The 57,671-nt window shown below is 56.9% G+C and carries 49 protein-coding genes and 1 pseudogene (1 of these 50 running past the window's edge); 24 read left to right on the top strand and 26 right to left on the bottom strand.

Annotated elements, in window-relative coordinates:
• Positions 1 to 263 carry the 5' portion of an LLM class flavin-dependent oxidoreductase gene (locus tag DYI22_RS14450; RefSeq protein ID WP_213478785.1) on the bottom strand. It extends 721 nt beyond the left edge of the window, so the window shows 263 of its 984 coding nt (coding positions 1–263); its start codon is at positions 261 to 263; its stop codon lies off the left edge, out of view.
• A 29-nt stretch (positions 264 to 292) separates the two neighbouring features.
• The gene (locus DYI22_RS14445; protein ID WP_213478784.1) at positions 293 to 922 is read right to left on the bottom strand and encodes a metallophosphatase domain-containing protein; all 630 of its coding nucleotides are present in this window, start codon (positions 920 to 922) and stop codon (positions 293 to 295) included.
• Positions 923 to 1,020: 98 nt separating this feature from the next.
• Between DYI22_RS14445 and DYI22_RS14440 the strand changes: the two genes are divergently transcribed.
• A complete protein-coding gene (locus DYI22_RS14440) occupies positions 1,021 to 1,893 on the top strand; it encodes a hypothetical protein (RefSeq protein WP_213478783.1) in 873 nt (290 codons plus the stop codon).
• Here the strand turns inward: DYI22_RS14440 and DYI22_RS14435 are convergent.
• On the bottom strand, positions 1,859 to 2,626 hold the full coding sequence (locus tag DYI22_RS14435; protein ID WP_416234604.1) for a crotonase/enoyl-CoA hydratase family protein: 768 nt from the start codon (positions 2,624 to 2,626) through the stop codon (positions 1,859 to 1,861). The two genes, DYI22_RS14440 and DYI22_RS14435, sit on opposite strands and share 35 nt — an antisense overlap.
• Before the next feature lie 207 nt (positions 2,627 to 2,833).
• Between DYI22_RS14435 and DYI22_RS14430 the strand changes: the two genes are divergently transcribed.
• Positions 2,834 to 3,574, top strand: coding sequence for a ParA family protein (locus DYI22_RS14430; protein WP_213478781.1), 741 nt, complete (start codon positions 2,834 to 2,836; stop codon positions 3,572 to 3,574).
• Positions 3,575 to 3,584: 10 nt separating this feature from the next.
• Here DYI22_RS14430 and DYI22_RS14425 read toward each other — a convergent pair whose 3' ends face one another.
• Positions 3,585 to 4,361, bottom strand: coding sequence for an FCD domain-containing protein (locus tag DYI22_RS14425; protein WP_213478780.1), 777 nt, complete (start codon positions 4,359 to 4,361; stop codon positions 3,585 to 3,587).
• A gap of 165 nt (positions 4,362 to 4,526) precedes the next feature.
• Between DYI22_RS14425 and DYI22_RS14420 the strand changes: the two genes are divergently transcribed.
• From DYI22_RS14420 to DYI22_RS14410, 3 genes are read left to right on the top strand one after another with little or no spacing between them, the layout of a single operon-like run.
• A complete protein-coding gene (locus DYI22_RS14420; protein ID WP_213478779.1) occupies positions 4,527 to 5,348 on the top strand; it encodes a (Fe-S)-binding protein in 822 nt (273 codons plus the stop codon).
• Complete coding sequence (locus tag DYI22_RS14415; RefSeq protein ID WP_213478778.1) at positions 5,345 to 6,805, top strand: LutB/LldF family L-lactate oxidation iron-sulfur protein; 1,461 nt, start codon at positions 5,345 to 5,347, stop codon at positions 6,803 to 6,805. Before DYI22_RS14420 ends, DYI22_RS14415 begins: the two co-directional genes overlap by 4 nt.
• Entirely contained in the window at positions 6,802 to 7,473 is a 672-nt protein-coding gene (locus DYI22_RS14410; protein ID WP_213478777.1) for a LutC/YkgG family protein, read from the top strand. The genes DYI22_RS14415 and DYI22_RS14410 overlap by 4 nt, the downstream gene beginning before the upstream one ends.
• Before the next feature lie 25 nt (positions 7,474 to 7,498).
• Here the strand turns inward: DYI22_RS14410 and DYI22_RS14405 are convergent, their stop codons facing one another.
• Positions 7,499 to 8,050: a type 1 glutamine amidotransferase domain-containing protein gene (locus DYI22_RS14405; RefSeq protein ID WP_213478776.1), complete on the bottom strand. Its 552-nt coding sequence runs from the start codon at positions 8,048 to 8,050 to the stop codon at positions 7,499 to 7,501.
• Between the two features lie 63 nt (positions 8,051 to 8,113).
• Here DYI22_RS14405 and DYI22_RS14400 point away from each other — a divergent pair, with 63 nt between their 5' ends.
• Positions 8,114 to 8,881, top strand: coding sequence for a fructosamine kinase family protein (locus tag DYI22_RS14400; RefSeq protein ID WP_213478775.1), 768 nt, complete (start codon positions 8,114 to 8,116; stop codon positions 8,879 to 8,881).
• A 39-nt stretch (positions 8,882 to 8,920) separates the two neighbouring features.
• Here DYI22_RS14400 and DYI22_RS14395 read toward each other — a convergent pair whose 3' ends face one another.
• Positions 8,921 to 9,646 (bottom strand): TrmH family RNA methyltransferase, encoded by a 726-nt coding sequence (locus DYI22_RS14395; RefSeq protein ID WP_213478774.1) that lies wholly within the window; start codon positions 9,644 to 9,646, stop codon positions 8,921 to 8,923.
• Positions 9,643 to 11,274, bottom strand: a complete 1,632-nt coding sequence (locus tag DYI22_RS14390; RefSeq protein ID WP_213478773.1) for an NAD(P)/FAD-dependent oxidoreductase — start codon at positions 11,272 to 11,274, stop codon at positions 9,643 to 9,645. The genes DYI22_RS14395 and DYI22_RS14390 overlap by 4 nt, the downstream gene beginning before the upstream one ends.
• A 163-nt stretch (positions 11,275 to 11,437) precedes the next feature.
• Here DYI22_RS14390 and rlmE point away from each other — a divergent pair, with 163 nt between their 5' ends.
• The 5 genes and pseudogenes from rlmE to DYI22_RS17715 form a co-directional block, all read left to right on the top strand.
• Positions 11,438 to 12,061 carry a 23S rRNA (uridine(2552)-2'-O)-methyltransferase RlmE gene (gene rlmE, locus DYI22_RS14385; protein ID WP_213478772.1) on the top strand — a complete coding sequence of 208 codons (624 nt, stop codon included), beginning with the start codon at positions 11,438 to 11,440 and terminating at the stop codon, positions 12,059 to 12,061.
• Positions 12,062 to 12,114: 53 nt separating this feature from the next.
• Positions 12,115 to 13,383: an MFS transporter gene (locus DYI22_RS14380; protein WP_213478771.1), complete on the top strand. Its 1,269-nt coding sequence runs from the start codon at positions 12,115 to 12,117 to the stop codon at positions 13,381 to 13,383.
• Positions 13,384 to 13,673: 290 nt separating this feature from the next.
• A complete protein-coding gene (rnk, locus tag DYI22_RS14375) occupies positions 13,674 to 14,060 on the top strand; it encodes a nucleoside diphosphate kinase regulator (protein ID WP_213478770.1) in 387 nt (128 codons plus the stop codon).
• A gap of 13 nt (positions 14,061 to 14,073) precedes the next feature.
• On the top strand, positions 14,074 to 15,420 hold the full coding sequence (gdhA, locus tag DYI22_RS14370) for an NADP-specific glutamate dehydrogenase (RefSeq protein WP_213478769.1): 1,347 nt from the start codon (positions 14,074 to 14,076) through the stop codon (positions 15,418 to 15,420).
• 17 nt (positions 15,421 to 15,437) lie between these two features.
• Positions 15,438 to 15,527: pseudogene (locus tag DYI22_RS17715) on the top strand (trimeric intracellular cation channel family protein); the annotation flags it as partial.
• A gap of 93 nt (positions 15,528 to 15,620) precedes the next feature.
• On the opposite strand, the gene DYI22_RS14360 reads toward DYI22_RS17715, so the two are convergent.
• Both DYI22_RS14360 and DYI22_RS14355 read right to left on the bottom strand, forming a co-directional pair.
• Positions 15,621 to 16,508 (bottom strand): ABC transporter substrate-binding protein, encoded by an 888-nt coding sequence (locus DYI22_RS14360; protein ID WP_213478767.1) that lies wholly within the window; start codon positions 16,506 to 16,508, stop codon positions 15,621 to 15,623.
• Between the two features lie 117 nt (positions 16,509 to 16,625).
• A complete protein-coding gene (locus tag DYI22_RS14355; RefSeq protein WP_213478766.1) occupies positions 16,626 to 17,540 on the bottom strand; it encodes a LysR family transcriptional regulator in 915 nt (304 codons plus the stop codon).
• A gap of 110 nt (positions 17,541 to 17,650) precedes the next feature.
• Here DYI22_RS14355 and DYI22_RS14350 point away from each other — a divergent pair, with 110 nt between their 5' ends.
• The 4 genes from DYI22_RS14350 (at position 17,651) to DYI22_RS14335 (ending at position 24,480) form a co-directional block, all read left to right on the top strand.
• On the top strand, positions 17,651 to 19,627 hold the full coding sequence (locus tag DYI22_RS14350) for a ligand-gated channel protein (protein WP_213478765.1): 1,977 nt from the start codon (positions 17,651 to 17,653) through the stop codon (positions 19,625 to 19,627).
• A gap of 361 nt (positions 19,628 to 19,988) precedes the next feature.
• On the top strand, positions 19,989 to 21,101 hold the full coding sequence (locus DYI22_RS14345; protein WP_228301054.1) for an efflux RND transporter periplasmic adaptor subunit: 1,113 nt from the start codon (positions 19,989 to 19,991) through the stop codon (positions 21,099 to 21,101).
• Positions 21,102 to 21,115: 14 nt separating this feature from the next.
• The gene (locus tag DYI22_RS14340; RefSeq protein ID WP_213478841.1) at positions 21,116 to 23,050 is read left to right on the top strand and encodes a MacB family efflux pump subunit; all 1,935 of its coding nucleotides are present in this window, start codon (positions 21,116 to 21,118) and stop codon (positions 23,048 to 23,050) included.
• A gap of 11 nt (positions 23,051 to 23,061) precedes the next feature.
• A complete protein-coding gene (locus DYI22_RS14335) occupies positions 23,062 to 24,480 on the top strand; it encodes an efflux transporter outer membrane subunit (RefSeq protein WP_213478763.1) in 1,419 nt (472 codons plus the stop codon).
• Positions 24,481 to 25,107: 627 nt separating this feature from the next.
• On the opposite strand, the gene DYI22_RS14330 is transcribed toward DYI22_RS14335, so the two are convergent.
• The 3 genes from DYI22_RS14330 to DYI22_RS14320 all read right to left on the bottom strand — a co-directional run bounded on the left by DYI22_RS14330 (position 25,108) and on the right by DYI22_RS14320 (position 28,621).
• Positions 25,108 to 26,049, bottom strand: a complete 942-nt coding sequence (locus tag DYI22_RS14330; RefSeq protein ID WP_213478762.1) for an Abi family protein — start codon at positions 26,047 to 26,049, stop codon at positions 25,108 to 25,110.
• Positions 26,050 to 26,652: 603 nt separating this feature from the next.
• Positions 26,653 to 27,336, bottom strand: coding sequence for a hypothetical protein (locus tag DYI22_RS14325; RefSeq protein WP_213478761.1), 684 nt, complete (start codon positions 27,334 to 27,336; stop codon positions 26,653 to 26,655).
• A gap of 152 nt (positions 27,337 to 27,488) precedes the next feature.
• Positions 27,489 to 28,621 (bottom strand): IS3 family transposase gene (locus DYI22_RS14320; RefSeq protein WP_091643696.1). Its coding sequence is split into 2 segments (ribosomal slippage): positions 27,489 to 28,363 and positions 28,363 to 28,621, totalling 1,134 coding nucleotides; the frame shifts between segments, so codons are not numbered across the junction.
• A gap of 54 nt (positions 28,622 to 28,675) precedes the next feature.
• On the opposite strand from DYI22_RS14320, the gene DYI22_RS14315 reads away from it, so the two are divergent.
• The gene (locus DYI22_RS14315) at positions 28,676 to 29,500 is read left to right on the top strand and encodes a hypothetical protein (protein ID WP_213478760.1); all 825 of its coding nucleotides are present in this window, start codon (positions 28,676 to 28,678) and stop codon (positions 29,498 to 29,500) included.
• A complete protein-coding gene (locus DYI22_RS14310; RefSeq protein ID WP_213478759.1) occupies positions 29,500 to 32,766 on the top strand; it encodes a hypothetical protein in 3,267 nt (1,088 codons plus the stop codon). The genes DYI22_RS14315 and DYI22_RS14310 overlap by 1 nt, the downstream gene beginning before the upstream one ends.
• 588 nt (positions 32,767 to 33,354) lie before the next feature.
• On the opposite strand, the gene DYI22_RS14305 is transcribed toward DYI22_RS14310, so the two are convergent.
• On the bottom strand, positions 33,355 to 34,563 hold the full coding sequence (locus DYI22_RS14305) for an Arm DNA-binding domain-containing protein (RefSeq protein WP_213478758.1): 1,209 nt from the start codon (positions 34,561 to 34,563) through the stop codon (positions 33,355 to 33,357).
• Positions 34,556 to 34,795, bottom strand: coding sequence for a hypothetical protein (locus DYI22_RS17650; protein ID WP_323132924.1), 240 nt, complete (start codon positions 34,793 to 34,795; stop codon positions 34,556 to 34,558). Before DYI22_RS17650 ends, DYI22_RS14305 begins: the two co-directional genes overlap by 8 nt.
• A gap of 153 nt (positions 34,796 to 34,948) precedes the next feature.
• Here DYI22_RS17650 and DYI22_RS14300 point away from each other — a divergent pair, with 153 nt between their 5' ends.
• The gene (locus tag DYI22_RS14300) at positions 34,949 to 35,185 is read left to right on the top strand and encodes a helix-turn-helix domain-containing protein (protein ID WP_213478757.1); all 237 of its coding nucleotides are present in this window, start codon (positions 34,949 to 34,951) and stop codon (positions 35,183 to 35,185) included.
• A gap of 342 nt (positions 35,186 to 35,527) precedes the next feature.
• Here DYI22_RS14300 and DYI22_RS14295 read toward each other — a convergent pair whose 3' ends face one another.
• Genes DYI22_RS14295 through DYI22_RS14275 form a run of 5 tightly spaced genes read right to left on the bottom strand, consistent with a single transcriptional unit; the run spans position 35,528 to position 41,530 of the window.
• Entirely contained in the window at positions 35,528 to 38,566 is a 3,039-nt protein-coding gene (locus DYI22_RS14295) for an efflux RND transporter permease subunit (RefSeq protein ID WP_072678648.1), read from the bottom strand.
• On the bottom strand, positions 38,563 to 39,615 hold the full coding sequence (locus DYI22_RS14290) for an efflux RND transporter periplasmic adaptor subunit (protein WP_072678647.1): 1,053 nt from the start codon (positions 39,613 to 39,615) through the stop codon (positions 38,563 to 38,565). The genes DYI22_RS14295 and DYI22_RS14290 overlap by 4 nt, the downstream gene beginning before the upstream one ends.
• 37 nt (positions 39,616 to 39,652) lie before the next feature.
• Positions 39,653 to 40,555, bottom strand: a complete 903-nt coding sequence (locus tag DYI22_RS14285) for an alpha/beta fold hydrolase (RefSeq protein WP_091642674.1) — start codon at positions 40,553 to 40,555, stop codon at positions 39,653 to 39,655.
• Positions 40,545 to 41,048: a PaaI family thioesterase gene (locus DYI22_RS14280; protein WP_091642677.1), complete on the bottom strand. Its 504-nt coding sequence runs from the start codon at positions 41,046 to 41,048 to the stop codon at positions 40,545 to 40,547. The genes DYI22_RS14285 and DYI22_RS14280 overlap by 11 nt, the downstream gene beginning before the upstream one ends.
• Positions 41,045 to 41,530 carry a PaaI family thioesterase gene (locus DYI22_RS14275; RefSeq protein WP_091642679.1) on the bottom strand — a complete coding sequence of 162 codons (486 nt, stop codon included), beginning with the start codon at positions 41,528 to 41,530 and terminating at the stop codon, positions 41,045 to 41,047. The genes DYI22_RS14280 and DYI22_RS14275 overlap by 4 nt, the downstream gene beginning before the upstream one ends.
• Before the next feature lie 258 nt (positions 41,531 to 41,788).
• On the opposite strand from DYI22_RS14275, the gene DYI22_RS14270 reads away from it, so the two are divergent.
• On the top strand, positions 41,789 to 42,403 hold the full coding sequence (locus DYI22_RS14270) for a TetR/AcrR family transcriptional regulator (RefSeq protein ID WP_091642682.1): 615 nt from the start codon (positions 41,789 to 41,791) through the stop codon (positions 42,401 to 42,403).
• 69 nt (positions 42,404 to 42,472) lie between these two features.
• Here DYI22_RS14270 and DYI22_RS14265 read toward each other — a convergent pair whose 3' ends face one another.
• Positions 42,473 to 43,516, bottom strand: coding sequence for an AraC family transcriptional regulator (locus tag DYI22_RS14265; RefSeq protein ID WP_091642684.1), 1,044 nt, complete (start codon positions 43,514 to 43,516; stop codon positions 42,473 to 42,475).
• Between the two features lie 129 nt (positions 43,517 to 43,645).
• Between DYI22_RS14265 and DYI22_RS14260 the strand changes: the two genes are divergently transcribed.
• From DYI22_RS14260 to DYI22_RS14245, 4 genes are all read left to right on the top strand, one after another.
• On the top strand, positions 43,646 to 43,966 hold the full coding sequence (locus DYI22_RS14260) for a 2Fe-2S iron-sulfur cluster-binding protein (protein WP_091642688.1): 321 nt from the start codon (positions 43,646 to 43,648) through the stop codon (positions 43,964 to 43,966).
• Positions 43,967 to 44,052: 86 nt separating this feature from the next.
• Positions 44,053 to 45,393, top strand: a complete 1,341-nt coding sequence (locus DYI22_RS14255; RefSeq protein WP_323132923.1) for a cytochrome P450 — start codon at positions 44,053 to 44,055, stop codon at positions 45,391 to 45,393.
• Entirely contained in the window at positions 45,393 to 47,048 is a 1,656-nt protein-coding gene (locus tag DYI22_RS14250; protein ID WP_091642693.1) for a GMC family oxidoreductase, read from the top strand. Before DYI22_RS14255 ends, DYI22_RS14250 begins: the two co-directional genes overlap by 1 nt.
• 88 nt (positions 47,049 to 47,136) lie before the next feature.
• A complete protein-coding gene (locus tag DYI22_RS14245; RefSeq protein WP_091642696.1) occupies positions 47,137 to 48,387 on the top strand; it encodes an NAD(P)/FAD-dependent oxidoreductase in 1,251 nt (416 codons plus the stop codon).
• Between the two features lie 832 nt (positions 48,388 to 49,219).
• On the opposite strand, the gene DYI22_RS14240 is transcribed toward DYI22_RS14245, so the two are convergent.
• The 6 genes from DYI22_RS14240 to DYI22_RS14215 form a co-directional block, all read right to left on the bottom strand.
• Positions 49,220 to 49,891 carry an OmpW/AlkL family protein gene (locus DYI22_RS14240; protein ID WP_091642699.1) on the bottom strand — a complete coding sequence of 224 codons (672 nt, stop codon included), beginning with the start codon at positions 49,889 to 49,891 and terminating at the stop codon, positions 49,220 to 49,222.
• Between the two features lie 85 nt (positions 49,892 to 49,976).
• Positions 49,977 to 51,599 (bottom strand): long-chain fatty acid--CoA ligase, encoded by a 1,623-nt coding sequence (locus DYI22_RS14235; protein ID WP_172972330.1) that lies wholly within the window; start codon positions 51,597 to 51,599, stop codon positions 49,977 to 49,979.
• A gap of 100 nt (positions 51,600 to 51,699) precedes the next feature.
• Positions 51,700 to 53,298: a GMC family oxidoreductase gene (locus tag DYI22_RS14230; protein WP_091642703.1), complete on the bottom strand. Its 1,599-nt coding sequence runs from the start codon at positions 53,296 to 53,298 to the stop codon at positions 51,700 to 51,702.
• 27 nt (positions 53,299 to 53,325) lie between these two features.
• Positions 53,326 to 54,780: an aldehyde dehydrogenase family protein gene (locus DYI22_RS14225; RefSeq protein ID WP_011783983.1), complete on the bottom strand. Its 1,455-nt coding sequence runs from the start codon at positions 54,778 to 54,780 to the stop codon at positions 53,326 to 53,328.
• 51 nt (positions 54,781 to 54,831) lie between these two features.
• The gene (locus DYI22_RS17710) at positions 54,832 to 55,350 is read right to left on the bottom strand and encodes a rubredoxin (protein ID WP_011783984.1); all 519 of its coding nucleotides are present in this window, start codon (positions 55,348 to 55,350) and stop codon (positions 54,832 to 54,834) included.
• Between the two features lie 137 nt (positions 55,351 to 55,487).
• Complete coding sequence (locus tag DYI22_RS14215; RefSeq protein WP_199185490.1) at positions 55,488 to 56,711, bottom strand: alkane 1-monooxygenase; 1,224 nt, start codon at positions 56,709 to 56,711, stop codon at positions 55,488 to 55,490.
• A 258-nt stretch (positions 56,712 to 56,969) separates the two neighbouring features.
• On the opposite strand from DYI22_RS14215, the gene DYI22_RS14210 reads away from it, so the two are divergent.
• Entirely contained in the window at positions 56,970 to 57,569 is a 600-nt protein-coding gene (locus DYI22_RS14210; protein WP_228301053.1) for a hypothetical protein, read from the top strand.
• Positions 57,570 to 57,671: the final 102 nt, after the last annotated feature.

Genomic DNA, 57,671 nt, shown 5'->3' with positions numbered 1-57,671 from the left:
AGCGGCGGATGGTTGGGCAGCATTACCCCGCCAGAGCCTACCCGCAGCCGTTCGGTTTTGCCTGCGATGTGGCCGATCAGCACCGAAGTGGCGGAGCTGCTAATGCCCTCCATGTTGTGGTGTTCGGCCAGCCAGAACCGTTTGAAGTCGAGCTGTTCAGCGTGCCGGGCATAGGCCACGCTGTTGGCCAGGGTGGTACCGACGGAATCGCCTTCGCGAACGGAAGCCAGTTCCAGCAGCGAGAGGGGCGGGCGTTGTGGCATAGAGTGCTCCGGAGACATCGGACCTCAGGCTAAATATCGATCACGATGGGTGGATTCTGGGGTTTGAAAGCGCCGGTGCAGGTGCTCGCGTTGATGTACCGGCACTGGCCGATCTGACGCTGGCCATACCCCTCGTGGATGTGCCCGAAGATATGGAGCCGCGGGCTGAGGGTTTCAACCGTCGCGGCCAGATCATCGCAACCGGCGTTCACGGTACCGGTGCCGGTCGGCACGCCATCGAGAATCCCCGCGGGCGGCCCCTGGGTGATCAGGATGTCGGTGTCCGCTGGAATCTGGGCCCAGCGTTCGGCAAGGGCCTCGCCGCGCTCGAGGTTAAAGGCCCAGCTGAAGAACACCGGCGTCCACGGGCTGCCCCAGAATTTCAGGCCGGCGAGTTCCAGCCCGGTGTCCTGCAAATAATGGGCATGGCGGACCAGGGCCCTGGCGTCCTGGGGTTCGTCCTGGAAACACCAATCATGATTGCCGGCGATCAGAATCTTGTGGGGATGGGGCTGCTCGGCGAACCAGTGGTCGAGATCCTCAAGTTCGGCGAGGGTGCCCACGCCGAGGCAATCGCCGGAATGAATCAGAATGTCGCCTTCCGGTACGTCGACCTGTCGGTGCATGCCGTGGGTATCGGAGATACAGACCAGCCTCATATCCTGTTCCTGTGTGCTTTTTGCAGGGCGGGCATTCACCCTGTTTCTACGATAGCATTGCCTTCCCAGAAGTCATCCAGGATTTTAGCGGGAATTCCATGCGCCTGATTCTCAGCCGGAAAGGCTTTGATTCGTCGGCTGGCGGCTGTCCCAGCCCCATGCTGCCGGACGGCTCACTGTGCGTGCTGCCCATTCCCGATCGCCAGTCCCGTATTCGCTACGATCAGGTTCACTTCGGGCAGCGTCGGCTGGGCAAGATTGCCCATGATCTTAGCGGCGGCCGGATCACCGGTGCGCACGGGGCCCACCTTGACCCGGATCTGGTGGCCGATGCCTTTCCGCGGGCAGACGGCTGGCGGCCGGTGCTGGGGCAGACCGGATCGGCCCAGGGGCATTTGCGCAATCAGGGCGTCACTCGCGGCGACCTGTTCCTGTTTTTCGGGGTTTTCCGGCAGGCGGAGCTGTGGCAGCGACGCTGGCGGTTTGTACCCGGCACCCGGCCGTTTCACAGCCTCTGGGGCTGGCTCCAAGTGGGCGAAGTTTACGGCATTGACGGGCTTGAGTCGGGTGCCCTGCCATGGGCGCGCTACCATCCGCATTTTCACGGTGCGGCTGATCCCGGAAACACACTCTATGTTGCTTCAGAGCGTTTCGAGATGCCCGGCCAGGCAGGGACGCTGCCGGGCAGTGGCGTGTTCTGCCGCGGGCACGACGCGCTGGTGCTGACTGATCCGGAGGCTCGCCTGCCAACCCGCTGGCGGTTGCCGTCCGCGTTTTTCCCGGGCGAGGGCCGGCCCCCTTTGAGTTACCACACCCGGGCCGAGCGATGGCGGCATCAATCCCCCTACAGCTACCTGCAGAGTGCCGCGCGCGGTCAGGAATTCGTGCTGGATCTGGACGCCTACCCCGGCGTCGCGGCCTGGGCGGCGGAATTGCTCAGAACTGGCCGTGACGACCGGCGCCATCCCTGAATTTTTTCGCCCCCTCAATGGATTCCTCGAACACCACCGGATACCCCGCCGCGCCCTCCGAGACCAGTGCCTGCTGCAGGTCCAGATCCCATTGGCGCAGGGCAGAGGCGCGATCGGCCAGCAGGCAGCGCTGCGGGAAGCGGGCAATGTCCCGGGCCAGACTCTGGGCGCTTTCCAGCGCGGCACCTTCGGCCACCACGCGGTTGGCCAGTCCCATCGCGAACGCTTCGTCTGCGTGGACCGGGCGCCCGGTGAGAATCATGTCCATTGCCCGGCCATGGCCAACAATCCGTGGCAACCGCACCGTGCCGCCATCAATCAGAGGAACGCCCCAGCGGCGGCAGAACACCCCGAATACCGCCGATGCCTCCATCACCCGTAAGTCACACATCAAGGCCAGCTCCAGGCCGCCGGCCACCGCGTAGCCGGATACCGCCGCGATCACCGGTTTGCTCAGCGCCATGCGCGTCGGCCCCATGGGGCCATGGCCGGTGCCGTGGGGGTCAATTTCGTTGCGACGTTCCGGGTCGTCCATCGCCGCCAGGTCGGCGCCGGCACAGAAGTTTCCGCCGGCGCCGTACAGAACCGCTGCTTTCAACGCGTGGTTTTCCTCGAATTCCGTGAAGGCCCGGCGCAGGGCGCTTGCGGTGGGGCGATCCACGGCGTTGCGTTTTTCAGGCCGGTTCAGGGTGATGGTGAGGACGCCATCGTCTTCGGCGGTGAGCACGGGCAGGTCGGTCATTGCGGTTTCCTCGGGGCGTTCGGTTCGGTGATCGATGGATACCTACAAGATAGCAGTAATGGGCTGTCATCAAACTGTCACTATTCAGTGGCAGACTGTTTTACATCAGGACGATGTGCATTGGGTTTGCGAATCGTGTCAATGCTCTGGCCGGGGATCTCCCCGGTTTTTTTATGCCTGAAAAACGGGAGTCTCAGAGTGAAAACAATCGCGTTTTACAGTCTGAAGGGGGGTGTGGGAAAAACCGCGTCTGCAGTGAATATTGCCTACCTTGCCAGTCAGGCGGGGTATTCGACACTGCTTTGGGATCTGGACCCCCAGGGCGCCTCCAGCTGGTATCTGGCGGGTGCCAATCGCGTCAAGGGTCGTAAGTTGTCGGCTCTGATGAAGGGCAAGACACCGATTGCGGATTTCATACACACCAGCCACTACGACAATCTCGATTTCATCCCGTCCCATACCAGTTTCCGTAACCTTGACGTCAAGCTGGAGCAGGACGACAGCGCCAACCTTATCAGAGAATGGCTGGCGCCCCTGTCGGAAGAAACCAGCCTGGTGGTGCTCGATTGCCCGCCTTCGCTATCGCGATTGTCGGAGCAGGTGCTGAAGGCGGCGGATAAGGTATTTGTGCCGGTGATCCCGACCTGGTTATCCCTGAACAGCTGGCAACAGTTGCAGGAGTTCGCCCGGGAGAAAAAGCTCAAACCCGCTCGCTTGCGCCCGTTCTATACCATGGCCGACCGTCGCAAAAACCTGCATCGTGAACTGATCGACGCGCAGGAAGTTCGGTTACCCACCGGTCTGAAAACCATCATCCCCAATGCCAGCGTGGTGGAGCGTATGGGAGAGGAAGGCACGCCGGTGGATTTGCTGGCCCCGCATTCGGTGGCGGCCGACGCCTACCGCCGGCTCTGGCGAGAGATCAACAGTGTGCTTTGATGGCGAGGGCTCAGCCGCGCGTCAGCTGATCCCGTCGCAGGGAGCGCTCCAGCCGCCGATGGCTCTCGAACTGCTCTGACAACACCCCCTGCACATATTGGATATGCAGTCCGGCAATATCCCGGGCATCTTCGGCGCGGCCCGCCATGATGGCGTCGAACAGCTGTTGGTGCTGCTGTCTCAGGCCATCGCGGGTTTCCGTGGTTTTCGCGTACATGCCGCCAATATTGGTGACGACGCTGTTCTTCAACAGGTTGAACAGCCCGCGAATGGTGTGCAAAAGAATCGCATTGTGGCTGGCTTCGGCAATGGCGAGGTGGAAGCGGGCGTCGGCAGCACCTTCGGCACTGACGTTCTGTTCGCCGTCGTCGCTGTAGCAGGCCTGCAGGGCTTCATAGGCGTCCCGGAGCTTGGCCTTGTCCACTTCGGTGGCCCGCTGGGCGGCGTAGAAGGCGCAGTCGGCTTCCAGGGTGCGACGGAATTCCAGCAGGTCACGCTGGGCATCGGGCCGGTTTTCCAGCAGTCCGATCAGCGGGTCACTGAAACTGGAACCGAGCGACTCGGCGACGCAGTTTCCGCCCCCCTGCCGGCTGACCAGCAGCCCTTTTGCCGCCAGCCGCTGAACCGCCTCCCGCAGCGACGGCCGCGACACCCCGAACTGCTGCGCCAGAACCCGCTCGGCCGGCAGCTTTTCCCCGGGTTGCAGCGCGCCTTCCAGAATCATCGTTTCCAGCTGCTCGACAATGGTGTCGGCGAGGCGCCTGGGTGAAATGTGACCGATGCCCATGCTGAACTCACACTCCCGTTATTGGTCAGACCACTTCTTTAATACCAATGTACTAATCGTCTATCTTTGACAGTGCGTCAGTAACTCACTTACTGTATCAGAATGCCGGTGTAAATTGGTATTACCAATTTTACCGATTTGTTCTCGCCCGGAGACTGTGAAGCCATGAGCGAGCTGTTCTACGATGCTGCCCCCAATGCAACCCGTATCGCCCCGGCCCGGGCCCCGGAGCGCGCTTATCCCGGGAAACCGGAGGACGTGTCGCTGTTTGGCACCTGCGTGGTCGACCTGTTCTTTCCCGAAGCGGGTCTCGATGCCATTCGTCTACTCGAACAGCAGGGCATTCGAGTGCATTTCCCGCAACAACAGAGCTGCTGCGGGCAGCCGGCGTGGACGTCTGGTTACCGCGATGAGGCCAGGGCGGTGGCGCTGGCGCAGCTGAACCTGCTGGATGATGGCCGCCCGGTTGTGGTGCCGTCCGGTTCCTGCGCGGGCATGTTTCGCCACCATTACCGGGAACTGTTTGCCGATGAGCCGGACAACCTGCGGCGGGCCGAGGCGCTGGCGGCGCGCACGTTCGAGCTGACTGAATTTCTGCTGAAAGTCTGTCAGGTGAAGCTGGTGGACCGGGGGCAGCCCTACAAAATTGCCCTGCACACCTCCTGCACCGCCCGCCGGGAAATGAATACCCACCTGCACGCGCGGGAACTGCTGGCTCAGCTCGATAACGTGCAGCGGGTGGATCACGACCACGAAAGCGAATGCTGTGGCTTTGGCGGCACCTTCTCCGTCCGCATGCCGGACATTTCCGGGGCCATGGTGCTGGACAAGACCGCTGCGCTGAGAGGGTCGGGCGCGGCGGAAGCCATCAGCGCCGACGCTGGCTGTCTGATGAACATCAACGGCGCGCTGGAAAAACAGCAACACGGGTTCCGCGGCCGCCATCTCGCCAGTTTTCTCTGGGAACGTTGTGGGGGCGCCGAATGAACCAGCGTATTCCGGTCACCGAGCTGACCAGTGACTTCAAAAGCCGTGCCCACGATGCGCTGGCCGATCCACAGTTGCGTGCCAACTTCCGCACCGCCATGGACTCGCTGATGCGCAAGCGCGCGGACGCCTTCAGCGACGAAGCTGAGCGTGAGGGGCTGCGGGAGCTGGGCAATCTGATCCGCGCCCGCTCGCTGTCGAATTTGCCGGATCTGCTGGAGCAGCTCGAGGCCAGGCTCACCGCCAACGGGATCAAGGTGCATTGGGCGGAAACCACGGCGCAGGCCAACGAGATCGTGCACGGCATCATTGAGGCCCGTAACGGCCGTCAGGTGGTGAAAGGCAAGTCCATGGTCAGCGAAGAGATGGAAATGAACGACTATCTTGCCGACCGGGACATCGAGTGCCTGGAATCCGACATGGGCGAGTACATCGTTCAGCTCGACCATGAGAAGCCCTCACACATCATCATGCCCGCCATTCACAAGAACGCGCGGCAGGTGTCGCAGCTGTTCAACGAGAAGCTGGGTGAACCCGTCTCCGAGGATGTGGATGAATTGATCCAGACCGGTCGCCGCATCCTGCGTCGCAAGTTCCTGGAAGCGGATGTGGGGGTGTCCGGGGTGAACTTCGCGATTGCCGAAACCGGCACCCTGTTGCTGGTGGAAAACGAAGGCAATGGCCGCATGAGTACCACCGCGCCGCCGGTGCACATTGCGGTAACCGGCATCGAGAAAGTGGTGTCGAATCTGCGGGATGTGGTGCCGCTGCTGTCGCTGCTGACCCGCTCCGCACTTGGGCAGCCCATTACCACCTACGTCAACATGATCTCCGGCCCGCGCAAGCCCGATGAACTGGACGGGCCGGAAGAGGTGCACCTGGTGTTGCTGGACAACGGCCGTACCGGTGCGTTTGCCGACGCCCAGCTGCGCCAGACACTGAACTGCATTCGCTGTGGCGCCTGCATGAATCATTGCCCGGTGTACACCCGGGTCGGCGGCCACACCTACGGCGAAGTGTACCCGGGCCCGATCGGCAAAATCGTTACACCCCACATGGTGGGGTTGGACCGGGTTCCGGACCACCCCAGTGCGTCGTCGTTGTGCGGAGCCTGCGGGGAAGTGTGCCCGGTGAAGATACCGATTCCCGAGTTGCTGCAACGGCTGCGTCAGGAAAACGTGCAGTCACCGCAGCATGAACCGAAGGCGGTGAAGGGGGCCGGCAGCAAGTATTCCCGCAAGGAGCGTATGATCTGGCGCAGCTGGCAGTGGCTGAACACGCAGCCGGCGCTGTATCGGCTGTTCCTGTGGGGCGCGACCCGTTTCCGGGGGCTGGCGCCGAAACGTGTGGGCCCCTGGACCGAGAATCACAGCGCACCGGTGCCTGCTCGGCGGTCACTCCATGACCTGGCCCGGGACCACCTGAGCACCAACGCCGTCGGAGACCCGCGAACATGAGTGCCCGTAGCACTATTCTCAACAAACTGAGAGCCGGTCTGGCCGGTACGTCACCCCGCCCGGACGAGTTCGATGCGTCTCTGGTCACCGAACCCTGGCGTTACCCACCCCAGGAACGGGTGGCCCGGCTGCGAACCCTGATGGAAGCCGTGCATACGGAAGTGCATGAAATACCGCAGGCCAATTGGCCCGACGTGGTGGCGCAACTGCTATCGCAACGGGACATTGGCAGTTTGCTGTACGCACCGGCCACCGCCCACGGCCAGCAACTGGAGCGAGCCTGGCGGGACCGGCCGGACTGCCCGGAATTACGGGTTTACGACCGGCCTGTCGAGGCATGGAAAGAGGAGCTGTTCAACGACGTACCGGCGAGTCTCACCGGCACGGTGGGTGGCATTGCCGCCACCGGCTCGCTGGTGCTGTGGCCGGATCGCCACGAACCGCGGCTGATGAGCCTGGTGCCGCCCGTACACATTGCCCTGCTGCGGGCCAGCGAGATCCATGACAACTTCTACGACCTGATGACCGCGCAGAATTGGGCGGCAGGCCTGCCCACCAACGCACTGCTGGTGTCCGGGCCGTCCAAGACTGCCGATATTGAGCAGGTGCTGGCTTACGGTGCCCACGGCCCGAAAGAGCTGATTGTTCTTGTGCTGGAGGATGTCTGATGTCTTGGGACAAGGTAATAATCGATTACCCCCTAGGCTGACCGGCCAGCGTCGCAATCACTGCGTCACAGAACGCATCCAGATCATCCGGATTGCGGCTGGTGATCAGGCCACCCTCCTGATGCACCTGCTCGTCCACCCACTGCCCGCCGGCATTATTGATGTCGGTGGCGAGGCTGGGGAAAGAGGCCAGTGTTTTGCCCCGGACCACGCCCGCTTCAATCAGCAGCCAGGGGGCATGGCAGATGGCGGCGATGGGTTTGCCCTGATCGTGGAACTGACGAACCAGTGCAACCGCCTGTTTGTCCAGTCGCAATGCATCGGGATTCGCAACGCCGCCGGGTAACACCAGGGCGTCGTAGTCCGTAACCTGAGCCTGGTCAACGGTGCGGTCGACGGGAAAGCGGTCGGCCTTGTCCAGATGGTGGTAGCCGTCAATATGGCCGGATTCGAGGGAGATCAGTTCAACCCGGGCGCCTGCGTTCTTCAGCCGATCCCAGGGTTCGGTCAGTTCAACCTGTTCCACGCCGTCGGTGGCCAGAAACGCCACGCTCTTACCAGTCAGTTCATTGCTCATGGTTCTACCCTCCGTTGGTTGATAATGTCTTTGACAACTTTAGTTCAGTAACGGCGAGGTGCCATGGCTCCTTTTACGAAAGTTAATCACACCCGCTTTTCTGACGCGCTGCTACGGGAGGCCGCCGGATTGAGGGCGCTCAGGTCAGGCCTGCAGAAGGTGGGGGTGACGGCGATTCGCGTTCCCGAAATATTGGAAGTCGACTCTGAGCAGTTGACGATGACCCGAATTAAGGCCGGGCCGGCGTCTGAGGCGGTTCTGATACTGCTCGGTGAAGGGCTTGCCCGGCTCCATGCAGTTCGGCAGGACGACTACGGCTGGCCTGACGATAACTACATCGGCCTGTCGCCCCAGCCCAATGGCATCTCACCTTCGTGGGGGGATTTCTTTGTGCAGCAGCGCCTGGGCTTTCAGGTGGGCAGGATTACAGACGGCGCCGTCCGTGCGGCGTTTCAGCGCACGCTGGCGTCCTGCGGTGAGCGGCTGGCACGGTGGCTGGATCAGCACTGTGAACATCCGAGCCTGCTGCATGGCGATCTCTGGGGTGGGAATGTGTTGTTCGATCAGCACAACCCCTGGCTGATTGACCCGGCGGTGTACTGCGGTGACCGCGAAGCCGACCTGGCCATGACCGAAATGTTCGGCGGCTTCGGGCAGGCTTTCTATCAGGCCTACGACCGGATCTACGCCCGCACGGCCGCGTATCCGGTCAAGCGCAGTGTCTACAACCTTTACCATTACCTGAACCATTACAACCTGTTCGGCACTGGCTATCTCGGCGGCTGCCGGCAGGGGATGGGTGTGATCGAGGAAGTGGCCGGGCGCTCTTGAAATAACTGAGGCCGGTGTCTATCGGGGCTGTCGCGGGTGTTACCGGTTCAGCTCGTACATGGCCATATTCACCGCCGTCGCCAGGTTCAGCGATTCAATCGCGCCACCGCCGGGGATGGTAAACCGGCGGGCGCGGAGGTCGGTCAGAGCTTCGGCGGGAACGCCCCGGGCCTCGTTGCCGAAGAGGTAGCAGTCACAGGCAGCGAAGTCCGCACTGGCGATGGCATCGCCGCCGATATCCAGGCAGGCAATGCGTGGGTAGCGGCTGGCGAGGGCGTCCAGGCTGACGTCGGTTTCCACCGGCACATGGAAAATGGCCCCCATGCTGGCGCGCACCACTTTCGGATTGTACGGGTCCACACTGCCGGGGCTGAGCAGGCATCGGAAACCACCGAACCAGGCCAGGGTGCGCAGAATGGTGCCCAGGTTGCCGGGGTCCTGAATCTCGTGCAGGTAGATGGCTTTTTCTGTTGCCGTTTCGCTGATGCTGGCGGGCGGTGGCAGGGGGACCACGGCGAGTATGCCCTGCGGGGTTTTGGTGTCTGCCAGGTGCGCCATCTGCCGGTCGCTGATCAGCTCACGCGGCCAGGGGCCGGGCCAGTTCTGATAAGCGCTGGTGACGTACAGTCGGGCCTGCTGCCAGTGCGGGTTATTCGCCGCCGCCTTCTCCAGTTCCAGCACCAGATGTTCGCCTTCCACCAGAAAGTGGCCGAGTGACTGGCGGTATTTCTTCTGGTGCAGTTTTCGGATGTCGTCCCGCTTCACGGTGCTGATCCCGTGTCACTGTCTGCCACCATGGCCCGGGCAACGGCTTCGGCGACCTTGATGCCATCCACCCCGGCGGAGAGGATGCCCCCGGCGTAGCCTGCGCCTTCACCGGCCGGGTACAGGCCACGGGTGTTCAGGCTTTGCAGACTCTCCCGGTCGCGGGTAATGCGAACGGGGGAGGAGGTGCGGGTTTCGATACCGGTGAGCAGTGCGTCGGCGCGGTCAAAGCCGCGGATCTGTCGCCCGAAAGCGGGCAGGGCCTCGCGAATGGCCGCGATGGCATAGTCGGGCAGAGAGGGTGCGAGATCGCCCAGACGGATACCCGGTTTGTAGGAAGGCACCACCTCGCCGAGCGTGTCGGACGGTTTGCCTGCAATAAAATCTCCCACCAGTTGCGCCGGCGCGCAGTAGTCGCTGCCGCCCAGCACGTAGGCGTTGGCTTCCAGCGTCTCCTGCAGTTCCACGCCGGCCAGTGCATCGCCCGGAAAATCCTGCTCGGGTTCAATGTTAACGACAATGCCGGCGTTGGCGTTGCGCTCGTTGCGGGAATACTGGCTCATGCCGTTGGTCACCACCCGCCCCGGCTCGGAGGTGGCGGCCACCACGGTGCCGCCGGGGCACATGCAGAAACTGTACACCGCGCGGCCATTGCTGGCGTGATACACCAGTTTGTAATCGGCGGCTCCCAGCGCGGGGTGGCCGGCGTATTTGCCCAGGCGCGCCCGGTCGATCAGGCCTTGCGGGTGCTCGATACGGAAGCCGATGGCAAAGGGTTTGGCCTCCACAAACACGCCGCGCTGGTGCAGCATGCGGAAGGTTTCCCGCGCACTGTGACCCAGCGCCATCACCACATGGCGGCTTTTCAGCTGCTCGCCACTGGCCAGTTCCACACCCTGAACCTGGCCATTGTCCAGCAGCAGATCGGTGACCTTCTGCTCGAAGCGGATTTCACCGCCCAGGCTGATGATTTCCTCGCGCATGCGCGAGACCACACCGGTCAGCCGGAAGGTGCCGATGTGGGGCTTGCTGACGAACAGGATCTCTTCCGGTGCGCCTGCTTTCACGAACTCCGCCATAACCTTGCGACCGTAGAATTTCGGGTCCTTGATCTGGCTGTACAGCTTGCCGTCGGAGAACAGGCCCGCGCCGCCCTCGCCAAACTGCACGTTGGATTCCGGCGACAGCTGCTTGTTGCGCCACAGGGCCCAGGTGTCCTTGGTGCGCCGGCGCACGTCCTTGCCCCGTTCCAGTACGATGGGGCGAAAGCCCATCTGGGCCAGCAGCAAGGCCGCGAACAACCCGCAGGGCCCGAGGCCGACCACAATGGGGCGCTCGGACAGGTTGGCGGGGGCTTCGGCGACCGGGTAGTAGGCGGTATCCGGCGCCGGGCGCACATGGTTGTCCTCCGCAAATCGTTCCAGTACCGCCGCCTCGTTCTGCACCGCCAGGTCGATGATGTATACGAACTTGATTTCACTGTTTTTCTTGCGGGCGTCGTAGCTACGCTTGAACACGGTGAAGTGCAGCAGCTCGGCATCACGGAGTTGCAGGCGCTGCAGGAGCGCGGCTCGCAGGGCATCGTCCGGATGATCCAGGGGTAAGGCCAGTTCGGTAACGCGAATCATGAGATTTCCTGGCTGCCGGCGTAGAGTCCGGCAGGTTGCGGTTGCAAAAGTGAGCCCATTGTACTGCCGGGCAGGGGCCTTGTCAGGCGTTGGGCGGCTTTTGCGGAAGGGCAGGGCGCGGCGTACAATGCGGCTTTTCCCGCAGTGAACAGAAGGCACCCCCATGGCCCGTTCCAAAAGCAGTAACCGCTGGCTCGAAGAGCACGTCAACGATCCCTTTGTGAAGCAGGCCCAGCAGGACGGCTACCGCTCCCGCGCCAGTTATAAACTGTTGGAGATCAATGACAAGGATCGCCTGATTCAGCCCACCGCACTGGTGGTGGATCTGGGTTCTGCACCGGGCGGCTGGTCCCAGGTGGCCGCGAAACTGGTCGGCCATAAAGGGCGCGTGGTGGCGTCGGACATCCTGCCGATGGACGCCATTGCCGGGGTGGAGTTCATTCAGGGCGATTTCACCGAGCAGTCGGTGTTCGACGACATCATGGCGACGCTGGATGGCGCCCGCGCCGATGTGGTCATCTCTGACATGGCCCCCAACATCAGCGGCGTCAACGTGGCGGATCAGGCGGCGTCCATGTACCTGGTGGAACTGGCCCTGGACATGGCCTGCGAGGTGCTCAAACCCAAAGGCAGTTTTGTCGCCAAGGTGTTTCACGGCGAGGGCTACGACGAGTATGTCAAAGCCGTGCGGGCATCGTTCGACAAGGTGGTGATCCGCAAGCCGGATTCCTCACGAGCCCGGTCACGGGAAGTGTATCTGGTGGCCAAGGGGTTCCGGGGTGGCTGACGGGCTGTGCCCTGAGCCCCGCCCCATGACCCGATAACAGTGAGATCCCCGCCGTGGACAAAGCCTATGCCGGTACCTACGACCGCCTGATCAACCCCGTTCTGATCGCCGGTTGCATCATCATTCTGGTCAGCTTTGCGGTGCGCGCGTCGTTCGGGCTGTTCCAGCTGCCCATTGCCCAGGAATTCGCCTGGCCGCGGGAGTCCTTCTCGCTGGCGATTGCCATTCAGAACCTGTTCTGGGGCATCGGGCAGCCGATTTTCGGCGCGCTGGCCGAACGATTCGGGGATAGAAAAGCCATTCTCGGCGGCGGCGTTTTTTACGTGGTCGGGCTGGTGTTGTCGGCCTACGCGATTACACCGGGTCAGCATCAGTTGCTGGAAATGCTGGTGGGCTTCGGCATTGCCGGCACCGGCTTTGGGGTGATTCTGGCGGTGGTGGGGCGCGCGGCGCCGGACCGGCATCGGTCGATGGCGCTGGGGATTGCCACCGCAGCGGGCTCCGCCGGCCAGATCGTCGGCCCGCCTGTAGCCAATGCCCTGCTCAGCCAGATGCCCTGGCAGTCGGTGTTTATCGTCTTCGCCGGGTTCATCATGCTGTCGATGATTGCGCTGCTGCTGATGCGGGCTCCGGCTCCGCAGTCGCCCGCCGCCAATGAGGAGCCGATGGGGTCGGTGATCCGCCGCGCGGTCAAAGACCCGACATTCCTGCTGATTTTTATCGGCTTTTTCTCCTGCGGCTACCAGCTGGCGTTTATCACCGCCCATTTCCCGGCGTTCATCACCGAAATGTGCGGCCCCATCGCGCCCGACAGCCTGCTCTACGCCGTGGGTGTCACGTCGGCCTCCGGGCTGGGTGCCATTTCCATCGCGCTGATCGGGTTATTCAACATTGGCGGAACCCTCTTCGCCGGCTGGTTGGGTAACCGGTACTCGAGAAAATACTTGTTGGCCACCATCTACCTGCTGCGGACCCTGGTCTCGGCGGCCTTTATCATGGCGCCGATCACACCGGAAACCGTGGTGCTGTTCTCCGTGGCCATGGGTTCACTATGGCTGGCGACGGTGCCGCTGACCTCCGGCCTGGTGGCACATATCTACGGCCTGAAGTACATGGGCACCCTTTACGGTCTGGTGTTCTTTTCTCACCAGTTGGGCGGGTTTCTCGGGGTGTGGCTGGGTGGCGCAATGTACGACATCTACCACGATTACACGCTGGTGTGGTGGGTTGGCGTTGGCGTCGGTGCCCTGTCGGCGGTGATTCATCTGCCGGTGAAGGAGTACCCCTGGGCGCAGCGGGGCAAGGTGGTTGCTGCTGCGTAGGGATCGGAATGGTCGGGTCTTCCGACCTTTTGATCGTTCCTTTTGTTCCTCATTTGAGCTAACGTAGCTTGCGAACATTTTTTCCTGTTTTTGGGCCGCCGGGTTTCCGAATGCAAACTGGTTTTTACATCCTCCCTTCCATCTCCTCAACGGTGCCATTTCTGGCTGCCGGGCTGCGCCGTATCGGCCATTCTTTACGCTGAATTCGTCGCATCACTCGTCGAATTCGGCGAGACCCCCTGAACACCTTTCCTAACAGAACGATGCCTTCCTGGCTTTGAGGAGTCGGTATGTCCGAACGTCCAGCTATTTATGTTTTAGAGCATGATTTTGATCGTTTATCCGCCATGTTGGAGAAACAGCCACAGGGCAATGAAACTGCCGCGGCGCTTGAGCTGGAGCTTGATAGGGCCACGCTGGCTTCGCCAGAGAAGTTGCCCCCTGGCACCGTGACCATGAATTCCCTGGTCCATTTCAGAAATGAGGGTAACGAAGCGGAGTACACGCTAAGGCTTGTTTATCCGACCCGGCAAGAGACAGATGAGGAGTGTGTGTCTGTGCTGGCTCCGGCGGGCGCGGCCCTGTTGGGCCTGCGGGTAGGCGATCGTATTGATTGGCCTCTGGCCGGCAAGAACAAGCTCAGCCTGAAAATCATCCACGTGACTCACGCACACTGAACCAGGAAGACGCATGCATCAGAAAGATACCCTTGGCGAGCTTTACGATCAGGTTGTCCTGAGAAATCCTGCGGAACCGGAATTTCATCAGGCCGTTCTGGAGGTTCTCGAATCGCTGTCGCCGGTCATTGCCAGGCATCCCGAGTATAAGGAAGCGAAGCTTCTCGAGCGTATTTGCGAACCCGAGCGGCAGATCATTTTCCGGGTCCCCTGGGTGGATGACTCCGGCACCGTGCAGATCAACCGCGGGTTCCGGGTGGAATTCAACTCCGCCCTCGGGCCCTACAAGGGCGGCTTGCGGTTTCATCCCTCCGTCAATCTGGGGGTGGTGAAATTTCTGGGGTTCGAGCAGATCTTCAAAAACTCCCTGAGTGGTATGCCGATCGGCGGCGGCAAGGGCGGTTCGGATTTTGACCCCAAGGGTCGATCCGACAACGAGATCATGCGGTTTTGCCAATCCTTCATGACCGAACTGTATCGGCACATTGGCGAGTACACCGACGTGCCCGCCGGCGATATTGGTGTCGGCGCCAGGGAGCTGGGTTTCCTGTTCGGCCAGTACAAGCGCCTCACCAACCGCTACGAGTCCGGTGTGTTGACCGGTAAGGGCCTGGGGTGGGGCGGCGCCCGTGTTCGCAAGGAAGCGACGGGGTACGGAACGGTGTATTTTGTCCGCGAGATGCTGGCAGCCCAGGGCGCTGAGCTGGAGGGAAAAGACGTGGTGGTCTCCGGTTCCGGAAACGTTGCGATCTATGCCATGGAAAAAGTCCGGAAGTTCGGAGGCAAGGTGGTGGCCTGCTCCGATTCCAGTGGTTATGTGTACGATCCGGCCGGCATCGATGTGGGCCTGGTTCGCCAGATCAAGGAAACGGAACGCGGCCGAATCAGTGACTATGCGGCGCGTCGTGGCAATGGCAGTGATTTCGTCCCTGACGGGTCCATTTGGGGCGTGCCCTGCCAGGTGGCCCTCCCCTGCGCAACCCAGAACGAGCTGACGGCCCCAGACGCGAAGGCGCTGATCCGCAATGGCGTCATGGCCGTCGCCGAAGGCGCCAATATGCCGTGCACCCCGGACGCCGTGAAACTGTTCCGTGAGGCAGGCACTTTATTTGGCCCCGCAAAAGCCGCCAATGCCGGTGGCGTGGCCACCAGTGCGCTGGAAATGCAGCAGAACGCCTCGCGGGATTCCTGGAGTTTCGATTACAGCGAGCAGCGCCTGAAAGACATCATGATCGAGATTCACCGCGCCTGTTTCGAAACCACGGAAGAATATGGGCGCCCTGGGGATTATGTGTTTGGCGCAAATACGACAGGGTTCTGTCGGGTGGCTGATGCGATGTTGGCGTTTGGGGTGATTTAACTCCCATCACCGGAGGCCTGGTGACAGTCGTCATCGCCCGCTTCATGCGGCACCTGTATCAGCCGTTTCTGGTGCTGGATGCCATAGGCCTGGTGGCGTTCAGTCTCGGGCTGCTTCTGCGAATGGCGGCGATTCGCTGGAGGCTGTCGCTGCCCCTGTTCAGCTATTCGCAGACCCGCTGGGAGTGATCCCTGCCCTGATTATGACTCAGTGGGTGGGTCCATTGAGGCCAATACTTCATCTACCTGGAGCCGAATGCTCCGAAGTCCACCACCGGAGAGATACCAGAGTCCCGGGGAAAGAATTGTCACCTGCGAGTCCGCAGCGCCCAGTTCCGCCAAACGCTCCGACAGTTGAATCGCATTCAAAGGGGTGCTGCCTATAGCCGCGCTGCGATCCACCACAAGAATGATGTCCGGCGCCAATACCGCCATCACTTCGGGCGTCAGTGGAGTGAATGTCCGGGCACCCCGGGTGATGGTCTCTGTGCCTTTTGGAACCTCTGGTAAACCGAGTCCCAGTAGTTCGGTCACGGTTGGCTCCGACCGCAGGCTGTACTTGCCGTCGTTGTGGGTGACGACCAGAACCTCGAGCTCTCCTTCAATTCGTCGTTTTTGTTTCGCCACATAATCCCAAAGCTCCTCCAGAGCGGTCCGGGCCTTTTCACTGGAACCGAATCGTGAAGCCAGATTCAGCACCTGCTCAGTGACGCCTTCGGCAAAGCTACCCTCGGGAAGTCCCACATCAACCACGGTAATGTCGTTCGATAGTTGGTCGAGTAAATCGCCCTGGCGATTGGTAATCAGGACCAGGTCCGGTTGCAGTTTGGCGATTGTTTCAAGGTCTGGTGACTTCAGACCGCCGGCGTCCGGGTACTCGTCGCCAGCGTAGTGGGCGAGATAGGCTGGGAGACTCTGCTTGGGTACGGCAAGGATGTGGTCGTTCAGGCCAAGGGTGTCGAGGGTATCCAGGCTGCCATGGTCGAAGCTGATCACGCCCTGGGTGGTATCCGCTGCCATGACCGCGGCAGGGAAAGCCATCGTGGCGCCAATGGTTGCCGCAAGGGTCATGCGCTTAATGAGTTTCATGGAGAGCTCCTGATGCACTTGTTAAATGGGAATGAGTATCATGCTCAGGAGGCTACCATGATGATTCTGGCAAGTGTTTGCACATGCCGTTCCGGAAAATGCAACGCTTTGACGGCATCATGCCGCTCGTCGGTTACTCCAGGTGGTGGGAAGGGATTCCCTGAGGTGTGTGAGGAAAGCCCGTGTGCGTCTTGGCAGGCTGCCATAAGGGTAGAGTAGCCATACGGGCAACGATGGGCCCTGCCACTCGGGCAGGCAGAGTTCCAGTGTTCCCGGGTGGGCTTGCAGGCGGCGCTCCACCACCCAGTGTGGCATAAGCCCGAGGCCGCGCTGACGGATTATGGCATCACCCTGGAGGCAAAATTGGTCGAACCGAAGGCACGAAGCCGCTGGCTGCAGGGGGTAGCTGCCGTGGACGCTGTGATGAAGGGTCACAGGTCGGGCACCTTCACGCTGACCCAGCAGATCCACCCACCGGTGTTGCTTAAGGTCTCCCGGTGTCTGCGGTCGCCCCCGGTTCTCAAGATAGTCCGGATGGCCGTAAATCCCCTGGCTCAAAGAACCCAGCCGTTCCTGGCGCAGTCGGTTCTCCCCGGGCTCGCCCAGCCACAGGCAGATGCCGTCAGTCTGGTCATCCGGTGTCTGTACCTGCGTTTGCACCCGCACATTGACGTTGTTGTGCCGTGCCAGGAATGTTTCCACTACCTGAGCGAACCAGCCCCGGATGAATGCTTCATGGGACCTCAGCACCAGTTCACCCGTAATGGCCTCATGTAACTCGTTCAACGCTTCCGACCCTTGCCTCGCCAAACCCAGTATCTCGTCGCAATAGCGATAGAACACATGCCCGGCCTCGTTGGGTATCAATTGATTTGATTCCCGCCGAAGCAGGGGTTGCCCTACTCCGGCCTCCAGTTGTCGGATGCGGCGGCTCAGCGTGGATTTGGGCAGATTCAGTTCCCTGGCAGTCAGGGTCAGGCTGCCTGAGCGGATAACGGCGGCAAAGGCTTCGAGTTCTTTCAGGTCATACATGGCGGGAGGGTTCCACTTTTTGCAACAACGCGTGCCAGAGTATCACCTTCTGGAAGGTAATGCGAAATATTATCATTCGCGCACTTTCCAAGCCTGATAAGGATACTTTCATGAGTGATTCACGCCTCGCTTTTCGCAGCTGCCTGGCACGCCCATCGGCAGTGCTGGCCCTGGCTTTCAGTGCGATGCCGGTATGGGCTGAAGGACCCCGCGAGTTGAACGAGTTGGTGGTGAGTGCTGCCGGTTACGAACAGGAGCTGACGGATGCGCCGGCGTCCATCAGCGTGATCAGCCGTGAGAAGATTGAACGCGGCGCATACAAAGATATTACCGACGTCCTCCGTGATGTGCCGGGCGTGATCATTACCGGTGGCGGTTCCGGTGATAAAGGCGCGGATATCACCATGCGGGGCATGCCCGCTGCCTACACGCTGCTGCTGGTGGATGGCAAGCGGGTGTCCGGTCGGGAGAGCCGCCCTAATGGCAGTGCCGGCTTCGAACAGGACTGGCTGCCACCGATGGGAGCTATCGAACGGATCGAAGTGATTCGCGGCCCTATGTCGACCCTGTATGGCTCCGACGCCATTGGCGGTGTCATCAACGTGATCACCCGCAAGGTACCAGAGACCTGGGGCGGGGAACTGCAATTGGATACCGTTCTGCAGGAGGATCAGGACTCCGGCAATATCTTCCAGACCAATTTCCACGTGGGTGGGCCGCTGGTGTCGAATCTGCTCGGCCTGCAGGTTTACGGTCGGCAATACACCCGTGAGGAAGACCAGATCATCAACGGCTTTGAAGAAAAAGAACTGCAGAGCGTAACCGGTCGCCTTTCGTTTACGCCCAACCGAGACCACGACATCGTTCTTGAGACCGGTATCGTTGACCAGCGCCGGCGCTCGTTCGTGGGTGTTTCAGGGCCGGTGGACGGTTGTCGGGGTGGGTGTACAGATTCCGATGTCAGCCACTTCCGCGAATACTACGCGCTGTCCCATACCGGACGCTGGAACGTGGGAACCACGAATTCCCACGTTCAGCAGGAATCCATCAGGAATGAAGATCGCCAGATGGAAATAACCAACACGTCGGCGAAGAGCAGCGTGGTAGTAGCGTTAGCTAATCATATGGTGACGCTTGGGGCCAGCTATGAAGAAGAGTCGCTGGACGACCAGACGTCTAACCAGCTGTCCGACCGGACGGAAGTGGAAGGCTCGAAGTGGGCGCTGTTTGTTGAGGACGAGTGGATGATGACCGAGGACTTCGCCCTGACAGGCGGGGCCCGCCTGGACGACGATGAGAACTATGGTAGCCATGTCAGCCCACGCCTTTACGGCGTCTGGCAGCTGGCGCCGCGCTGGACCCTGAAAGGCGGTGTCTCCACCGGCTTCCGCTCACCAAATCTGCGTGAAACCATTCCCGGCTGGGGCCAGGTCAGTCGAGGCGGCAATATCTACGGCAACCCGGACCTGGAACCGGAAACCTCCATCAGCAAGGAAGTGTCCGTGCACTACACCGTTCCCACAGGACTGCGCGGCAACGTGACTGTGTTTCATAATGACTTCGAGGACAAGATTACGCGTATTGCCTGCCCCATCGACATCTGTAGCGACGGCCCCAACCAGTTCGGCTCCGACCCCACCTATCGCGTGAATGTGGATGAGGCGGTCACTCAGGGTGTGGAAGTAGGTTTAAGCACTCCACTTGGCAACACGCTGGATCTTGGTGCCAGCTACACCTACACCGATTCCGAGCAGAAGAGCGGCGAGTTTGAGGGCGAGCCGTTGACCCAGTTACCTGAGCATCTGGCGACACTGTCACTCAACTGGTTCCCGACCAATCGTCTGTCGCCCTGGATCAAAGCCACGTATCGCGGCAAGGAAAGCCAACCCAACACCGGGCCTTCGCAAGATGCCCTGATCGCGCCCTCCTACACACTGCTGGACGCGGGCCTGGGGTATCAGCTGACCGATGCGGCGCAAATCAAAGTGGGGGTTTATAACCTGTCCGATAAAGAGATTACCGACGCAGAGTACGGCCTGGTTGAGGACGGCCGTCGCTACTGGGTGGCCCTGAACATCGGCTTCTGATGTTTGATACTTTGCGGAGACCTGATGACCATCACCTATGTTTACCGTCCTTTGAAACGTCTGTTGATCATGGCGGCCTGGCCCGGTTTGTGGTTCTAAAGCTGCGCCTGCCCCGACCATGCCAACGGACGGTTCCGTGAAGGTAGCGAAGGTCAGCAAGTCGTAAAAGATACGTAAAGCCACCCGCCGGCCATACTTCGGGCCGGCGTTATTACTCATAATCCCTTCTCGCTTTCACTTTCACGGATGGTCATCCGTGCGCCCCGGAAAGGGTTGGCTGAATTGGATCTTTTGCGAGGTATATATGGCTCCCCCGGCTGTCAGGGTTTCCCGCCGGAAACACATCCGATTTCTATTGATTATGGTTCTGGTCACGGCGTCCATAGCTGGCTGGTGGGTCCAGGCTGACAGTGCGCCGAGTCCGAATCTGCTGACGGTGGCGGTGCAGCGGGGGGATCTGCAGGACCTGGTGACTGCCACGGGCGTGCTGCAGCCAAGGGACTATGTGGATGTGGGCGCCCAGGTGTCTGGCCAGCTTGAAGTGCTGCACGTGCAGACCGGGGATGATGTCAAGGAGGGAGACCTGCTGGCGGAAATAGACCCTACACTGTACGTCGCCCGGGTGGATGCCACCCGCGCCCAGTTACGCAACCAGAAAGCGCAGTTGATGGAGCGCAAGGCCCAACTGACCCTGGCGGAGCTGCAGTACCGCCGGCAACAGAATCTGTTGAAGGAGGAAGCCACCAGTCGAGAAGCGGCGCAAATTGCCGAAGCCACCTTGCAGTCTGCCCGGGCGCAGATTGAGGCCATTAGTGCCCAGATTGAACAGACCGAATCCACGCTTCTCGCCGAAGAAGCCAACCTTGAGTACGCCCGGATCTACGCCCCGATGGACGGCACTGTGGTGTCCATTGAAGCGCGGCAGGGCCAGACCTTGAACGTAAACCAGCAGGCGCCGGTACTGATGCGAATTGCCGACCTATCCGCCATGACCGTGGAAGCCCAGGTGTCGGAAGCGGACATCGGCAAACTGACAGCCGACATGCCGGTGTACTTCACCACCCTGGGCAGTCAGCAGCGGCGTTGGGAGAGCCGGCTGGACCGGCTCGAGCCCACCCCGGTGGTGGAGAACAACGTGGTGCTCTACAACGCGGTTTTCGAGGTTCCCAATCCCGAAGGCCGGCTGATGACGCAAATGACCGCTCAGGTGTTCTTCGTCAACGCCGAGGCCAGGGGGGCTTTGCTGGTGCCGGTGACGGCGGTTCACGGGCGAGGCCCGGATGCCACCGTTCTGGTACTGGGCAGCAACGGGCAGCCGGAGCAGAGGGCAGTGACGGTCGGTGTCACCAACCGGGTGCAGGCGGAAATTATGGATGGCCTGGAAGAGGGCGAGCGGGTTGTCAGCAGCCCGCGGGGCGCTGGCAGCACTGAGAGTGGTGATGGCCCACGCCGGATGCTTGGCATGAGGATGTAGCCTTGCCCCAATCATTGGCTCAACCATTGATAGTACTGAGGGATATCACCCGCACCTACCACAACGGCGAAGTGGCCGTGCCGGTGCTGAGGGGCATCAACCTCACCATTCACCGCGGAGAATTCGTCGCCATTATGGGCGCTTCGGGCTCCGGTAAGTCCACCCTGATGAATATCCTGGGCTGCCTGGACCGGCCATCGACCGGCGAGTACCGCTTTGGTGGGCGGGACGTGTCCACTCTGGACAGTGATGGCCTGGCCCGTTTGCGCCGGGAATCTTTCGGTTTTGTATTCCAGAGTTACAACCTGCTGCCCGGTATTTCCGCTCGTGAGAACGTGGAAATGCCCGCCAGCTACGCCAGCCTCAAGGCCCGCGACCGTCAGGCGAGGGCTGCGAAACTGTTACAGCGGCTGGGACTGGATGAACGCATGGGCCACAAACCCGGCCAGCTGTCCGGTGGCCAGCAGCAGCGGGTGTCCATTGCCCGCGCGTTGATGAACGGCGGCGAGATTATCCTGGCGGACGAGCCCACGGGCGCCCTCGATAGCCACAGTGGCCGGGAGGTTATGGCACTGCTGAAGGAGCTGTCCGCAGAAGGCTATACCGTTATATTGATTACCCACGACAGCCATGTGGCCGAACATGCCCATCGCCAGATTGAGATTGCCGATGGCCAGATCGTCAGTGATCCGGGCCCGGCCGGGTCGCTCCCGGGCGCATCATTGCAACGTCAGCCCCTGGCGCACCGGCCATCCCTTGCAAGGGAACTGTACCAGGGCGCCCATACCGCCGTACGCTCGATGGTCGGCAACCTGTTCCGCACCGCTCTGACCCTGTTAGGGATCGTGATTGGCGTGGCCTCGGTGATCACCATGCTGGCCATTGGCGACGGTGCTCGGGAATCGGTGGTGGAGCGGATCAGCGCCATGGGCAGCAATCTGCTGCTGGTTCGCCCGGGCGCACCGGGGCAGCGCCGCGGAGGCTGGAACATTGCCACGCTGGTGCCGGAAGATGTCCAGGCCATCAACACGCTGCCCAATATCATCGCTGCCATTCCGGAACTCACCGGCAGCCAGACCCTGAGATACGGCAACGCGGACCATCAGGCGGAGGTGAATGCCACGTCCTGGCAATTCCCTCAGGCACGTCAGTGGCCGGTGGTGCAGGGCAGTTTCTTTAGCGAAGCCGATGAGGCCGAATACGCCCCGGTGGCGGTGCTGGGCAAGACCGCGTCGGAAGCACTGTTCGGCGAGGCAGACCCGGTCGGGCGCTATATCCTGATGAACAATGTGCTGTTCCAGGTGATCGGCGTGATGAGCGAACGCGGTGCCTCGCCCATGGGGCAGGACCAGGACGACGTGGTGCTGGTGCCCTACACCACAGGCAGCATGCGGATCTTCGGCCAGCGCCACCTGCGCAATGTCACCATTGCGGTGCACGATACCTCGCTGATGGATGAGGTCCAGGCTCAGGTGCATCAATTATTACTCCAGCGCCACGGCGTGGAGGATTTTCAGATCCGCAACATGGCCTCGCTGATCGACACCGTTTCCGAGACCCAGGATACCTTTACCTGGCTGCTGGGCTCGGTGGCTGCTATCTCCCTGCTGGTGGGCGGTATCGGCGTGATGAACATCATGTTGGTGAGCGTAACCGAGCGCACCCGAGAGATCGGTATTCGCATGGCCACCGGCGCCCGGGCCCGGCACATCCTGCAACAGTTCCTGCTGGAAGCTCTCGCCGTTTCGGCGCTGGGCGGCTTGATTGGCGTCGGGCTGGGGCTGGGTGCCGCGGCGCTGGTGGCCCATTTGGGAACGCCGGTGAGCTATTCGCTGTTACCGGTGTTGCTGGCCTTCGGATGTGCGTTCGGTACCGGCCTGTTGTTCGGATTCCTGCCGGCGCGCAAGGCGGCACGGCTGGACCCGGTAGCCGCGTTGGCAACGGAATAAGGTGTTACTGAATGGCTATTGGTATGAGAAAGACAGTGTGTCGCGCGCTTATCCTGGCCCTGGCAGTTGGCACATTCTCCGGCTGCGCCACGACAACCCCGATGGAGCGACCCGAGCTGGCGATGGGAGAGGCCTGGAATGCCCCGGACGTTATCACAGAAAACACTTTGCCGCCGGATTCCCTCTGGTGGCGGGCCTTTGGTTCGGTGGAGCTGGAGCGGCTGATCCAGCAGGCGTTTGACCAGAGCCCGGACCTGGCCGCCATGGCGGAGCGGATGTTCCAGGCAGAGCAGCAGGCGCGTATTGCCGGCAGCAGCCTGTTCCCCTCTTTGAACCTGAACGGCAGCACCGGCGCCCGGGTGGCTGATGGGGAGGGGGCATCCCGGCGCAGTGAATCCACCTCCGCCACGCTGACCGCCAGTTACGAACTGGATGTCTGGGGCAATCTTGCCGCCGGTCGGGAGGAAGCGAAAGCCTCGTTCCGGGCGACGGTATTCGATTACGATACCGTTCGCCTGACCCTCGCCAGCAGCGTAGCCACCACCTGGTTCCAGTTGCTGGCCCTGGAAGAGCAACTGCGGGTGGCGCGGGAAAACCTGGATATTGCTGAGCGCACCGAGCAGATCGTGGATGCCCGTTATCGCAACGGTGCAGCCAGCCGGGCGGAACTGTTGCGCCAGCAGACGGAAGTGCTGAATCAGAGAGCCAGTCTGGTGCCGCTTCAATTGCGGTACCGGCAAACCCGATCCGCGCTGGCGGTCCTGGTGGGTGCTTCGCCTCTGGGATTCAATACGGATACCGCTGACAAGACACTGCTGGCTATGGTGCTGCCTTCCGCTGATGCCGGCGTCCCATCCGACCTGCTAGTCCGACGACCGGACCTGGCCAGGGAAGAAGCCCGGCTGCAGGCGGCGGATGCCAATGTGGAACAGGCCCGCACCGCCTTTCTGCCCTCAGTCTCCCTTGGGATCAGTGCCGGTGGCAGCAGCGCTGACTTGCTGAGCCTGGCAAACCCGGTGGAAGCCGCTGGCTGGACCCTGTCGCTGGCCCAGACCCTGTTTGACGGCGGGCGCCTGGATGCCGAACAGGCGGTCAGTGAATCACAACGACTGGAGCTGGTGGAAAACTACCGCAGCGCCATCCTCACCGCGCTACAGGAGACTGACGATGCGCTCGACCGCCTGCAGACCAGCAAGCACCGAGAGGAACTGCAACAAACCGTCAACGAACGCGCCGCCTGCACCCTGGAACTGACGGAACTGCGTTACCGCGAAGGCAGTGATGAGCTACTGACCTTGCTGGACGCCCAGCGCACCCTGTTCCAGACCCGTGATCAACTGGTGCAGCTGCGCCTGGCGCGCCTGGTGGCGACGGTGGATCTTTACAAGGCGTTGGGTGGGGGGTGGCGTTATCCAGTCAGGACTTTCTGACCGTGGCTGCGACAGTTCCAGGGCGTGGTGAGACACAAAAAAGGCCCGCGTTTTCACGCAGGCCTTTGAAATAATGGCCCGCCCGAGAGGATTCGAACCTCTGACCTCTGCCTCCGGAGTGCACCTAAGGGCTGTGGTGTGAGTGGGGGACTATTGGTGTAAAACGAGGTGGTTCAGGAAGTTGCTCATGGAACTTGGGTCTCTGAGAAAGCCTTTTAATACCGAAAGTTACACAGTTGTAGCCAGTTTTGGGCACAACCTTGTCCGGTTGTAGATGTCTCGTATTGGTCAGAATGACCCTTGCCTGACCAGCTACACTTGTAAGGCTATATGCCTGTCCTCGTGTAAGCAATGCTTCAGATTCTGTCTGGTTTGAACTGTCCGGAATTAGACGTTTTGCGCAAAGGGTTCAATTTTTCGTGTGCGACTTTGGGTACCTTCCTCTCTACCTTTGATTGCAAAAGAGTTCACTATGAAGTCAGTGATTGGAAGGATTAGGCGAGAGCCCTTCTTGGCGTCTAGGATGCCTTGTGGCGATACAGAGCGTTGGGTGCTGAGGAGATAGACTTAACTGTTTTGACCATGGAATGGAGGACGAAAGTATGGGCTTGGAAAGGCGTGGCATATTTAGTTTATCACTGGGTAATAGGTCCCTACTCCAACCTTTTTCCGTGTCACGGTAACCTTTGTTTTAGCCCTGCACAGACTATTCAGATCCCTCTTGAAGCGCGTGATTGGTAATGTTTGTCCTGGCTTAAAGTCACGATACGCATCAAGTCCCTCGGGCGAGCACAGCCACTCAAAGTGAGCCAGAACATAACTTCTTTCATAGTCAGTAAATCGAGAAGGTGAAAGCCAGCGGAGAAGCTCGGTAGCTCTCTCGTGCTTCAGTTGGAGCATTCCTATGGCTTGCATTGGAGTAGAGGGGGCGCTGAGCTCTACCTTTGGCTGATAGCCTGCTCTTTGTCTTCGTTCCTCCAGCATGTTTGCTTGCTTCCAGACTGGTTCAAAGTGAGCAATTCGATTCCTTAATCTGTTTACCAGGTCCAACCTGGCGTAAAAAGCATCTAGATGTTTTTGCTTTTTCCAGTAATTTGCAGACTGGTGTCTGTGGCCTCTTACGATTGCTGGCACTAGGTTTTCCCAGGATAGTGGTGCATCGAGAAGTTTTGGCCAAAATCCAAACGTCATTTTAGATACGACATCATTTGGTGTTGGCTGTCTCGGTCTAAGAATGTAGTTTCCATTTTTCCGGTAGTGCGTTTGTTGCTTGATCTTGTCGGCTGATTTCGGAGGGAGGGTAACTTGGTTATACCAATCGTTGGAATGAGTGGTGCCAATTGAGGCGCTGGGAGAATATAGGGCTTGGCTCAGTGCAGAGTGGAATCGATTCCGCATCACCACTTCGGTGATTGCTATCAGACGAAAAAGAGCAGCCGATAGCGCCTCGTTCCAACAGTAGACCCCGTAAAGCTCTTGATCGTCAGTTCCTACGAACATGCTCTTGTAGCTAGAAAGCCTCGCGACTGAAATATCCTGGTGGGTTTGCGTAATATTCTTCGGTTGCATAGAGGCGACCCTTTAGCTAACATGATTCGCGTAAGCACTTGGGCACATATCTTCCATGATCTCGCAATTGCCAGGCATTGAAGATCCAAGTTGCAAAGATGTTATCAAAAAGGCTTCTCGAAAGAGAGGCCTTTTTGCTTTTTAGATCAACACTCTATGCTGGAAATCCTTCAGCTTCTAGATACTTTCTCGCTCTCGAAGGCTGGGTCCATGGTTTCAAACTGCACCAGTCAATGTAATCGATGACCTGTCATATATCTGCCAAACGAAAGCTCGAGAGATATCTTAAGGGAAATCCGCTTTCGACTATGATGATTGCGTACTTCAATAGGCATAGGAATAGCCTGAGAAAGGAATTTACAAGGCTGCTTTGGGAGGGGTAGCGGGGCTGGCAGATTTATAAAATTTCCCGTTACGACTCCCCTCCCAGAGAAACAAGACTCCTGAGAAGATAGGAATCCTGATCTTAGAGATCAGCAACATTGTCAATCACAGGAGAATCATTATGTCGAAAAAATCTGGCTCTGCGGGCTATCCAAGCACCACCGGCAACCCCTCAGGGGGCGGTCGTGATAATGGGCCGCGAAAATAACACGAGTTGGATCAGGTCGCCATCATGCTGGCGGCCTGCCCCTTATAGTGCTCCCATACGTCCTCAAACCGGAAAAGAAGTCCTTTCTCAATAGGAAACGCAGCGTCCTCAGGCTTGGAAGCTTTCATCTCGCCATCTATCAAGCGTCCCCAAGATATGGCGATATCACCGATAAACCAGGCCGGAGTGCCATTAAGCCCTTCAGGAACGAGGTTTTTTACAAAGCCGATTAGTTGGTCGGTCTGAGGTGAAACACCGCTTCTCCATTCTTGCAGCCGCTTTTTCTTAGTTTCCATCGCCACATCACAGACATCCCTATACTCCTGAGAACGAGGGTCGAGTTTTTCCAATTTTTCATCGCTAGGGTGTGGTATCGCACGAGCGATTTCGCGCCATGAAAGAGGTTTGTCTGGTGTGTCAGAGAATATGTACTTCCAGCGCTCGAGGAGTCTCGCGAACGGATAAGTAACCTTGCCATCATCCCCTATCTGAGGAGCAATTAACCCAAAGATTCCATGATCGGCATACTCATGAAGTGATGCGGGACTCCCGGAAACCGCTTGCGCAAAAATTGGGAGAGCGTCCAGGGAGAGATTTGAGAGTAAGTTGTAGTAGAAATCGATTCGAACTTCTTGCAGAAACCTGTTTTGGATTTTTAGGGCATTTGGGCTGGATGGTTTGATAGTGTTTGCCATGTTGATCAGGTGCTTATCAACAAAGGTATGCTTGGCAAGTAACTGTAGGACAAGTTTTGTTCCGAATCGCTGATGTTCGTTACTAAGATTCTTTGAAGTTGATGAAAGTTCTCTGATCTTGGTAAGCAGCTCGAGTGACCTGCCCCCAGTCGTTAATCCAACTGCTCCCTAGTAATGTCCGTTACTTTTGAATCAGTTTTTCCAAGTCGGAGAGCGGAGGCAAACTCCAGGGGTGTCTGATACCCCAAGGATGAATGCGGACGCTGCTCATTGTAGTCCAAGCGCCAATTGCTGATTTTCTCCCGGGCGTGAGCGAGATCCCGGAACCAGTGTTCATTCAGGCACTCATCCCGGAATTTTCCGTTAAAGCTCTCGACGTAACCATTCTGCATCGGCTTGCCGGGCTGAATCAGCTTCAGTTCAACGCCATGGCGGTAGGCCCATTGATCGAGTGCTCTGCCAGTGAATTCCGGCCCTTGGTCAGTTCTAACGGCTTTCGGATAGCCTCGGAAGGCAGCGATACCATCCAGGGTGCGAACTACCTGTTCACCTGAGATTCCCATGGCCACGGGAATATCGAGGCATTCCTTGGTGAAGTCATCCACTATCGTCAGACATTTGATCCTGCGCCCGTTGGCCAATGAATCCATCACGAAATCCATTGACCACGTATGGTTCGGCGCATCAGGCAACACCAGGGGCTGCCGCTCGACCATCACGCCTTTACGGCGCTTGCGTTTTCGGACGGCCAGGCCGGCCTCCCGGTAAAGCCGATAAACCTTCTTGTGATTCACCTCAGCACCCTCACGACGCAGCAACTGGTGGACACGCCGGTACCCGAACCGGCGACGTTCGAACGCAATGGCTTTGATGCGCTCCGTCAGCTCACGCTCTTCAGGAGAACGCTGAGACTGATACCGCATCGTTGCGCGGGATAACCCGACGAGTGAACAGGCTTTGCGCTCGGATATCGTCGTCTCCGACAGCATGGTGCGCACAGCCTCGCGCTTGTTCCCGACGGTCAGTACTTTCGGTTGAGGGCGGCCTTCAGAGCTTCGGTGTCGAGCATAGACTCGGCCAGCAATTTCTTGAGCCGGGCATTCTCTTCCTCCAGCGCCTTCAGACGACGGGCTTCAGAGACTTCCAGGCCGCCATACTTCTTGCGCCAGGTATAGAAGGTTGCGTCCGAGATGTTGTACTTCCGGCACAGCTCTTTGACCGGAAGGCCAGCCTCGGCTTCCTTCAGAATGGGAATAATCTGTTCTTCGGTGAATCGCTTCTTCATGTTCATCGTCCTCTCTGGTGATGAACATTACTAAGATCACGATGGATTAGAAAGTTGGGTGCAGGTCACCACCACTGTGATCGCCAGAGATTGGTCGACCATTACCTCCATGTTACCCGTCGGTGGATGCGGTTAACGGGGCCGGGAGCGCTGTGTCTGCCTCCACGCCAGGGAGAGCTGATTGATGGTGCTGTTGGCTCGGATCTGGTTCTGACAACGCCGGTTTTGATCAAACTGTTCGCTGCATTGCGGGGGCAGGTCAAAAACGACCGGATGTTGCTCGGGACGTCGGATGGGCTGAGACATTTCCATAACTCTCTGACCAATTACGTGCTGATGATGGCGTATTGGCTGACTGGTTATCGGGCTGTTCGGGATCCCCTCGGAGCTATCACGGAATACAACCGGGAACGCCGGTTGCTGTTGATAGCGGATAAAACCGGGGATGGATACGGGCATGCCAGAGTTGTGCCCGTGTGCTCGTTATTGGCGGAGCAACTCGATCTGTACGAAAAACACATTCAATGGATACGGAACCGACTATCGCTGGCGAATCGTGGTTGTCGTGGCGTGCCAATGTTTTTTCTGGACAACGAGTTCAACGAGGTTCAGGTACGACCGGCCTCTATGGAGGCGATGCTGGAATGGGCCTACGTGCTGCCGTTGAACCTCAATCGGCACTGGTTGCGAGGTGAACTCCGTCGGCTGGAGGTACCCGGTCCACAGGTAGACCGGTATATGGGGCATTGGTCCATCGGCCAGGAGCCGTGGGGACGCTATTCGGGTGTCGATCCACTCGATTTCAGCCAGGCGCTGGAGCCGGCATTGGAGCAGTTGGCAGCCATGCTGAAACTGGAAATAGTGCGGGGAGTTGCGTGATGGATGATGCAAACATTCAGGCATGGGATGGCTGGCTGGAACCCATCATGGCACTGGAACGGAAGGTCTCCCGGAAATCTGCAGCAGCCCCCGGAGCCGAGCAACGAGAGGTCACCAGAGTTGAGCAGAAACTGCGTCGATTGCGAACAGCTCTGGATCGATTAGGAGTGGCATTTCCTAACCTGTACCGAGGGGAGGTGGATCTAGATCTCTCCGCTGAACAGGTTGAGCAGCTGATAGCTGAGATTTGCGGAGATGAGGGTGGGTACGAGCTGCGCGATATTCAGCGCTACCTGGTTTCCGGGTTGGCCAAGGGGATTGGCGATCTCGGGTGGCAAATGCCACTTCCTCCGCCCATGGTGATCTGCGGGGTTGAATCCTCGAACATGAACCCGGACACGTTCCGGCGGTTGGCCGAATTTGATCAACTGAATGCGGCGTTTTTCGGTGATCTGGAGAGCACAGACACCGATACAGAGCCGGATATCCTGGATGATTCAGGCCAGTTGTTACTATCACTTTGTCTTCACTCCGGCGTGTGTAAAAAGACGTGGTTAACAGCACTGCCTGCAGCGATTATCGACGGCTGTGGGGTTCATGAAAGGACCGTCTGGTTAGAGCTGGGAACAGACGGCAACTTGGACAAAACGGACTATACCGAGCGACGACGCAGGCTGTTTCTGGCCCCGGTCACGCAACTGCTGTTGAGGCGGTGGTGCGGCCGCTGGGGACGTCGTTGGCCTCATGAGGAGACAACGGGTAAGCGCCGGCCGGTGGATTTTTTGATGAAGCGGTTTGCCAAAAAATTGTGTCGTGATTCGGACTTGCCCTCACACATAGCGGATCGTTGTTTACGTCTCTCCGAATCAAATCTCGTCACTCAGCTCCCGAATAGCCTGGTGCATTATCTGAGTAGTCTGCGCGTGGGTGTGCCTCTCCCTGAGCAGAACTGGCTTCGATTGCTGACGGATCGTCGTGGCTATAGTGACATGGATGCAGATGAAGCGACTCCGCTCCGGTCACCGGAGGGACGACAGATAGCAACCGGGCACCAGTATCCAGACCAACAGGTCTATTTTGGCGATCTGCGCCGAGCTGTTGGAACACTGAACAGTTCCGAATTCAGCGAGTTTGTTGTCGAGTTTTTGGGGAGATCAGAGGTGTCCCCGGTTCTGCAGTTAATGGCCCAGTGGGCTGAGTATCTGCGGGAACGAGGAGGGGTTGTCAAACGCAAACTCGCGAAGAATTCGGTTGTACGCTACCTGAACTGGATAAAACCAATGGTGTTCTATGCCGACGAGCTAAACGATCCCATCAACCTGGATGAGGATAGCTGGCAGGCCATTTACGATGAGATCATCGCGAATGCCCACGGCATGATCTCTGATTGTGCGGGGCGGCTGTCCGCGTTTCATCAATTTCTGGTGGATGCCCATGGAGTACCTCCGGTTGATATTGCTGGCATGAGTGCAGACCGACAGGTGGATGCGCGATTGTTGACGCCACGAGAGTATAGGCGAGTTCGAGCCCTGATCCGGAATCGAGCGGTCGATGAAACGATGGCGGACAGTCAGGAACTCATTCTGATTTTCGGGTATCGGCTCGGCCTCCGACGAGGAGAGGCCTATAGTCGTTTGTTTTCGGATTTTCCCGGGCTCGATATTCCGGAATTGGAGTCCGCAGAACTGCTGGTCCGCCCGAATAAAAATGCCCGGATCAAATCAGACACGTCAACGAGACGCCTGCCGCTGAACGTGTTGTTGATGGACGATGAATTGCGGAAGCTCGAGCAGTTTTATCAACGTCGGCGAGACCTGGTCCCGGGGAACCCGAGAGGGAAGGCGCTGTTTGGGGACGTGGTCGGTACCCACTGGCCCGCCATCATCGCCCGGTTGTTCGATCCTGTCACGCGGGCATTAAAAGAGGTGACTGGTGATAGCCGATTCCGGTTTCATCATTTACGGCACTCGTTTGTCACGCTGACATTTCTGAGGCTGATTGAAGGCTCTCCCTGCGAGTTCATACCGAGCGCCTGGAGGGAGGGGGAGCGAGGCGACCCATTATTGCCTCACACCGACACGGTTTTTGGGCGTTTGGCAAGGCTTTCAGATACTGGCCAGGCCCTGTGGCAGCTCGCCATGTGGGCAGGCCATGCATCACCCCAGGTGACGATGGAGTGCTATCTCCACCTGCTGGATTGGTCAGTCGGCCGTTTTCTGAATAAGCGTCACAATCCCGAGTTGTCTATACGTGCCCAGCAGGTGCTACTGGATAAACGCCCGGCTGCACTGGAAAAGTTCCGGTCGCGGAAAGCTCTGAGTCGTGCGCCGACACCTGCACACGAGATTGCTGAGGTTGTCAGTGATAAATGGCCGGAGACTGGTTTGAGGGAGTCGCCGCGACTAGAGCGGCATGTAGCTCTACAAGAGAAGGTTGCCTTGCCTGCACAACGAGTTCGGTGGCTGGACCCCTACAAATTGCAGTTTTTGGCTGCCGGGACCGAGACTGTGGCGGGAGCTAGACGTATACGAGGACTGGAATCGGCAGCACAAATGCTAGGTATTGCGCTGCACGATGCGGAACGTTGGGATAGACGCGCAAAACACATCATGTCGTGGGAAACGAATCGAATGACGCTCCAGCGCAAGGCGTCACCTCCAGGGTTGCCGATGATTACCTCGCGTACCCGTATGTCTCGACGAACGCCGGCAGTTTTGAGGAGTCTGGATAGAAAAGACCTATCTCGCGGCCTGCCTGAAGTACCTGGTCGCTTCATAGCTCCGCCCCACACAAAGGATGCCAAGAGCTATTCCGAACTCTATTTTAACCGGCTCATGGCCTGGTTTGAGGGCGACCCGGATTACGCACTCACGTGCATGCGTTCGGTGTTGGCATGTAGCCAACGTAGCAAAGCCGAAATAAGGCCACGAGATCCTAATGGCAACCAATGTCTTTATGAGCTATTACGCAAGCTTGAACTCGCAAGCCGAACCACAATAACGGTCAAGCTCCGATCAGACGGGAGGATTCAGTCTGAGAAAGAGTCCTGGGCTGATTTTTTTGCCGTACCCTCTCAACAAATTGAATTCGCACTAGTAGTGATACCGAAAAATCAAGGTGTGAATGGGCGATGTCGTATCTCCGTTGACCCTCCGCCTGCGCTCAATAGGAAACAGAACCTGTTCTGGTCAGTACTGCGGTTTGCGGTATTTTCTGCGTATGTTGCGTGTGCGTACGATGTGGAGGGAGAACTGGGTAAGGGGTGAGCTCCCCAGGAGCGCGGACTCCTCGGGAGCATTCATGGGCTAATACGGTGACAGAGTAGCCAGCAGTGCTGTCACGATGTTCGCTGTCAGTGCAAGTCCGAGGTCATAGCAGACAAGTCGGAGCAGGGCCCAGCTGCCATCACGTGGGATGGTTTGTTGGGGTAAATCATCGACAACCCACATGGCTGAGGTTGGCTGACCGTTGGTGTCAGTTAGGTCGAGCATCCAACAGGCTCCGATGGAAGCCGGTGAGACCAACTGAATCCCGTCTACGCGGTACCACTGGTGACGCTCATGGGTGTGGCCGCTCATAGTCCGACCTCCGTATGATCCACTAGCCGTCTCTCCAGCCTTGAAAGCAACTCGCCTAATTGCTGTTGACTCGTCATGCTCCCCAGTGACGTCAGCTCAATCCTGACCCAGGTTTCGAGCGCCTGCAGATTAGAGCGTTCATCTCCGGCGCCGAGTGACATGATCAACTGTGTGCCAGGTGTGATATTCAATGCAGAGGACAGGGCTGCTGCGAGGTTGCGTACATGGCGGTCGTCGTTTGCGCAACGAAGGATACGTCGACGACTGTTTGGTGCATTACTCCTCATTGGAGACCTCCTCAATGGCATCGGGCTCGATATTCTGGAACTGGGTAATGAGCAGTCGCTCAAAAGCGGATCCATCTCGCCGGGTCAGGTTGGGCACGTAGCGGCTATATACGCGGAACAACATTTCCGTGGTGGTGTGGCCCATCTGCCTGGCAATCCATTCCGGGTTCTCACCGGCGGCTAGCCATAGGGTCGCTGCGGTGTGGCGGGTCTGATAAGGCCGCCGTTTACGCAACTCAAGATGGCGGAGCAGCGGGTACCAAACCCTTTTCGTGACGTTGTTGTGATTCAACGGCCCACCGGTGCGGGTACAGAAAACAAACTCCATGTTCCCAGTAGCCTTTTTCTGGTCCTCAAGTGCGTCGACGACCAGTTGAGACATCTCAACGTGACGGTAGCTACCATCGGTTTTCGTCTGTTCGATTTCACCTTTCACCAGGGCCTGGCGAACCAGAATTTGCCGGCGCTTGAAATCGACACAATCCCAGGGCAAACCATCGATCTCACCGGTCCGGAGACCGGTAAAGAAGCGAACGGTGTAGTAATTCCTGAAATCTTTTCGAACTGCATCCAGAATCAGCCGAACCTCTTCCAGCGAGAAGGGCTCCACATCGGACCGGGGCACCTTCAGTGATTTGATCCCCTGATAGGGTGAGGTAAACTCATACCGGTTGGCTGCCTCTCCCAGAATCATGCGCAATGGCGTCATGATGCGGTTGATACGGCTGGCGGAAAGTGGCTTTTTGCTCCGGGTTTCTACTTTGGCGAGTGACGCCCGGAACGAAAGAATTTCCTGCCTGGTGATGTGGCCAACCTCCGACTCTCCGAACTCTGGAATCAGATAGTTTTCCAGCGTTCCCTCAATCGTCGCGATGTAGGAACGGCGCCACTGAATCCTCATTTCGTCCAGCCATGTTTGTGAAAATCCACTGAACAGCGGTGTGTCATGGGCTCCCCGAGCGCGCTGCAATTCAGCTTGCCGAGTAAACTCCTGAGCCTTTGGGCTATCGGGGAAATACTTGTGATACTCGAAGGTCCCCAAAGTGATTTCGGCTTCGATCCTTTTCAAGAGTGACTGAAGTTTCTTCCGATTTGCTGGCGTGTCGTCGAGCGCGGTCTGCTCTCGGCAACGGGTTCCTCGATACTTGAAATCGAAAAACAACTTTTGCGTGGAGGCACGCACTCGAACGCTACCCATTCATTCGTCCTCCATTAGCCATTGGAATTGAGAAAGACTGGTTTCCTGATTGGATTCCCATGTCCCGCTCGATGGGCTCCCACATATACAAGATCTTTCTCCCGCCAAATGGGCGGATGTAATGAATGCCCTCGAGCAAGACGCTGTCTTTAAGCCGCTCCCTCACGGTTCGGGCGTCATAGCGAATTCGAGACGCAAGCTCTTCTGTGGTCAGGTATTCGGTTTTCGACATAATTAGCTTTTAACCTCTTTTTGTAGCGTACAAGCTACATATTAATGCTGAGGTCATCGCTGTCAAGCATCTTTTGTAGCGTAAGGGCAACATTGGATGTGATTGTGCGTCGATTTTGGTAAGCTAAAGCCTTGCAAAGGGAGGGGAAGCGCAATGATCAGGTTTCGACTGAAAGAACTGATTGCCGAGAAAGGATTTCAAGAAAATCGAAGGGTTACGCTGGACGAGATTTCCAAGGAGACAGGTATACACAGAACGACACTATCCAAAATAGCGAACCAACGTGGCTACAACACCACGACCGAAATTCTGGACAAGCTTTGCATGTACTTCGATGTGGAGCTGCAAGAAGTAGCGCAGTTTGTTGAGGATCCGGAGGATCAGAATTGATCTTTTCCCAATGGGCCAATACTTTAAAGCTTCCCCTCTTCTTTCATAGATAGGTGTGGTTAGAGCTCAACTTATCGCCTCCCCCCCCAGAGTCCGACCAATTCAGTAATTCTTTCCCCGGCCTAGAGGCCTATGAATTGTTTGCTCGTAAACAAAAGCGGACATTCAAGTTAGCCTCCGCTCAGGGCCGACGAGCAAATCACTTATGCTTCATACAGCCTAATTGATGGAGCAAATCACGGACGCCAGACGATCACATGGAAAGGAAGCTGGGTGCAGGTCAGGGGTTTCAGCTAGCTTTGGGATGCCTGAACCAGTCTAAACTGTGGGGCCGATCTAATCTCAGCGTTCGTTCTTTAATCGAAACCAAAGGGCATAAAGCGCCGGCACAAACAATAGCGTGATCAGAGTGCCGACCGCCACGCCACCGATAAGGACATAAGCCAGCGGCCCCCAGAACAGGTCAAAGGTCAGAGGTACAAACGCCAGAACGGCCGCCAGGGCGGTGAGTACCACGGGGCGGGCACGTTGGACTGCCGCTTCGACAACGGCTTCCCGGGCAGCCATTCCTGCTTTGAAGTTGTCCTGCACCTGCTGCGTCAGAATCATGGTATTTCGCATCAGGATGCCGCCCAGGCCAATCAGCCCCAGCAGCGCGGTAAAGCCAAAGGGTTGATTAAACAGCAGCAAAGCCAGCACAGCCCCAATCAGCCCCAGTGGCGCGGTGGCAAGAACAGTCAATGTGCCGATAAAGGAACGCATCTGAAGCATGATAAAGATCAGCATCAACGCCAACATCACCGGTTGTAATGTCTGGATTGAAGCATTGGCTTTGGCTGATTGTTCCACCGTACCGCCGATTTCAATACGGTAACCCTCCGACAACTGTTCGCGCAGGCCCGTCATCGCACTCCATATCTCCTTGGTGACATCCGGTGGCTGGGCACCTTCTACATCGGCCTGAACGGCCAGGAAGGGGTCACGGTTGTAACGCTTTATGACGGGGTCCTCGTAACGAACCTGCCACTTGCCCAGTTGCTGTACGGAAAGTTTGCGGCCGTCGCGGGTTTTGATCTCAAGATCTTCCGGCATGATCACTTCGCCACGTGCATTACGCGCCACCAGTTGAACGCTCCTTATGCCCTGGCGCAGTTCGGTGACGGCCACTCCGCGGAGTTGGAACTGCAGTTGCCGGGCAACCTCTGCCGGAGTCAGGCCCATCCAACCCAGATTTTCCGGATCCATATCAAGATAGAGAGTGGGCACACGCTCATCCCATTCGAGATGCGGCATGACGATGTTCGGATGCCCGGTCATGAGAGTGCGGATCTGGTGCGCGATCTCTCTGAGTTGATCGGATTCCGGACCCAGCACACGAAAACTGACCGGCCAGACCACCGGGGGACCGTACAGCAAACGCGTCACCCGCACTCGTGCCTCCGGAAATTCACCCGCCGCGATTCTGGTTTCCAGCGCCGAGATGATGCGATCGCGCCCTTTAACGTCCTGCCCAATGGCAATCAACTTGGCAAATGCCGGGTCCGGCTGCTCGGGGTTGGCCGATACGAAGAATCGGGGCGCACCGGCACCGATGTAAGCGGAAAGGCTTTTCACCTCCGGCATGTCCATCAGAATCGCTTCCAGGCGTCTGACACTTTGATCCGTGGTGGCAATAGCGCTCCCCTGCGGAGCGTAGACACTGATCAGAACTTCGGGGCGATCAGAACTGGGAAAAAATTGCTTCTGCACCTGGGTTGCCATCCCGAAAGCACTGATCGCCAGCAAACCCACTGTGATAAAAACGACGGTTTTCCGGTACTGAACACACGCTGTGATCACCCCACGCAACCGCTGATAAAACGCGCTTTGGTAAAGGTCCTGGCCCATATGCCCGGTGTAATCGGGCAAGAGCTTGACGCCCAAATAAGGCGTAAAAGTTACCGCCACCACCCAGGAAATCAACAACGAAAAAGCCAGCACCCAGAAGATGTTGCCGGTGTATTCTCCCACTCCGGACTGGGCAAATCCGATGGGGACAAATCCGGCCACCGTCACCAGCGTACCGAACAGCATGGGCGCGGCGGTTACGCTCCAGGCATGACTGGCTGCCCGTACCCGGTCCCAGCCGCTCTCCATCTTCACGATCATCATTTCAATGGCGATGATCGCATCGTCCACTAACAGACCCAGTGCGATAATCAACGCACCCAGGGTGATGCGGTCCAGGTTTATGCCCGCCATTTTCATCAACAAGAAAGTCAGGCCGAGGGTCACAGGAATCGCAATGCCCACCACCAAACCCGCGCGCAGACCGATCGCCAGTATGCTAACCCCCATCACCACGACCAACGCAACCAGAAACTTGACCTGAAAAAGATCAACCGCCTGAGTGATGGCTTCCGCCTGATCGGTCAGGGTCTGTATTGACATTCCCAGCGGCAGCCTGCCCTGTTCGGTACTGACAAACTCGCGCAGCCGCGCGCCAAATTCCAGGCCATTTTCACCCGCACGCATGACCACACCCAGGAGGATCGCATCCTCACCGTTGGAGCGGACGATGTAGCTCAAAGGATCTTCATACCCTAAACGCACCTCGGCCAGATCAGATACGGTAATAAGCTGGTCGCCGATACGGAGAGGTACTGAGGTGAGGCGCTCAAGGTCAGACAGGTCGATGTTGCTGCGGACATAAACCCGCGGGCCGGCAAGATCAACAAAGCCAAGAGGCTGAAGACGGTTGTTGGCCTCTATCGCCTGCAACACCTCTTCTGCCGACAAACCGAGGTTGTTGAGCCGGTCCTGATCAAATTCGAGATACACCCGCTCAGGACGCTCCGCCAGGAGCTGTGCTTTTTGCAAGCCGGGCAGCCGTTGCAGGCGATCCCGTATCGATTCTGCCTCGCGGGTCAGTTCACGCATTGGCATCCCGGGTGCCGTCAGCGCCAGCAGGGAGAAATACACATCCGCGAAATCATCGTTGACGATGGGGCCGATCACACCCTGGGGGAGGTTGGGTCGCTCATCGAGCATGCGCTTGCGGACTTGATAGAAGAGGTCCGACACTTTTTCACTCGGAGTAGAATCCAGGAATCGGATAACCATGGCGGCCTGCCCGGGCCGAATGGTTGTCTCAATATTATCGAAATACACCACCTCCTGGATTCGCTTTTCCAAACGATCCACGACCTGGTTCTGCAGCACCTCGGGGGTTGCCCCTGGCCAGACGACAGAAACCACCATCGCCCGGACGGTGAACGCAGGGTCTTCCGCCCGACCCAGGGACGAGAACGCGTAGAAACCGGCAACAACGGACAGCAAAAGAAAAAAGAGGGTGACCGAACGCTCGCGCACTGCCAGCGCGGAAAGATTCGGTAAGCTCATTGAACCAGCTCCCGCACTGCCATGCCAGGCGTGAGCAGGTGTGTCCCCAACGCGACGATGGGCGTTCCCGCCTTGATGTCGACCTTGATCTTCGCATACTCCTCACCCAGATCGATCACCTCGACCGCCAGGGGCGTTACCGTGCCGTCGGAAACCAACCAGATCTGCGGCGTTTGCCCTCTCTCATCCAGGGCACCCAGCGGTACGCGATGGCTGGGGGCGGTTTGCTTCTGCGCTAACCGCACACTCACCACCGACCCCAGGGTTAAAGACGAGGGGTAGGGCCCCTCCAGGCTGTATCGGGCACGCCAGCTCCGGCTTGCGGGGTCGGCAGCCCCGGCAATCTCTCTCAAGCTCACAGCAAGCTGTTCGCCATTGGGTAAAGGGACATAACCGCGCATGGACGGGTTACTGCCCTCTGGTAAAAAAACCTCGACTTCCAGCGATTGATCTTCGGCCAGAACGGCAAGGGTTTGTCCGACACCCACAACCTGGCCAGGTTCAACGATGACCTCAGTGACCACGCCTGCATGGGCGGCTTTCAGTTCCGCATACCCCAGGGCATTCTGAGCCTGCTGATTGCGTGCAGAAGCGGTTTGCACCTGGCTGCGCGCCTCACGCTCTGCCAACTCAAGGCGTTGCAGGGTTTGTTCGCTGACAAACTGATGCGCCACAAGTTGCTGCTGGCGCTGGAGTTCATTGGTGGCAATTGCCAGGGCCGCTTTTGCACGCTTAAGATCCACGGCGGCGACCCCTGCGGCTGCCACCAGGTCCCGTGTATCGAGCTTGAACAGTAAGTCGCCTTTTTCCACGCGCTGACCGGCATCGATATAACGATGCTGAATCCGACCGGCGATCTGAAAGGCCTGAGGAACTTCGTGGCGGCCTCGCAGGGTTCCTGAAAATCTCTGCGCTGTTGGGCCGGCGTCCTTTAGTTCAACTGTTTTTACCCAGGGGATAGGGGCGCGGGCATCTGGGGGCGGTTCCGAAGACTGCTGACAACCAGACAGCATGAGCAGCGAGATAAACAGGGTCAGCATACAGCGCATGGCAGGTGTCCCGATTGGCAAAATCCAGATTTGAGTATCAGCTCTCACGGTAGCCGGACAAAACAAGTTGCAGGATGGCATCGCGAACGGTTTCCCTCCGCTCCATAGGCAGAAAATGAGTCGCCTCGCCGAGGACATTTACGTCAGCCTCAGGCAGCAGGATCTGCAGGCGTTTTCGCGCGGCCGGCGAGAAGGTTGACCCGCGTTCCGCCGCCAGCACGATAACCGGGCACCGCAACTGACGAATACCGGGCCAGGGGTTGTGTTCGGTATGGGCAAAAGTGGTGCTCTCCCACTCCGGCGCACACGCCAACTGAACTTGATCTTCCTGCGGTTCGAAGGCGTGCTGGATATAGGCTTCCAGCCATGCTTCGGGCCAGGTCTTGAAGCCACCGCGGCCCCGATAGTTGTCCAACGCAGCAGCGTGCGAGTCGAATACCGGGCGCCGACGTGCGGCTCCGGCGGCCAGTGACAACCGATGTGACTGGCGTAGCAGCTTGGCCAGCCACAACCTCAGGCCCTGCCCCGGATCCATGATTACGGGTTCCGCCAGAATCAGGCCCAGCACTTTGTCTGGCCGTCGGGCAGCGGCCATGATGCTGGTGGTGGCCCCAATGGAGTGGCCGGCAAGCCAGACCGGCTCATCCAGGCTATCCAGCAGAGCGGTCATGTCGCGATAGTAGGTTTCCCAGCCCCGGAATGTCGAAAAGTTCGCCGCACCGGCGCTGGCCCCGTGCCCCCGCATGTCCCAGGCCAGGACATTGACGTCCGTGGCAAGCTCATCAAGGAGGGGGCGGTACAGGCGGCCATGGAAACCCGTTGCATGCGCCCAGTGCAACGTGGGGCGCGCTTTGGATTGCGGCCAGCGCCACAGGGCGATCTCCGCGCCATCCGGCGCCTGGAATTGGTCGCGTTCAGGGTTGTTGTGCTTATTGTCCATGAAGATCTGCTTCTTTGGCCGCCATTGTCGGGAGCAACAACTGAACCTGACCGCTGGCGATCGGCTTGCGCTTATCGCCCTGCCAGCAGGTCACCCGGACCAGGCTGCTCCGCCTGCCTTGCCGGACAATTTCGGCGCTGGCGAACGTCGATCGGGCCTGCGCGGAGCGGAGGTAGTTAATGTGGCTGTCGAGAATGCGTGGGCAACGTTTGTCTGTATCCTGGCGTTGCGCAGCGACCCGCGCGGTAAGCTCCATCAGGGCGCCAAGCACGCCGCCATGGAGAGCAGGTAGCATAAAGTTGCCAATCAGCGCTTCACGACACGGCATATGAACCACTAGACCTACATCGTCGCGTTGAACCTCAAGACCAAGGTGCCGTGCGTAGGGAGTGCGCTCCAGCAGGGCCTGCCAGTCGGAACATTCTTTCCCGCTTTCTTGCCCGCTTTCGGAAGGGCCTGAGATGGGTTGTGCCGAATCGCCAGTCGTACTCATGCGCCCTCCTTTTTTCGTCCACCGGCCTGAAATTGCTGGCCCTGGGTGTTGCGCATGAAGGTGGCGCTTGCCGTCGCTAACAGCTCACTGTCACTCTCGCTGAGGATGTCGCAATGGATGAACGCGACCTCGTCCGTTAAATGACGACAGGTGGCCACCGCTACCAGGGCACGGTCGCCGCTGGCAGGCCGCAGATAATCCATGCGCAGATCCAGCGTGGCAATGGGCATCAGCTCCAGGGCCCCCGCAAATACCGCCAGGCCTCCGGCGGAGTCTGCCAGTGAGTAGAGCACGCTGGTGCAGATTTCTTTTGTATCCTCTTCGGCGAACATCCATGGCTGTGGGGTCAGGCGCATACAGACCTGGCCCTTATCGACAGAGACAACCTGCATACCCAGATCCCTGCCGTGGGGAACCTGTTCGGTGAACTGCCACGCCGTCGTCACAGCGTCACTGTGCTGAGCTCTGTTCGACTCCGTCATCAGATCTGCCCACCCCGGTTTGCATTTCGCGCAGGGGTGGAAGTGGGGGGAAACAGCTGATTTTGATAGGTCATTGCCATGTCAGTTTCTTCCGAATAACATTGTTGCTGGATTTTGGTTGGTTAACCAACCAAATGTCAAGAATCTGTTGTGGCAAATGGCACGCCACCCGTGCGATGGCGCACCACCAATGCAATGAGTCAGGTGGTTGCCGCTCTGATGAACAAATAGCTGGCTTGCTGAGGAGATGTTTAAGCCATGGTTAACAGACAGATGACTCCTGCAAGCAAACTGGGCGACCAGGGCGACGTTTTGTCTAACGCAGCCCGGCTTTTTCGTGAGAAAGGCTTTGAAAGGACGTCGCTCAAGGAGATTGCCGAGGCCTGCAATATGCTGCCCGGAAGTCTGTATTATCGTTACAACAGCAAGGAAGCGCTGCTTGTCGAGCTGATGCGCCGGGGGGTGGACCTGGTTACCGCAGAGGTCGAGTCGGCTTACGCCAGTTCGGATGACCCGGTTGAACGGTTGCGTCTTTGTATCAACGCGCATCTGCGAGCCCTGTTGGTCGATTCGGACGCGGTTTACGTGCTGCTGTTTGAATGGCGAGCGCTGGGCCCGGAGGCCCGCGAGGAAATCATCGAACTGCGTGACCAGTACGAGTCCTTGTGGGCCGATATCCTCGAAACGATGATTGCACAGGGCGTGATCCGGAAGAATGTTGACGGCCGTTTGCTCCGCCTGATCGGCCTTGGGGCGCTCAACTGGGTTGCAACCTGGTTCGACCCGAACGGGGCTCATTCACTCGACGCCATTGGCGACTTGATCTGGCAGATCGCGATGGACGGTGTGATCAATAAAGGGGGGCAGGCATAGGTTCTGGCTTCACAAACGCAAGCAAGTAGCCTCTGTTTATGATCGCTAATCATGCGGATGCACGGTTTGTCATCTGACATTTTGCCTGAACTGCTCAGGCGACTGGTCAAACCAGCGCTTGAAGGCGCGTCTGAAATTGGCAATGTCGTGATAGTTCATCAACGCGGAAATGGCCTCGATTGACAGTTGGCTTTCACGCAAATAGGTCGCTGCCTGCTGGGACAGAATCTCGTCGCGAACTTTCCGAAAACCGCTGCGTTCCTGCTTGAGTTTGCGTGCCAGAGTGCGTTTGCTCATGAACAACGAGGCCGCTGCTTCGTCTTCACTGAGCGTTCCGGGCGGTCGGGACAACATCATCATCTTCAGCTGGGTCTGATAGCTCGGTTGATCCGACTGAAGTTGCACAAGCATCGATTCACACTGTTGCAAGGCCAGACGATAGTTTTCGTGATTGGCGGACGCATTCGGTTCCCGACACAATGACATCGGCAACGTAAGTTTTACCTGATCGCAATCATAGTGAATCTGCCCGGATAAAAAATCGGCATACATTGCCTTATACTTTGGTTCAGGATGAGCGAAGTATATTTCAGCCTCATGCAAAGGGCGACCAATTATAAATTCGCCAAATTCAAAAAGGGCCTTAATCATCGCATCCGACAGGCACTGCTGTATGTCATCGTCCAGCGACTCCTGATAGTCCAGAATACACTCCAGGCGCTCGTTGACTTGCTGCAAATGCAGGTGGATGAAGCTAGCACGCGTGGGCAGAAAAGTATGAATCGCCTGCAGCGCAGTGAGAAAGTCGGGGCTGCTGTAAGCAACGAACCCCATTGCTCCATGGGTTGCCGGTGTCAGTCGCTTGCCGAGCCGCAACCCGAATTCCGGCAGGCCGGACAAGTCCAGTGCGTTGCGCAGAATCCGCATCTGCTGAGCTGCGGTAAGCAGGCTTTCCTCACTCAATAATTGCGCCACACCAAGCCCGGTGCCGAGCAGCAGACGTGGCAGTTGTTTGGCTGTTAAATCAAGCTCACGCGCAATTAGCCGTGAGTAATTCGATGGAATACCTGGACCGGTTTTTTGCAAATCACCCGCCTTCTGCGTCGTCATCATTGATCATCTCCGTCCTGAACGACCACTATTTTGTCTTTAAATGACTCTATGTTGTCAAGAAATGACCTGACAGAAGTATCGCCAGACAGCCAATATCTATCGGTGAATACTACGGGCAGGAGAACAACAATGGGTAAGATTACTTTTATAGAACATGATCAAACTAAACATGTCGCTGAGTTCAAAACTGGTTCCTCGGTAATGCAAATCGCCGTTGACAATCTGATCCCCGGTATTGACGGGGACTGCGGGGGGGAATGTGCCTGTGGCACCTGCCACGTCATCGTCTCGGACGATTGGTTCAGAAAGACAGGTACGCCTGGTGGTGAGGAAGAGCAAATGCTGTCAATGACCCCGGAGCGGGAGAGCACTTCGCGCCTGGGCTGCCAGGTGGTCATTACTGATGAAATGGACGGCATGACCGTGCATTTACCCGAGTTCCAGATGTGAACATAGGAGGACGCATGCCAACACTGTCTAAAACATTTGACGACATTCAATCCCGAGTGATCAATGCTACCTCCAGGGTGGTACCGATGCACAGGCAGATCCAGGGGCTGAAACTGTTAATGAGCGCCAAGAAGAAGGCCTTCGGCCCACGCCGGCCGGTGCCCGAATTTGTTGAATCAGTCATCCCGGACGTTAACACGCTGGCCCTTGAGGACATCGATGTCAGCAATCCATTTTTGTATCGGCAGGATCAGTGGCGCGCCTATTTCAAACGGTTGCGCGATGAGGCTCCGGCGCATTACCAGAAGAACAGCCCCTTCGGCCCCTTTTGGTCGGTGACTCGCTTTGAGGACATCATGTTCGTAGACAAGAGTCACGACCTGTTTTCCGCCGAGCCGCAAATCATATTAGGCGACCCTCCAGAGGGGCTGTCGGTGGAAATGTTCATAGCCATGGATCCGCCAAAACACGATGTGCAGCGCAGCTCGGTTCAAGGCGTGGTGGCACCGAAGAACCTGAAGGAAATGGAGGAGCTGATCCGATCGCGTACCGGCGATGTGCTTGACAGCCTGCCTCTGGGCCAGCCCTTCAACTGGGTGCCCACTGTATCGAAGGAACTCACCGGTCGCATGCTCGCAACCCTTCTGGATTTTCCTTACGAGGAACGTCACAAGCTGGTTGAGTGGTCGGATCGGATGGCCGGGGCAGCATCGGCAACCGGCGGCGAGTATGCCGAAGAAGAGATCATGTTTGACGACGCGGCTGACATGGCCTGGTCCTTCTCCAGGCTCTGGAGGGATAAGGAAGCGCGCCGCGCGGCGGGCGAAGAGCCCGGTTTCGATTTGATCAGCCTGCTACAGAGCAACGACGACACCAAAGATCTGATCAATCGCCCGATGGAGTTTATCGGCAATCTGACGCTGCTTATCGTTGGCGGCAATGATACCACTCGCAACTCAATGAGTGGTGGCCTGGTGGCCATGAACGAATTCCCAAAGGAGTTCGAAAAACTGAAGGCAAAACCGGAACTGATTCCGAACATGGTGTCGGAAATCATCCGCTGGCAAACGCCGCTGGCCTATATGCGCCGAGTCGCCAAGCAAGATGTTGAGCTGGGCGGCCAGACCATCAAAAAGGGCGATCGCGTTGTGATGTGGTACGCCTCGGGCAACCGTGACGAGCGCAAGTTCGAGGACCCCGATCACTTCATTATCGATCGCAAGGACGCACGAAACCATATGTCATTTGGCTACGGTGTTCACCGTTGCATGGGCAACCGCCTGGCCGAATTGCAACTGCGTATCCTATGGGAAGAGATTCTCAAACGCTTTGACAAGATCGAAGTCGTCGGCGAGCCGGAGCGCGTGCAGTCCAACTTCGTGCGGGGCTATTCGGAGCTGATGGTCCAGCTGACACCAAAAAGTTAATGAACAGGCTAACCAGGATGACGACCGAACAATTTGACTATGTCGTGGTTGGCGCGGGCTCGGCCGGATGTGCTGTCGCCAGCCGCCTGTCGGAGAGCGGTCGCCATTCTGTGCTGCTGCTTGAAGCCGGTCCGGAGAGCCGCCGCAACCCTTTCGTGAACATGCCGCTGGGTTTCCTGCAGCTAATGTTCAGCCGCCGCTACAACTGGCAGTTCAATACCGAACCGCAGCGTCACATGCACGACCGGGCGCTTTTTCAGCCGCGGGGCAAGATGCTTGGCGGTTCCAGCGGCATGAACGCGCAGGTCTATATTCGCGGGCATGCCCGGGACTACGACGAGTGGGCACGGCTGGGGTGCAAAGGGTGGTCATACGCCGAGGTGTTGCCCTACTTCCGCCGATCGGAACATTTCGAGCCCAAACTTACGCCGAATGAGGCAGAATTTCATGGTCAGGGTGGTCCGCTGAACGTTGCCGAGCGCCGCTATACCAATCCGCTGAGCACGGCGTTTGTCGAGGCGGCGACCCAGGCAAAGTACCGGCTCAATACAGATTTCAACGGCAGTGAGCAGGAGGGCGTGGGCTTCTACTACGCCTACCAGAAAGACGGCACACGCTGTAGCAACGCGCGGGCCTATCTCGAACCCGCCACGGCGCGTTCCAACCTGACGGTTTGCAGCGGCGCGTATGTCACCCGGGTGCTACTCGAAGACACCCGCGCCACCGGTGTCGAATACCGCGATACAAAGGGGCTGACGCAGGTCCGTGCCGGGCGCGAAGTTGTGCTCTGCGGCGGCGCGTTCAACTCGCCGCAACTGCTGATGCTGTCCGGGATCGGTCCGCGGGAGGAACTGTCCCGGCATGGCATAGAACTGCGCCATGCGTTGGGGGGCGTCGGGCAGAATCTTCAGGATCATATCGACGTGTTCGTGCGCGTCAGCGCCCGCAGCCGCCAAAGCATCTCGATGCATCCGAGTTACTGGCTCAAGGGGCTGTGGGGCGCTCTGACGTATCTGAGCGGCCGGCGGGGCGTGCTGTCGAGCAACGGCGCCGAGGCCGGCGGGTTCATCCGCTCCCGGCCCGAGGAGCCGGTACCCGACCTGCAGCTGCACTTCGCGCCAATGCTGTACGACGATCACGGGCGAGACCTGAAGACCGCGATGAGCGGTTATGGCTACGCGGTGATGATCTACGGGCTCAGGCCGTCGTCGCGCGGGCGCGTCGGTCTGCACAGTGCCGACCCGTTTGCCGCGCCGCTGATCGACCCCAACTACATGGCCGAGTCCGCCGATGTCGAGCGACTGGTGCGCGGTGTCCACCTGGTGCGCAAGATCCTGGCGCAGGCGGCGTTTGCCCCGCACCACGAGGTTGAGGTCTTGCCCGGGCCGGCGCTGCAGAATGACGACGATCTCGCCGCATGGGTACGGCGCAGCGGTGAATCAGCGTACCACCCGGTTGGCACCTGCAAGATGGGTGTTGATCCGATGGCGGTGGTCGATCCGCGCCTGCGCGTGCATGGCCTGCAATGCCTGCGGGTGGTCGATGCCTCCATCATGCCGACGCTGGTCGGCGGAAACACCAATCAGCCGGCAACCATGATCGGCGAGAAAGGTGCCGCGATGATACTTGAGGATGCCGGGGAGATGGTCGGCTGAGCTCCGCGCGCGCGGGCGTCACAGGGCTCAGTTGGCATCTGGACTTCTGATCAATCTGATTCCAAAGAACAGTAGAAAGAGACAGGCTATGGCAAACCAACAGAAAGAGACGACAGTCATCGTTGGCGGCGGGCACGCAGCAGGTGCGCTCCTGACAACCTTGCTGCAAAAGAAATATCAACATGAAGTGGTCCTGGTGGGCGAAGAGCCACATCCACCCTATCAGCGGCCGCCCCTGTCCAAGAACTACCTGGCAGGCGAGGTGGATCAGGAGTCGCTGTACCTCAAGCCGCGCTCGGTGTACGAGAACGCCGGCCATCAGTTGCGGCTCGGTGTACGTGCCGAACAAATTGATCGGGACAACAAGACCATCAGTTTGTCGGACCAGAGCACATTGAAATACGATCGACTGGTCCTGGCCACGGGGTCACACGTTCGACGCCTGAACGCACCCGGGGCTGACTTGAAGGGCATTCATTACCTACATGACATAGCTGACTCGGATGCCCTGCGTGAACAACTGGTTCCGGGGAAACGCTTGGTCATCGTGGGTGGTGGTTACATTGGCCTTGAAGTGGCATCCAGCGCTACCAAAAAAGGCGTTGATGTCACGGTACTGGAAGCGGCCGAGCGTCTTATGCAGCGTGTAACAGGCCCGGAAATGTCGGAGTTTTTTTACACCAAACACAGTAACGCTGGCGTGGATCTACGCCTGAACACGGCGGTAACCGGTTTCGAAGCTAGCGATCAGGGGCATGTGGCTGGCGTGACATTGGCGAGCGGCGGCACTGTACCGGCCGACATAGTGCTCGTTTCAGTGGGTGTGGCGCCAGAAACCGCCCTGGCTGAGGCCGCCGGCCTGCCCTGTGATGACGGCATTATTGTTGACGAGTTTACCCGCACAGAAGATCCAGCCATCCTGGCGATCGGCGACTGTACCCGCCACCGGAATCTTTTCTTCGAGAAGATGCAGCGCCTTGAATCTGTCGCCAACGCGGTTGATCAGGCCCGGACAGTGGCGGCAACCCTGATGGGCGAGAAGAAACCCTATAATAGCGCTCCATGGTTCTGGTCGAACCAGTATGACGTGCGTCTGCAGATGGTGGGGTTGTCGCAATATCATGATCAGCGTGTGCTGCGCGGAAGCCCGGAAGACAAGGGATTTGCGGTGTTTTATCTCCGCGACGGCTGTGTCATTGCTGTTGATGCGGTTAACCTGCCCATCGCTTTTATGGTCGGCAAGACCCTCGTTCAACAACGCAGGCAGGTCAATCCTGAAATGTTGAAGGATCCGGATATTGAACTGAAGTCCTTGGTGAGCGGTCAGTCCATAAATTGAAATTGACGACCGAGTAGAGCTGTGCCCTTAGTTTGCCCAAAATTGCGAAAGCAATGCACAACTCATACGGCCTATGGATATCATATCCTACGACCGACAGCTTTCAGTGAGCGCAAAGAATGCGTGAGCCACAACCGGCGGAATTTCCCGTAGCCAGACACATTACTGTTGCTCTGGTAAACCGAGAGCACCATAGCGGTGAAATAATTCTCTATATATCCCACTAATAACCTCACCTTGCAATTACCGACGAAAATATGAACTTGATTTTATCCACAAAGATAAAGCGAAGTCTCTATCGGCCATTATGGGTAGAGGTTCCGATCACTCAATCCTTCATAAGCAACATCGCCCATTCGGTGTCGACCTCTTGTTTTGGTTCATCTGAGCATATGCTTTTTCATGCGGATGGGTGGTGGCAGCCAAGACAGGGCTTTTCAGACTGCAAGCTTCAAGCGGTGTGTAAATCAAACACAGTAAGATTCCGGCTTATTGATGGTGGACATCAAGAACCGATAGTTACGAGCGGTATTAATGTTAAGACACTTGCTCGATTAAATGAAACTTGCGGGACTACTGAAAAGGTTTTCTATAGTAAGGACGTGCCGGTCCTGATGGCTATATACTACTCGACTAAACGATACGAGACCTTTAAATGATGTATAAGGCTGGGGCTATATACCTAAGGAAGATCTGAATAACCGCTGGTTTTTGCCCCTTTTCCGCAATCTTGGCGGAAAAGGGGCGCATTGGTCTTACGCTGCAGGTTTTTTATCAATCAGCAGGTTGCTGAAAGCGACCAGCAAATGCAGACGGTTGGTATACTTGGCATTTAAAAGCGATATGCGACTCCGATGCTCACGATAGTGGGGTCCACTTCCACTTCTGCCTGAACAGGGGCCGGGCCCAGGTTACCGGTGATATCCGCCTTGAAGGGTGCATATCTAACGTCAAAATTTGCCGACCAGTTATTGTGTATCTTCCAGCGAAAACCAGCCTGAACCGCAGGGGCCCATGTATCTTCGACGTCGAAGTCGGTTAGTGCGCGATCCTTTTCATCTAAAAAGAGAATCCGTCCTACACCCGCTCCAAAGTACGGAGAGAAGTTGCTACCCGTCAAGACATGATACTGAAGCGAAAGAATTACCGGACCATAATCTGTTTGACCAAGAAAAAGACCGGAGAGAGACTCTTCGCCCTGGAGGTCCGCACTAGCGGGAATGCCGCCAAAAATGTTGAATGCCAGCTGATTACTCAGAAAATACGACACGTCGAATGATATGGTCGTATCGTTGTTAATAGACAGGTTGGAATTTGGAACGGGGGCACCCCCCGCAGAGGCTGATCGCAAATCTTCATCGGTTAGAACTCTAGTGGCATTCAGCCCAACCACCCAGTCGCCTCTACTGTAAACCGGCTCAGATTGAGCGTTGGCCAGGCTCGCAGCAAGTGAAAGTAAAAGGAACGCCACTAACGAGACTTTACTAATTATTTTAGGTTTCATTTTTTTATTATCCTTTTTGGTATTAAAACAAATTGGCTTTAGGTAAAACTGCAATTTTTCGTAACACAAATGTCACTCATTGATGCTAGCTTGCCGGTTTACTGACTAATACTTCCCCATACTCAGAACGCAGCTTGTTTTTTAATACTTTCCCAGTGGCATTGCGTGGCAATCCTTCCACAAAGATCGCGCGATCCGGGATCTGCCACTTGGCGACTTTCCCCTGATAATGAGCAAGAAGTTCCTCCTCAGTAATATTTGCGTCGGGTATTTTTACTGCCAACAGGATCGGTCGTTCGTCCCATTTATCATGGGAGGCCGCCACTACGGCAGCTTCATTGATGGCAGAATGGCCCATTGCGATTCCCTCCAATTCGACTGTAGATATCCATTCACCACCAGATTTAATAATATCTTTTGAGCGGTCACGTATTGTCATAAATCCATCATCATTGATCGAAGCAACATCACCTGTCTCGAACCAACCGTCTTCCTCAAGAGTCTGATTTGGTTCAACACCGAAGTAATCGGCTACCACCCAATGACCACGGATGCGGAGATTTCCCTGAGCAATGCCATCTTCGGGCAGTTGATGACCGTCTTCTCCTACAATTTTGAGCTGCACCCCGTAGGGAGGCCGTCCCTGGCTTTCACGGATTTTGTTTCTTCCTTCCTCCGAAAGAGTATTGTGTTTCGACAGCAGTGCGTTGACGGTCCCGATCGGTGATGTTTCTGTCATTCCCCATGCATGGACAACTTCTACGCCATACTTACCACGAAACTCCGACATCATTGAGGGCGGACAAGCGCTACCCCCTATCACCGTCCGTTTAAGCGACTGTGCCGAGGAGCCAAGCTCGTCCAAAGCCGAGAGAAGTCCCTGCCAAATCGTAGGCACACCCAGCGCAATCGTTACGCTTTCTGAATCGATCAGCTTGACCAAACTTTGCCCATCCAGGCCAGGACCAGGCAACACCAGTTTGGCTCCAACCATCGCCGTAATGTAGGGTACCCCCCACGCATTTACGTGAAACATAGGAACAACCGGCATCACCACGTCCCGTGCCGATAAATTCAGTGCGTCGGGTTGAGCAGCTACCAGCGCGTGCAGAACGGTGGAGCGGTGTGAATAGAGCACCCCTTTGGGATTTCCGGTGGTGCCCGATGTATAGCAGAGGCTTGAGGCCTGGTTTTCGGCGATTTCAGGCCAATTCGCGTTAGGCGTTCCTCGCTGGAGAAACTCTTCATAAAACAACAAGCCTGGAAATTGCGCTGCAATTTCTTCGTCCGGTTCGGACATCAATACAAATTTCTCAACCGTCTCCAGTCGGTCTCGGATATTTGAAACAATGGTAAGGAACGTTTTGTCAAAGAATATGACTTTGTCTTGAGCATTGTTGATAACGTAAACGAGTTGTTCTGGAAACAGTCGCGGGTTAATGGTGTGACACACCATCCCGCCACCAGAGATGCCAAGGTAACATTCCAGGTGCCCCACGTTATTCCAACAAATGGTCGCGCACCGATCCCCCTGGACATAGCCTGCCGTTCGAAGCGCTGACGCAAGTTGTCGCGACCGCTCCGAAACAGTTGCCCAGTCAGATCGACTGGGATTTCCATCCGTTCCTATCGACACAATCTCAGCGTCTCCATGGTAGCGAGCAGCATGGTCGATCAAGGAATTCACGGTGAGCTCCATGTTCATCATTTGGCCAAGCACGTTTATCTCCTGTCGTTTTTGTAGTTGGTTGACGCGAGTATCTGGCGTCATTAAGGTCCAATGTAGAAGGCATAATCCGGGTTTGAACCTAAACATTTCCCAAGAGGATGTCGGCTGCATTTTCGGCAATCATCATGGTGGGTGCGTTGGTGTTACCGGCAACCAAACTGGGCATTATCGAGGCATCGACAACTCTTAGCCCTTCAATCCCTCTGACTTTTAATTCCGGATCAACGACTGAATCCGGATCCGCGCCCATACGACAAGTGCCAACGGGGTGGTAAATAGTCTCTGCATTTTCCCGGATAAAGTCCGCAATCTGACTGTCCGAAGACACCGAGTTTCCGGGCTTAATTTCTCGTTTACTATGTAAAGCCATTGTTGGTGCCCCGAGTATCCGTCGTCCAAATTTAACGGCCGAGATCATTGTTTTGATGTCTTCGGGGTTACTGAGATAATTGGGTTGAATCAACGGGTCGGCCAATGGGTCAGGGCTTTTGAGACCAATAAAACCGCGGCTTCTGGGCATTAGATCGCAAATATGCAAGGTGTACCCATACCCGGCCATCACTTTTCGTCCATGATCCTTCAGGTAAGTTGGCAAAAAGTGGAATTGCACATTTGGCCGTTCGCACGAGCGCTCGGATTTAACAAAGCCTCCGGACTCGGCAACATTACTGGTAAGAAATCCACGTCGCGCAAAGATATATGAGAATAATGCGCTCACGCCCCGAAACAGGAAACTGGGAGCAACGCCAATGGGCAAACGTGAGTTTGCCGCGTGCATGATCGTAATATCCAAATGATCAACCAGATTCTGGCCGACCTCAGGAAGATGATGCACAAGGGGGATCCCGTGTTTTCCAAGCTCTTCGCTATCACCGATTCCCGAAAGCATAAGTAGTTGTGGTGAATTAACCGCACCACCAGACAATATGACTTCACCGCCGTTATTGAGTCTAAGCTGGCGATATTCGCCCCCCTGGTTCAGTGTCACGCCGACTGCCCGCTTACCGTCCATTACCACCCGGGTTACCCGCGCGTCCGTTAGCACATCAAGATTAGGCCGGTTCTCCGCGACACGCAGAAATGCCTGCGCTGAACTCCAACGGCGACCATTTTTTTGTGTCACCTGGTAGAGTCCCAATCCCTCTTGCGTCTCTCCATTAAAGTCCGTGTTTATCGGGAGCTCTACATGAGGTGCCGCTCGAACAAAATCTCGACTCAACGGATTGACTGATTTGAGTTCACTTACGGTGAGCTCACCGCCCTCCCCATGGTAAGAATCTGCGCCAAAACGTTTATTATCTTCCAGTCGACGAAACAATTTTAAAGCGCGATCCCATCCCCAGAGGTCGGTCCCGGCAACTTGACCCCAGTGGTCATAATCGGCTTTGTGACCTCTGATATAGACCATGGCGTTGATAGAAGAGGACCCGCCAAGTGTTTTCCCACGAGGCCAAAACAGGCGGCGCTCCTTCAGATGTTCTTGAGGTTCGGTTTCAAGAGCCCAATTCAGCTTTTTACTATTGGAAAGGAGTGCTATACCTATAGGCATATGTATGAGTGGATTTTTATCCTTTGGGCCCGCTTCTAGCAACGCTACTCGCTTTGAAGAGTCCGCCGTAAGCCGATTGGCCAATACACAGCCCGCCGATCCCGCACCGACAATAATGTAATCGTACATAATAACTCTCTTATTATTTGATTATACTCAGCCCAGAATACGAACAGCAGCCTCTATAAGACGCCGGACCCAGGCTGTATAGGGTGGAAAAAGAAGATGCATAAGAGAATGTTTATCCTCCATCAACGCCTTTTCATGCGAAAAAGCGCGGAAACCGTATTCACCGTGTGCCGCCCCTATCCCGGAATTATTAACTCCACCAAACGGCAGGCCCGGATGTAGAAAATGCACAACTGTAAGGTTGACTCCTACAGCGCCGGAGCTCGTTCGCTCGATAATATCCGTGGCAAAAGCCTCGTTTTTGTCGAATATGTAAAGCGCAAGCGGTTTAGGGTTATCGTTGATTTTCTTGATAACCAGATCAATATCGTCGAATTCAATAACGGGTAAGATCGGGCCGAATAACTCCTCACGTGAAATATCCATGTCGCTCGATACATTTGAAATCAACGTCGGAGCAATAAAATTCTCTTCAGCATCTGTAACACCGCCTTCAAAGACTCTTGCACCTTTGTTTTTGGCATCATCTATCAGGTTTGAAACTCGCTGGAAATGACGTCGATTTACAATCCGGCAATAGTCGGCGGTCGATTTCTGGGCTTCTGGTGTTTTTCCATAGACTCGCCCAATTTCCGTTTTAAGTGCTTCATTGAATTGATCTGCGATATTAACGTGCACAAAAACATGATCTGGGGCGATACAGGTCTGTCCATTATTGGCAAACTTACCCCAGACAATGTTTCTCGCAGCCCTCTTTATGTTGGCATCTGGGCCAACAATGGTCGGGGACTTACCCCCCAATTCCAGTGTCACTGAGGAAAGGTTCTTGGCGGCAGCCTCCATGACCACCTTGCCTACCGCAGGACTGCCCGTGAAGAATATGTGGTCGAAGGGTAAGGCCAACAGTTTCTGCGCTACCGCGGCATCACCCTCAATCACGGAAACCAGATCGGGAGGGAAGGTTTCGGCGACAATGTTGGCAATCACCTTTGAGGTATGTGGTGTCATTTCCGAGGGTTTAATGATGGCTCCGTTCCCTGCAGCCAACGCTGAGACGAGAGGTCCGAGCGCAAGATTGAGCGGATAATTCCACGGTGCAATAATCAGGCACACTCCCTTTGGTTCTGGCCGAACATAAGATTTCGTGCCCAGAACACCAACGGATGCAGCCACTCGCTTCGGACGCATCCATTTACGCAAGTGTTTTTTAGTGTGTCGAATTTCCTGAAGCACCGGCAGGAGTTCAGTTAATTTGACTTCTGGAGCGGGTTTTCGAAAGTCCGCCGCGCAAGCCGCAATGATGTTTGATTCGTAGCGTTTAATTGAATCCCGCAGCTGGTCGAGCTGCGCTATTCGAGCCTCCAAGGTAAAACTTCCGCGACGCGCAAGTTGTGCCCGCTGTAGGGCCGCGAACGTTGAATCAATCGTATCGCTGGTTGACACATTGGGCAGCCCAACCTTCGCCAGACTAGCAATCTGCATTATAAAATCACCTCTTGCCGAACGAGACTGTTGTTATTTTCCATCGGATTACTAGTCTTCATAGAGGACATAGTCCTCTTTTGTGGCACCACAGTCCGGACAGCACCAATCGTCTGGAATATCTTCAAAACGAGTGCCGGCAGGGAAGCCTTCGGCTTCATCTCCGAGAGCTTCATCGTAGATATGGCCGCAAGTGATGCAGACCCACTTCCGATAGGTATCTTTTTGAGTCGAGTCTTTCGGCGATTTTGAAGAGTTAGGCTTGGGTTTCGCTTTGGGCTTTGTTTTATTTTTAGCTGAAGGAGTAGATGCGCCCGTTGCTTTCTGCGATGCTCCCTCGGTCTTAGCTTGGCTGGCAGGGCGGACCGCTGTATTGGTTGCGGACACCGAAAGTTCCGGGTTCGCTTCTTGAAGCGCAACGAAGTCAACCTTATCCCTGACGGCACAGTCTGGACAGGACCAGTCTTCAGGAATTTTTTCCCATGTCGTTCCTGCAGGAAAGCCTTCGTGCGGATCACCAACCACTTCGTCGTATACATAACCACAATCAGGGCATTGATACTTAGCCATTTAGAGCACCTTTCAAACGATATTATTGTCTTTGTTTTGGTAGCGCCCGACGCGCACCCTCTTTCAGGTGCACGTCAGAGGCTCTTTTTCTGCAACGTAAATAAAGTAAACGAGGTATATAAGTTCCGATTAGCCGATCATTTAGCCGCGGCGGTATCGACTGATTCAGAATCAGTCCCACCAAATTTACGCTCATAGAATTCACGCTTGCCGGGTTGAATCTGAATCTTATCGAGATCTCCTTTAGCCCAATCCAGCACCCGGTGGTCCATTATCGAACGAAACCATGAGGGAAACATTGCGGCCAGGAACATCCCGGGATATCCCGATGGTAAGGAAGGCAGGTCTTTGAAGTCGCGAAGCGATTGATAGGACCTTGTAGGATGGGCGTGATGGTCGGAATGTCGTTGCAAATGAAACAGAATCAGGTTCGACATAATATGGTTTGAGTTCCATGAGTGGTGCGGTTGTTGACGCTCATAACGTCCATCCGACATCTTCTCGCGCAGCAATCCGTAATGCTCAATGTAGTTGGCGCTGGTCAGCTGCCACCAGCCAAAGGCCATTTGAATGGGCAAAAAGATCAGCATTAAGGGACCAAAAAACGCCAGCAATCCCGCATAAAGCACAGCGGTCAAAATCATAGGCTGAAGAACTTCGTTCTCCAGGCTCCAGACACTTTTTCCACAACGACTGAGGCGCTGTTCCTCTAAATCCCATGCCCGCTTGAAAGCACCGGGAATTTCACGCAGTGAGAATGAGTAAATGGACTCACCCATGCGGGATGTCGCCGGGTCCATCGGCGTAGCCACATCACGGTGATGCCCCTTATTGTGCTCAATGAAGAAATGACCATATCCGACCACGGCGAGGACAAGCTTCGCCATCCAACGGTCAAACGTTTCTTTTTTATGGCCAAGTTCGTGGCCTGTGTTCAGAGCCAGACCATTCACGATTCCCAGGGAAAGGGCCAATGCCAGAAACTCGAAAACATTCATTGGTTGCGTGGATACCCACCAGGCACTGACAATCAAGGCCGCATAATGAATAGGAACAGTTAAGTAGGTCAGTACCCGGTAGTAACGATCCTGTTCAAGCCGAGGCACGGCCGACTCGGGGGGGTTGGAAAAATCCTCTCCAAACATGGCATCAATCAAGGGAACTGCGCCATACCAAAGGATCAACACCAATCCGTACCAAATGCTCCATCCAGTTTGGGATACCAAATAAAGGCCAATAAGAGGCGTCGCTGGCCACAGCACAGAAAGGACCCACAGGTGGCGTTTTCTGTCCACATAACCTTCGGCATCAGGGTCTCTCTGAAGAGACTCTGTTGTTAAGACATTTTCTGACATTGACATTAGGATCACCTTATTGTTTTTCAGCTTGATCATTTTTCTACATTGTGCGAACACCGAGTCCCTCAGGTGAACGGACAAGTTGTAGGCATGAACAGGTTTGGCCAGAACCGGAGATCAAACAACTACTCTAAGGGGTAGTTTTCGCACTAGACATCTATCAATATGCTTTCACCCCATAGCGCCCTCGCGTTTCGGGGAGACGAAGCAGGAGATCGGATTGTCATGACCCGCCATAGCTTGGAAGACTGGTGTCGGAGGATGTCTGAAAGGATGTGGGCTCGTCAGTGTTTCATTACTCAAGGGTGTTTAGACCGCTATTGCCTGAGCGCTTCTGCTACGCCTGAATCAAAGGTAGTTCTGTATCGGGCCCCGCCAGGCTATGGAAAATCTGTACAAGTGGCCTTGGCAGCAAACACTCGCGAACTGGAACTTGAGAGCGCCGTTTATATCAATACCCGGTCGTGCCCTGACTCATGTGACGTTAATGGCAGTTTGTTTGCAGCGTTAGTTTTATATCAACTCGAAGGAGTTGAATCCTGGCGCACGATAAAAAGTGACATCGACACCATCGAAGTTCTTCGAAACGCACTGTGTAATGCAAAAAAGACGATAAGAATTTGCCTTGATGGGGTTGGCGAGGCTAAACATACCGCGGATTTGATTGAGGATTTAATCTGTGAAACACCGAGCAATGTGAAATTTTTCATTGCACCGAGTCGCGTCGGGGCGTTGCCACGTTTGTCTATGATGGCGGGTGTTGTAACGTATGGTGCTGATGAACTTGTATTTACAGAAGAGGAGGTTAGTGAATTATCGGGTATGGGTGGCCCCGAAGAGCCTGTAAACCAAATTGTGTAACTGCCCACGACTGAGTAATCTTTTCAAAAGGATACCATCGTGGGTACACAAGTGGACCAAGAAAAACTCAAAGCCATGGCCGCAGAGCTGGCCAAAGATATC

Origin of the sequence: Marinobacter lipolyticus (genome assembly GCF_018424605.1) — a bacterium.
In the GTDB taxonomy this organism is placed as follows: Bacteria; Pseudomonadota; Gammaproteobacteria; order Pseudomonadales; family Oleiphilaceae; genus Marinobacter; species Marinobacter lipolyticus_B.
This window is presented reverse-complemented; position numbering and strand designations above follow the sequence as displayed.

What these genes read in the sequence shown, in the direction of transcription:
- DYI22_RS14445 (WP_213478784.1), bottom strand. Translation starts at nt 922, where the DNA reads ATGAGGCTGGTCTGTATCTCCGATACCCACGGCATGCACCGACAGGTC.
- DYI22_RS14440 (WP_213478783.1), top strand. Translation starts at nt 1,021, where the DNA reads ATGCGCCTGATTCTCAGCCGGAAAGGCTTTGATTCGTCGGCTGGCGGC.
- DYI22_RS14425 (WP_213478780.1), bottom strand. Translation starts at nt 4,361, where the DNA reads ATGGGCATCGGTCACATTTCACCCAGGCGCCTCGCCGACACCATTGTC.
- DYI22_RS14420 (WP_213478779.1), top strand. Translation starts at nt 4,527, where the DNA reads ATGAGCGAGCTGTTCTACGATGCTGCCCCCAATGCAACCCGTATCGCC.
- DYI22_RS14415 (WP_213478778.1), top strand. Translation starts at nt 5,345, where the DNA reads ATGAACCAGCGTATTCCGGTCACCGAGCTGACCAGTGACTTCAAAAGC.
- DYI22_RS14410 (WP_213478777.1), top strand. Translation starts at nt 6,802, where the DNA reads ATGAGTGCCCGTAGCACTATTCTCAACAAACTGAGAGCCGGTCTGGCC.
- DYI22_RS14405 (WP_213478776.1), bottom strand. Translation starts at nt 8,050, where the DNA reads ATGAGCAATGAACTGACTGGTAAGAGCGTGGCGTTTCTGGCCACCGAC.
- DYI22_RS14400 (WP_213478775.1), top strand. Translation starts at nt 8,114, where the DNA reads ATGGCTCCTTTTACGAAAGTTAATCACACCCGCTTTTCTGACGCGCTG.
- DYI22_RS14390 (WP_213478773.1), bottom strand. Translation starts at nt 11,274, where the DNA reads ATGATTCGCGTTACCGAACTGGCCTTACCCCTGGATCATCCGGACGAT.
- rlmE (WP_213478772.1), top strand. Translation starts at nt 11,438, where the DNA reads ATGGCCCGTTCCAAAAGCAGTAACCGCTGGCTCGAAGAGCACGTCAAC.
- rnk (WP_213478770.1), top strand. Translation starts at nt 13,674, where the DNA reads ATGTCCGAACGTCCAGCTATTTATGTTTTAGAGCATGATTTTGATCGT.
- gdhA (WP_213478769.1), top strand. Translation starts at nt 14,074, where the DNA reads ATGCATCAGAAAGATACCCTTGGCGAGCTTTACGATCAGGTTGTCCTG.
- DYI22_RS14360 (WP_213478767.1), bottom strand. Translation starts at nt 16,508, where the DNA reads ATGAAACTCATTAAGCGCATGACCCTTGCGGCAACCATTGGCGCCACG.
- DYI22_RS14355 (WP_213478766.1), bottom strand. Translation starts at nt 17,540, where the DNA reads ATGTATGACCTGAAAGAACTCGAAGCCTTTGCCGCCGTTATCCGCTCA.
- DYI22_RS14350 (WP_213478765.1), top strand. Translation starts at nt 17,651, where the DNA reads ATGAGTGATTCACGCCTCGCTTTTCGCAGCTGCCTGGCACGCCCATCG.
- DYI22_RS14345 (WP_228301054.1), top strand. Translation starts at nt 19,989, where the DNA reads ATGGTTCTGGTCACGGCGTCCATAGCTGGCTGGTGGGTCCAGGCTGAC.
- DYI22_RS14335 (WP_213478763.1), top strand. Translation starts at nt 23,062, where the DNA reads ATGGCTATTGGTATGAGAAAGACAGTGTGTCGCGCGCTTATCCTGGCC.
- DYI22_RS14330 (WP_213478762.1), bottom strand. Translation starts at nt 26,049, where the DNA reads ATGCAACCGAAGAATATTACGCAAACCCACCAGGATATTTCAGTCGCG.
- DYI22_RS14325 (WP_213478761.1), bottom strand. Translation starts at nt 27,336, where the DNA reads ATGGCAAACACTATCAAACCATCCAGCCCAAATGCCCTAAAAATCCAA.
- DYI22_RS14310 (WP_213478759.1), top strand. Translation starts at nt 29,500, where the DNA reads ATGGATGATGCAAACATTCAGGCATGGGATGGCTGGCTGGAACCCATC.
- DYI22_RS14305 (WP_213478758.1), bottom strand. Translation starts at nt 34,563, where the DNA reads ATGGGTAGCGTTCGAGTGCGTGCCTCCACGCAAAAGTTGTTTTTCGAT.
- DYI22_RS17650 (WP_323132924.1), bottom strand. Translation starts at nt 34,795, where the DNA reads ATGTCGAAAACCGAATACCTGACCACAGAAGAGCTTGCGTCTCGAATT.
- DYI22_RS14300 (WP_213478757.1), top strand. Translation starts at nt 34,949, where the DNA reads ATGATCAGGTTTCGACTGAAAGAACTGATTGCCGAGAAAGGATTTCAA.
- DYI22_RS14295 (WP_072678648.1), bottom strand. Translation starts at nt 38,566, where the DNA reads ATGAGCTTACCGAATCTTTCCGCGCTGGCAGTGCGCGAGCGTTCGGTC.
- DYI22_RS14290 (WP_072678647.1), bottom strand. Translation starts at nt 39,615, where the DNA reads ATGCGCTGTATGCTGACCCTGTTTATCTCGCTGCTCATGCTGTCTGGT.
- DYI22_RS14285 (WP_091642674.1), bottom strand. Translation starts at nt 40,555, where the DNA reads ATGGACAATAAGCACAACAACCCTGAACGCGACCAATTCCAGGCGCCG.
- DYI22_RS14280 (WP_091642677.1), bottom strand. Translation starts at nt 41,048, where the DNA reads ATGAGTACGACTGGCGATTCGGCACAACCCATCTCAGGCCCTTCCGAA.
- DYI22_RS14275 (WP_091642679.1), bottom strand. Translation starts at nt 41,530, where the DNA reads ATGACGGAGTCGAACAGAGCTCAGCACAGTGACGCTGTGACGACGGCG.
- DYI22_RS14270 (WP_091642682.1), top strand. Translation starts at nt 41,789, where the DNA reads ATGGTTAACAGACAGATGACTCCTGCAAGCAAACTGGGCGACCAGGGC.
- DYI22_RS14265 (WP_091642684.1), bottom strand. Translation starts at nt 43,516, where the DNA reads ATGATGACGACGCAGAAGGCGGGTGATTTGCAAAAAACCGGTCCAGGT.
- DYI22_RS14260 (WP_091642688.1), top strand. Translation starts at nt 43,646, where the DNA reads ATGGGTAAGATTACTTTTATAGAACATGATCAAACTAAACATGTCGCT.
- DYI22_RS14255 (WP_323132923.1), top strand. Translation starts at nt 44,053, where the DNA reads ATGCACAGGCAGATCCAGGGGCTGAAACTGTTAATGAGCGCCAAGAAG.
- DYI22_RS14250 (WP_091642693.1), top strand. Translation starts at nt 45,393, where the DNA reads ATGAACAGGCTAACCAGGATGACGACCGAACAATTTGACTATGTCGTG.
- DYI22_RS14245 (WP_091642696.1), top strand. Translation starts at nt 47,137, where the DNA reads ATGGCAAACCAACAGAAAGAGACGACAGTCATCGTTGGCGGCGGGCAC.
- DYI22_RS14240 (WP_091642699.1), bottom strand. Translation starts at nt 49,891, where the DNA reads ATGAAACCTAAAATAATTAGTAAAGTCTCGTTAGTGGCGTTCCTTTTA.
- DYI22_RS14235 (WP_172972330.1), bottom strand. Translation starts at nt 51,599, where the DNA reads ATGATGAACATGGAGCTCACCGTGAATTCCTTGATCGACCATGCTGCT.
- DYI22_RS14230 (WP_091642703.1), bottom strand. Translation starts at nt 53,298, where the DNA reads ATGTACGATTACATTATTGTCGGTGCGGGATCGGCGGGCTGTGTATTG.
- DYI22_RS14225 (WP_011783983.1), bottom strand. Translation starts at nt 54,780, where the DNA reads ATGCAGATTGCTAGTCTGGCGAAGGTTGGGCTGCCCAATGTGTCAACC.
- DYI22_RS17710 (WP_011783984.1), bottom strand. Translation starts at nt 55,350, where the DNA reads ATGGCTAAGTATCAATGCCCTGATTGTGGTTATGTATACGACGAAGTG.
- DYI22_RS14215 (WP_199185490.1), bottom strand. Translation starts at nt 56,711, where the DNA reads ATGTCAATGTCAGAAAATGTCTTAACAACAGAGTCTCTTCAGAGAGAC.
- DYI22_RS14210 (WP_228301053.1), top strand. Translation starts at nt 56,970, where the DNA reads ATGTCTGAAAGGATGTGGGCTCGTCAGTGTTTCATTACTCAAGGGTGT.